Source organism: Enterobacter sp. CFEC122 (assembly GCF_052983755.1).
In genome coordinates, this window is sequence record NZ_JBRIQR010000006.1 from 114,828 (window position 1) to 162,022 (window position 47,195).

Annotated in this window: 43 protein-coding genes and 1 pseudogene (1 of these 44 only partly in view); 29 read left to right on the forward strand and 15 right to left on the reverse strand. The window is 54.7% G+C overall.

The features are described from left to right. Positions 1 to 221: the end of a serine endoprotease DegQ gene (gene degQ, locus ACVCAM_RS06525; RefSeq protein WP_021242281.1), read on the forward strand. Its footprint begins 1,147 nt before the window's first position; the window shows 221 of its 1,368 coding nt (coding positions 1,148-1,368); its start codon lies off the left edge, out of view; it ends in the stop codon at positions 219 to 221. 91 nt (positions 222 to 312) lie between these two features. Then, a complete protein-coding gene (gene degS, locus ACVCAM_RS06530) occupies positions 313 to 1,380 on the forward strand; it encodes an outer membrane-stress sensor serine endopeptidase DegS (RefSeq protein ID WP_447093554.1) in 1,068 nt (355 codons plus the stop codon). A gap of 56 nt (positions 1,381 to 1,436) precedes the next feature. Here degS and mdh read toward each other — a convergent pair whose 3' ends face one another. Further along, positions 1,437 to 2,375 (reverse strand): malate dehydrogenase, encoded by a 939-nt coding sequence (mdh, locus tag ACVCAM_RS06535; protein WP_008502835.1) that lies wholly within the window; start codon positions 2,373 to 2,375, stop codon positions 1,437 to 1,439. Positions 2,376 to 2,772: 397 nt separating this feature from the next. Between mdh and argR the strand changes: the two genes are divergently transcribed. The 3 genes from argR to yhcN (ACVCAM_RS06550) all read left to right on the forward strand — a co-directional run bounded on the left by argR (position 2,773) and on the right by yhcN (ACVCAM_RS06550) (position 4,259). Then, entirely contained in the window at positions 2,773 to 3,243 is a 471-nt protein-coding gene (argR, locus tag ACVCAM_RS06540; protein WP_008502836.1) for a transcriptional regulator ArgR, read from the forward strand. A 375-nt stretch (positions 3,244 to 3,618) separates the two neighbouring features. Beyond that, complete coding sequence (gene yhcN, locus ACVCAM_RS06545; protein ID WP_008502837.1) at positions 3,619 to 3,882, forward strand: peroxide/acid stress response protein YhcN; 264 nt, start codon at positions 3,619 to 3,621, stop codon at positions 3,880 to 3,882. Positions 3,883 to 3,992: 110 nt separating this feature from the next. After that, positions 3,993 to 4,259: a peroxide/acid stress response protein YhcN gene (gene yhcN / locus ACVCAM_RS06550; RefSeq protein ID WP_008502838.1), complete on the forward strand. Its 267-nt coding sequence runs from the start codon at positions 3,993 to 3,995 to the stop codon at positions 4,257 to 4,259. A 61-nt stretch (positions 4,260 to 4,320) separates the two neighbouring features. Here yhcN (ACVCAM_RS06550) and ACVCAM_RS06555 read toward each other — a convergent pair whose 3' ends face one another. From ACVCAM_RS06555 to aaeX, 5 genes are all read right to left on the reverse strand, one after another. Then, positions 4,321 to 4,593: a barstar family protein gene (locus tag ACVCAM_RS06555; RefSeq protein ID WP_008502839.1), complete on the reverse strand. Its 273-nt coding sequence runs from the start codon at positions 4,591 to 4,593 to the stop codon at positions 4,321 to 4,323. A 45-nt stretch (positions 4,594 to 4,638) separates the two neighbouring features. Further along, the gene (locus ACVCAM_RS06560) at positions 4,639 to 6,093 is read right to left on the reverse strand and encodes an NAD-dependent succinate-semialdehyde dehydrogenase (protein ID WP_008502840.1); all 1,455 of its coding nucleotides are present in this window, start codon (positions 6,091 to 6,093) and stop codon (positions 4,639 to 4,641) included. 90 nt (positions 6,094 to 6,183) lie between these two features. Continuing rightward, positions 6,184 to 8,151 carry a p-hydroxybenzoic acid efflux pump subunit AaeB gene (gene aaeB / locus ACVCAM_RS06565; protein WP_008502841.1) on the reverse strand — a complete coding sequence of 656 codons (1,968 nt, stop codon included), beginning with the start codon at positions 8,149 to 8,151 and terminating at the stop codon, positions 6,184 to 6,186. Positions 8,152 to 8,156: 5 nt separating this feature from the next. After that, the gene (aaeA, locus tag ACVCAM_RS06570; protein ID WP_008502842.1) at positions 8,157 to 9,089 is read right to left on the reverse strand and encodes a p-hydroxybenzoic acid efflux pump subunit AaeA; all 933 of its coding nucleotides are present in this window, start codon (positions 9,087 to 9,089) and stop codon (positions 8,157 to 8,159) included. 7 nt (positions 9,090 to 9,096) lie between these two features. Further along, a complete protein-coding gene (aaeX, locus tag ACVCAM_RS06575; protein WP_003860416.1) occupies positions 9,097 to 9,300 on the reverse strand; it encodes a p-hydroxybenzoic acid efflux pump operon protein AaeX in 204 nt (67 codons plus the stop codon). A 179-nt stretch (positions 9,301 to 9,479) separates the two neighbouring features. Here aaeX and aaeR point away from each other — a divergent pair, with 179 nt between their 5' ends. After that, positions 9,480 to 10,406 (forward strand): HTH-type transcriptional activator AaeR, encoded by a 927-nt coding sequence (gene aaeR, locus ACVCAM_RS06580; protein ID WP_008502843.1) that lies wholly within the window; start codon positions 9,480 to 9,482, stop codon positions 10,404 to 10,406. A gap of 219 nt (positions 10,407 to 10,625) precedes the next feature. Further along, complete coding sequence (locus tag ACVCAM_RS06585) at positions 10,626 to 11,240, forward strand: YagU family protein (RefSeq protein WP_023326181.1); 615 nt, start codon at positions 10,626 to 10,628, stop codon at positions 11,238 to 11,240. 45 nt (positions 11,241 to 11,285) lie between these two features. Here ACVCAM_RS06585 and tldD read toward each other — a convergent pair whose 3' ends face one another. The 7 genes from tldD to mreB form a co-directional block, all read right to left on the reverse strand. Then, the gene (gene tldD, locus ACVCAM_RS06590) at positions 11,286 to 12,731 is read right to left on the reverse strand and encodes a metalloprotease TldD (protein WP_025912565.1); all 1,446 of its coding nucleotides are present in this window, start codon (positions 12,729 to 12,731) and stop codon (positions 11,286 to 11,288) included. Positions 12,732 to 12,815: 84 nt separating this feature from the next. Continuing rightward, complete coding sequence (yhdP, locus tag ACVCAM_RS06595) at positions 12,816 to 16,613, reverse strand: AsmA2 domain-containing protein YhdP (RefSeq protein ID WP_025912566.1); 3,798 nt, start codon at positions 16,611 to 16,613, stop codon at positions 12,816 to 12,818. Positions 16,614 to 16,654: 41 nt separating this feature from the next. After that, positions 16,655 to 18,124, reverse strand: a complete 1,470-nt coding sequence (gene rng, locus ACVCAM_RS06600; RefSeq protein ID WP_008502847.1) for a ribonuclease G — start codon at positions 18,122 to 18,124, stop codon at positions 16,655 to 16,657. Next, complete coding sequence (locus tag ACVCAM_RS06605) at positions 18,114 to 18,707, reverse strand: Maf family protein (RefSeq protein WP_021242285.1); 594 nt, start codon at positions 18,705 to 18,707, stop codon at positions 18,114 to 18,116. The genes rng and ACVCAM_RS06605 overlap by 11 nt, the downstream gene beginning before the upstream one ends. 9 nt (positions 18,708 to 18,716) lie before the next feature. Further along, positions 18,717 to 19,205, reverse strand: coding sequence for a rod shape-determining protein MreD (gene mreD / locus ACVCAM_RS06610; RefSeq protein WP_008502849.1), 489 nt, complete (start codon positions 19,203 to 19,205; stop codon positions 18,717 to 18,719). After that, complete coding sequence (gene mreC, locus ACVCAM_RS06615) at positions 19,205 to 20,221, reverse strand: rod shape-determining protein MreC (RefSeq protein ID WP_008502850.1); 1,017 nt, start codon at positions 20,219 to 20,221, stop codon at positions 19,205 to 19,207. Before mreC ends, mreD begins: the two co-directional genes overlap by 1 nt. Before the next feature lie 62 nt (positions 20,222 to 20,283). Next, entirely contained in the window at positions 20,284 to 21,327 is a 1,044-nt protein-coding gene (gene mreB / locus ACVCAM_RS06620; protein ID WP_000913396.1) for a rod shape-determining protein MreB, read from the reverse strand. Between mreB and ACVCAM_RS06625 the strand changes: the two genes are divergently transcribed. Next, positions 21,296 to 21,529: a hypothetical protein gene (locus tag ACVCAM_RS06625; protein WP_162230876.1), complete on the forward strand. Its 234-nt coding sequence runs from the start codon at positions 21,296 to 21,298 to the stop codon at positions 21,527 to 21,529. The genes mreB and ACVCAM_RS06625 overlap by 32 nt on opposite strands. 80 nt (positions 21,530 to 21,609) lie before the next feature. Here ACVCAM_RS06625 and csrD read toward each other — a convergent pair whose 3' ends face one another. After that, positions 21,610 to 23,550, reverse strand: coding sequence for an RNase E specificity factor CsrD (gene csrD, locus ACVCAM_RS06630; RefSeq protein WP_025912568.1), 1,941 nt, complete (start codon positions 23,548 to 23,550; stop codon positions 21,610 to 21,612). 182 nt (positions 23,551 to 23,732) lie between these two features. Between csrD and acuI the strand changes: the two genes are divergently transcribed. From acuI to ACVCAM_RS06700, 14 genes and pseudogenes are all read left to right on the forward strand, one after another. Continuing rightward, on the forward strand, positions 23,733 to 24,707 hold the full coding sequence (gene acuI, locus ACVCAM_RS06635) for an acrylyl-CoA reductase (NADPH) (RefSeq protein ID WP_025912569.1): 975 nt from the start codon (positions 23,733 to 23,735) through the stop codon (positions 24,705 to 24,707). A 77-nt stretch (positions 24,708 to 24,784) separates the two neighbouring features. Continuing rightward, positions 24,785 to 25,786 carry a protein-methionine-sulfoxide reductase catalytic subunit MsrP gene (gene msrP, locus ACVCAM_RS06640; protein WP_025912570.1) on the forward strand — a complete coding sequence of 334 codons (1,002 nt, stop codon included), beginning with the start codon at positions 24,785 to 24,787 and terminating at the stop codon, positions 25,784 to 25,786. After that, a complete protein-coding gene (msrQ, locus tag ACVCAM_RS06645; RefSeq protein ID WP_407223718.1) occupies positions 25,787 to 26,386 on the forward strand; it encodes a protein-methionine-sulfoxide reductase heme-binding subunit MsrQ in 600 nt (199 codons plus the stop codon). It abuts the gene before it with no gap. Between the two features lie 234 nt (positions 26,387 to 26,620). Further along, a complete protein-coding gene (gene aroQ, locus ACVCAM_RS06650) occupies positions 26,621 to 27,073 on the forward strand; it encodes a type II 3-dehydroquinate dehydratase (protein WP_008502855.1) in 453 nt (150 codons plus the stop codon). A gap of 21 nt (positions 27,074 to 27,094) precedes the next feature. Then, a complete protein-coding gene (accB, locus tag ACVCAM_RS06655) occupies positions 27,095 to 27,559 on the forward strand; it encodes an acetyl-CoA carboxylase biotin carboxyl carrier protein (protein WP_008502856.1) in 465 nt (154 codons plus the stop codon). Between the two features lie 10 nt (positions 27,560 to 27,569). Beyond that, positions 27,570 to 28,919, forward strand: a complete 1,350-nt coding sequence (gene accC, locus ACVCAM_RS06660; protein ID WP_003860388.1) for an acetyl-CoA carboxylase biotin carboxylase subunit — start codon at positions 27,570 to 27,572, stop codon at positions 28,917 to 28,919. A gap of 108 nt (positions 28,920 to 29,027) precedes the next feature. Continuing rightward, a complete protein-coding gene (locus ACVCAM_RS06665; protein ID WP_021242290.1) occupies positions 29,028 to 29,270 on the forward strand; it encodes a YhdT family protein in 243 nt (80 codons plus the stop codon). Further along, positions 29,260 to 30,711, forward strand: a complete 1,452-nt coding sequence (gene panF, locus ACVCAM_RS06670) for a sodium/pantothenate symporter (RefSeq protein ID WP_008502858.1) — start codon at positions 29,260 to 29,262, stop codon at positions 30,709 to 30,711. The genes ACVCAM_RS06665 and panF overlap by 11 nt, the downstream gene beginning before the upstream one ends. Before the next feature lie 11 nt (positions 30,712 to 30,722). Next, positions 30,723 to 31,604 (forward strand): 50S ribosomal protein L11 methyltransferase, encoded by an 882-nt coding sequence (gene prmA / locus ACVCAM_RS06675; RefSeq protein ID WP_008502859.1) that lies wholly within the window; start codon positions 30,723 to 30,725, stop codon positions 31,602 to 31,604. Positions 31,605 to 31,731: 127 nt separating this feature from the next. Beyond that, positions 31,732 to 32,472, forward strand: coding sequence for a carbonic anhydrase (locus tag ACVCAM_RS06680; protein WP_025912571.1), 741 nt, complete (start codon positions 31,732 to 31,734; stop codon positions 32,470 to 32,472). A 330-nt stretch (positions 32,473 to 32,802) separates the two neighbouring features. Next, entirely contained in the window at positions 32,803 to 33,768 is a 966-nt protein-coding gene (gene dusB / locus ACVCAM_RS06685) for a tRNA dihydrouridine synthase DusB (protein ID WP_008502861.1), read from the forward strand. A 23-nt stretch (positions 33,769 to 33,791) separates the two neighbouring features. After that, on the forward strand, positions 33,792 to 34,088 hold the full coding sequence (gene fis, locus ACVCAM_RS06690) for a DNA-binding transcriptional regulator Fis (RefSeq protein ID WP_000462905.1): 297 nt from the start codon (positions 33,792 to 33,794) through the stop codon (positions 34,086 to 34,088). 177 nt (positions 34,089 to 34,265) lie between these two features. Further along, on the forward strand, positions 34,266 to 34,430 hold the full coding sequence (locus ACVCAM_RS06695; protein WP_008502862.1) for a DUF2556 family protein: 165 nt from the start codon (positions 34,266 to 34,268) through the stop codon (positions 34,428 to 34,430). A gap of 138 nt (positions 34,431 to 34,568) precedes the next feature. Beyond that, positions 34,569 to 36,646: pseudogene (locus tag ACVCAM_RS06700) on the forward strand (putative bifunctional diguanylate cyclase/phosphodiesterase). Here the strand turns inward: ACVCAM_RS06700 and envR are convergent. Further along, complete coding sequence (gene envR / locus ACVCAM_RS06705) at positions 36,562 to 37,281, reverse strand: acrEF/envCD operon transcriptional regulator (protein WP_008502864.1); 720 nt, start codon at positions 37,279 to 37,281, stop codon at positions 36,562 to 36,564. The pseudogene ACVCAM_RS06700 and the gene envR sit on opposite strands and share 85 nt — an antisense overlap. Before the next feature lie 388 nt (positions 37,282 to 37,669). Here envR and ACVCAM_RS06710 point away from each other — a divergent pair, with 388 nt between their 5' ends. The 7 genes from ACVCAM_RS06710 (at position 37,670) to ACVCAM_RS06740 (ending at position 47,087) form a co-directional block, all read left to right on the forward strand. Next, positions 37,670 to 38,809: an efflux RND transporter periplasmic adaptor subunit gene (locus ACVCAM_RS06710; RefSeq protein ID WP_407223719.1), complete on the forward strand. Its 1,140-nt coding sequence runs from the start codon at positions 37,670 to 37,672 to the stop codon at positions 38,807 to 38,809. Between the two features lie 11 nt (positions 38,810 to 38,820). After that, entirely contained in the window at positions 38,821 to 41,934 is a 3,114-nt protein-coding gene (locus ACVCAM_RS06715; RefSeq protein WP_447093555.1) for an efflux RND transporter permease subunit, read from the forward strand. 304 nt (positions 41,935 to 42,238) lie between these two features. Further along, entirely contained in the window at positions 42,239 to 42,460 is a 222-nt protein-coding gene (locus ACVCAM_RS06720) for a lipoprotein (RefSeq protein WP_008502867.1), read from the forward strand. Positions 42,461 to 42,933: 473 nt separating this feature from the next. Further along, positions 42,934 to 43,959 (forward strand): amino acid ABC transporter substrate-binding protein, encoded by a 1,026-nt coding sequence (locus ACVCAM_RS06725; protein WP_021242295.1) that lies wholly within the window; start codon positions 42,934 to 42,936, stop codon positions 43,957 to 43,959. Between the two features lie 67 nt (positions 43,960 to 44,026). After that, positions 44,027 to 45,208 carry an amino acid ABC transporter permease gene (locus ACVCAM_RS06730; RefSeq protein ID WP_447093556.1) on the forward strand — a complete coding sequence of 394 codons (1,182 nt, stop codon included), beginning with the start codon at positions 44,027 to 44,029 and terminating at the stop codon, positions 45,206 to 45,208. Between the two features lie 9 nt (positions 45,209 to 45,217). Further along, the gene (locus ACVCAM_RS06735; protein ID WP_025912573.1) at positions 45,218 to 46,321 is read left to right on the forward strand and encodes an amino acid ABC transporter permease; all 1,104 of its coding nucleotides are present in this window, start codon (positions 45,218 to 45,220) and stop codon (positions 46,319 to 46,321) included. A gap of 7 nt (positions 46,322 to 46,328) precedes the next feature. Next, positions 46,329 to 47,087, forward strand: a complete 759-nt coding sequence (locus ACVCAM_RS06740; RefSeq protein ID WP_008502871.1) for an amino acid ABC transporter ATP-binding protein — start codon at positions 46,329 to 46,331, stop codon at positions 47,085 to 47,087. Positions 47,088 to 47,195 lie beyond the last annotated feature (108 nt).

Below are 47,195 nucleotides of genomic sequence, written 5' to 3' on the forward strand. Positions count from 1 at the left end.
GACAGCTGAAAGACGGTACGAAAGGCATTCGCATCGACACCGTTGAGAAGAGCAGCCCTGCCGCACAGGCCGGATTGCATCAGGAAGATGTGATCATTGGGGTAAACCGCAATCGCGTGCAGTCCATTGCCGAACTGCGCAAGGTGATGGAGAGTAAACCGGCGGTTATTGCCCTGCAGGTCATGCGCGGCAATGAGTCTATCTATATTCTGTTGCGCTAAGCATTTGCGACCCGGACATCACCGCTGCGTGTGATGTCCGGATAACTCATGTTATGCTGCAAATCGTTCCTTTTTTAACGACACGCGCATCATGCTTTTAAAGCTCTTACGTTCTATTGTCATCGGTTTGATTGTCGCTGGCCTGCTGCTGCTGGCGCTGCCGTCTTTACGTCAGTTCAATAAACTGTCGGCCCCTCAGTTCGATAGCACGGATGAAACGCCGGCCACCTATAACCAGGCCGTTCGCCGTGCCGCACCTGCCGTAGTTAACGTCTATAACCGTGGCCTGAATACCTCAGCCCATAACCAGCTGGAGATCCGCACTCTCGGCTCCGGGGTAATCATGGACGAGCGCGGCTACATTATTACCAACAAGCACGTGATAAACGATGCCGACCAGATCATCGTCGCCCTGCAGGATGGCCGCGTGTTTGAGGCATTACTCGTTGGCTCTGACAGCCTGACTGACCTCGCCGTCCTGAAGATTAACGCCACGGGCGGTTTGCCGGTCATCCCGATCAACCGTAAACGTACCCCGCATATTGGTGACGTCGTCCTGGCGATTGGTAACCCTTACAACCTGGGCCAGACCATCACCCAGGGGATTATCAGCGCGACCGGGCGTATTGGCCTCAACCCATCCGGGCGGCAGAACTTCCTGCAAACCGATGCCTCCATCAACCACGGTAACTCCGGCGGTGCGCTGGTCAACTCGCTGGGCGAACTGGTGGGCATCAACACCCTCTCGTTCGATAAGAGTAACGACGGCGAGACGCCGGAAGGGATCGGCTTTGCCATTCCGTTCCAGCTGGCGACCAAAATTATGGATAAGCTGATCCGCGACGGACGCGTGATCCGCGGCTATATCGGTATCGGTGGCCGTGAAATTGCGCCGATGCATACCCAGGGTGGCGGGATCGATCAGATCCAGGGCATCGTGGTGAACGAGGTGGCGCCAGGGGGGCCGGCGGCCAACGCGGGGATTCAGGTCAATGACGTCATTGTGTCGGTCAACGGCACGCCGGCGGTTTCTGCGCTGGAGACGATGGACCAGGTGGCAGAAATTCGCCCGGGCTCTATCATCCCTGTTGAAGTCATGCGCAACGATAAGAAACTGACGCTGCAGGTCACCATTCAGGAATACCCGGCAACGAACTGACAGGCATAAAAAAACGGAGCGATAAGCTCCGTTTTTTTGCCGGGAGACGGTTCGTATTACTTGTTAACGAACTCTTCGCCCAGGGTGATATCTTTCTTCAGCGTATCCAGCATGCCTTCCATCGCGTGTTGTTCAAACGCGCTCAGCGTACCAATGGATTTACGCTCTTCGATACCATTTTTGCCCAGCAGCAGCGGCTGAGAGAAGAAGCGAGCGTGTTCGCCATCGCCTTCAACGTAGGCGCATTCAACAACGCCTTTCTCGCCCTGCAGGGCGCGAACCAGTGACAGACCGAAACGTGCAGCCGCCTGGCCCATAGACAGGGTTGCAGAACCACCACCCGCCTTCGCTTCCACCACTTCGGTGCCCGCGTTCTGGATGCGTTTAGTCAGGTCAGCCACTTCCTGCTCGGTGAAGCTCACGCCTGGGATCTGCGACAGCAGAGGCAGGATGGTAACGCCAGAGTGACCGCCGATGACCGGCACTTCCACTTCTGTTGGCTGTTTGCCCTTCAGCTCAGCAACAAAGGTGTTGGAGCGAATAATATCCAGCGTGGTTACGCCGAACAGTTTGTTTTTGTCGTAAACACCTGCTTTCTTCAGCACTTCTGCCGCGATAGCAACGGTGGTGTTCACCGGGTTAGTGATGATACCGATGCACGCTTTCGGGCACACTTCAGCAATCTGCTGCACCAAGTTTTTCACGATGCCCGCGTTGACGTTGAACAGGTCTGAACGATCCATGCCTGGCTTACGCGCCACGCCTGCAGAAATCAGCACCACGTCGGCACCCTGCAGAGCAGGACGCGCATCTTCACCGGAGAAGCCTTTGATTTTTACAGCGGTAGGGATGTGGCTCAGGTCAACCGCCACGCCTGGGGTTACCGGAGCAATATCGTACAGGGAGAGTTCTGAGCCTGAAGGCAGTTGGGTTTTCAGTAGTAGGGCAAGCGCCTGGCCGATACCACCAGCAGCGCCGAGGACTGCGACTTTCATCCTAAACTCCTTATTATGGTTAACTTAAGTATCTGTAAATCCGTTGCGGCGACCATAATTCAGCAAGTGTTTAATTACAATTTTCGTAGCTAAAGAATTTGAGGTCGCGCGACTTTATCTCTCTTCAGAAGGCTATCTGACGACAGACGGCAACGAATTAAGAGGTGGTTACAATACACCCTGCCCCGCCACCAAAACAACATCATTTTGATAACATTTAATTTACTTTTAAGCTTATTTGCGCGGCGTGACCCAGGCATGTTTTCTGATAACGAATTCTGATAAAATCACTCCCTTTCATAACATTATTTCAGCCTGGCGCTGAGTAGATAATTTGCATAAAAATTCATCCACATGCATAATAATGTTGTTTCTATCGTCATATTCCGGGTGACTTATGCGAAGCTCGTCTAAGCAAGAAGAATTAGTAAAGGCGTTTAAAGCGCTACTTAAAGAAGAGAAATTCAGTTCTCAGGGAGAAATTGTTCAGGCGCTGCAGGAACAGGGCTTCGACAACATCAATCAGTCGAAGGTCTCCCGCATGTTAACGAAATTTGGCGCGGTACGTACCCGTAACGCCAAGATGGAGATGGTCTATTGCCTGCCGGCTGAACTTGGCGTGCCGACCACCTCCAGCCCGCTCAAGAATCTGGTTCTGGATATCGACTACAACGATGCCGTTGTGGTGATCCACACAAGCCCAGGTGCCGCACAGCTGATTGCCCGCATGCTGGACTCATTGGGTAAAACGGAAGGTATCCTCGGGACTATCGCCGGTGATGACACCATCTTTACCACGCCAGCCAGCGGTTTCTCCGTTAAAGATCTCCACGAAGCGATTCTGGTTCTGTTCGAACAGGAACTCTAATCCCCTTTCCCCGTGGCGCCGCTGCGGGGAACGTTCTGCTTCCACACCGTTTCCCCCTCTTTTTCACTGCCTCTGCCTTTGACAAATAGTGCTTTTTACCACCCATTAACATTCACCTAGTGAATGCTAAATCAAAAAATCGCACAAAAAATCAAAAGCTGATATCCATATGATTTCATTAGATATAACCAACTAAAATGTGCAAAAAACACCCAATATTATGCAATTTGGTTATAAAAAAAAGACTGGTTAACACGTAATAACAATAGAAACCATTAGTCTGGTATTAATTTTTTCCGTTATTAGTGTATACTTGATTTTGTGATGAGGGTCACGAAACAAGACCCCACTAAAAAATTCGACGAGGTAAAAATCATGAAAATCAAATCAACTGTAGCGGCGCTGAGCGTCCTGTCTGTCCTGTCATTCGGTGCCTTCGCGGCTGACGCTATCAATGCTGACCAGGCGCAATCCCGCCAGGCCATCGGTACGGTTTCTGTCGGCGCGGTCGGCACATCGCCAATGGACATGCATGAGATGCTGAACAAAAAAGCGGAAGAAAAGGGTGCGTCATCCTATCGCATCATCGAAGCGCGCTCTGGTGCACACTGGCACGCCACCGCTGAGCTGTACAAATAAGTTTGAGCAATAACTGAACACGTAAATCTCCACTCAACGGCACCAGGCATAAAAATAGCTTTTCAACCCTTCTCGCCGTTGAGCAAAAACCCTATTCAGGAGTAAAGACTATGAAAACCAAATTGATCATCGCAACCCTCGGTCTGGCATCTGTTCTCTCTTTCGGCGCAAGCGCAGCCGTACAGCAGGTGAATGCCGACCAGGCACAAAATCTGCAGCCTATGGGCAGCATCTCCGTGACGTCTGTTACCGGCTCTCCGATGGATATCCGTCACGAACTGGCTGCCAAAGCTGAAAAAGCAGGTGCCAGCAGCTATCGCGTCACCGAACTGAATCAGGGTGACCACTGGCATGCAACTGCAGAACTGTATAAATAAACCCTCGTCGTATCTCATCATACGACTTGCCCCTGGCCTGATGGTCAGGGGCTTTTTTCATTCAGTGCCGCGCGTTAAAACGCAGCTGCCCTTCCAGCTCTTCTTCCGCTTCATCGAACAGTAATATCAATGCGCCAAAACGTCTGCGCAGCTTATCGGGCAAATGGATGAACTCAATTTCCAGCGGTAGCGGCAGCAGGCTACCGGTCACCACGTCCCACAGCGTATCCAGATTTGTCACGCTTTCCCGTTCAAGATCAAACACCCGGATAAATTCACGGTAGAAGTCTTCCTGACTGTCGATCTCGTCAAAATCAAAGGTATAGGTTTTCATTGCCAGCCACCCAGTCCAGGCGAGCGGCAGATGCCGCCCTGTCTATTATAATCCCCCAATGTGAAGGGTTTTCACTTCCAGATACTCTTCCAGGCCCAGCACGGAGCCCTCACGACCCAGGCCTGACTCTTTTACGCCGCCAAAGGGCCCCAGCTCCGTGGAGACGGCACACTCGTTAATACCAATCATCCCGCTCTCGATCGCCTGCGAAACGCGGAAAACACGTGAGAGATTCTGGGTATAGAAGTAAGCCGCCAGACCGTAGGGTGTGTTGTTGGCACGCTGGATCACTTCATCTTCCGAGGTGAAACGGAAACACGCCGCAACCGGGCCAAACGTCTCTTCTTCTGCCAGCTTCATGCCTTCATGGCAGTCGCCCAGCACGGTTGGCATCCAGAAATTCCCGCCAAGCGGATGGGGCTTCCCCCCTGCCAGTACGGTTGCCCCCCGGGAGACGGCATCGTCGACATGCTCACGCACCTTGTCAACCGCAGCAGATTCAATCAGCGGTCCGACAACGACGCCCTCGTCAAGGCCATTCCCCACCTTGAGCGCCTTCACGGCATCGGCAAGTTTATTCACAAACTTGTCGTAGACGGTTTCCTGAATATAAAAACGGTTCACGCTGACGCAGACCTGCCCGGCATTGCGGAACTTGTTGGCAATCGCCCCCTTCACCGCCGCGTCGATATCTGCATCCTCAAAAACGATATACGGGGCATTTCCCCCCAGCTCCATCGAGACTTTTTTCATGGTTTCGGCAGCATTACGCACCAGCGTTTTGCCGACGGAGGTCGAGCCGGTAAAGGAGATTTTACGCACGTCTCGGCTTGCCATAATCGCATCGCTGATTTCATGGGTATTCCCGGCCACAGCGTTGAGCACGCCGTCGGGTACGCCGGCCTGTTTTGCCAGGGTGAGCAGCGCAAAGGCACTGAGCGGCGTGTTATTGGCCGGTTTGATCACTCCGGTGCACCCCGCAGCCAGCGCCGGGCCTAATTTGCGGGTGAGCATGGCCATTGGGAAGTTCCACGGCGTTATCGCCGCCACCACGCCTATGGGTTCGCGGGTCGCCAGAATGCGCGAGCCGGGTTTGATCGGCGGAATAATTTCACCGTTGGCGCGCTTGGCCTCTTCGGCAAACCACTGGATAAAGCTGGCAGCGTACTCCACCTCACCTTCCGCTTCTTTCAGCGGCTTGCCCTGCTCGGTGGTCATTAACTGCCCGAGCCAGCTTTTATTCTCAATAATCAGTTCGTACCAGCGATAAAGAATCGCCGAGCGCTCTTTCGCGGTTTTGGCACGCCAGGCCGGGAAGGCTTTGGTGGCCGCTGCGATAGCCTCTTCGGTTTGTGCTTTACCCGCTTTCGCGACTTTCGCGATGACTTCCCCGGTAGCGGGGTTAAGCACATCGAAGGTCGTGTCCAGCGTTTTCCAGATCCCGTTGACCAGATAACCGGTCTGAAAAAGGATGTGATCCTGAAGCGCCTGGGTCGTCATGTGTCCTCCCTTCCTGAAATGTAAGAACGTGCTGGAATAAGTATAGCCACAAAAAAACCGACGCTTTTGGCGTCGGTTTTTTTACTTCAGTCAGCTATCCGTGAGGGCATTCTGGTAGCGATGCAGCATCAACACCAGCCGTCCTACCGGCTCGGTCACCTGAGGTGGCGCTTCCCAGGTTTTAAGCTTCTCCTGGTAGATATCAAGCTCTGCAAGCAGCTGCGTAAAGTAGCGACGTCGTTTGTCATCACTGCTGGCGGAAAGCACGTGGTCCGCGGTACGACGCAGCTGGCGGTGCCAGGCCGACAGATCGTCGTTGATCGGCACCGGCGCATTGCGCAGACGCTGGTGTGCAATGATCATGGTCAGCGCCAGGCGGAACTTGGCAATGTCGCCCGGGAACTTGTTCAGCAGTAAAAACAGCTGCTGGTAGAGCGCGGGCAGATGGTTCTCTTTTCGACGCGCGGTGTTGGTTGTCATCGACGACACGGCGGCCGACACAAACTGGTTCAACAGCACGCGGCCCGTTCTTGCCTGCGAATTATCGCGGACCAGCAGAATCACCATCATCGCCAGGAAACAGCCCACCAGCTGACCTAACGCGCTGTCGAGGAACTGGCTGAAATGGAAGGTCATCGGGTTATCCAGCACGATGATGTTAATCGTACTCGCCAACGCCCCCAGCGATCCCAGACGCCGCTTTTGCACTTCTATACCGATAAAGAACGCCATCACTGCCAGGCTAATACAGAGCAGCAGCATGCTCTGCTGCGTCGACGGGATGATGACCAGAAAATAGAGCGCGCCGATCGGCAGGGCGGCAAGGGTGCCGTACAGGAAATCGATGGCGACCATACGCGGGTTAGGCAGACGCATCGCCAGTGCGGTCACGACGGCAATCATCACCATCGCGCCGCTGCCGGACGTCCAGCCCGTCCACAGCCAGAACAGCGTGCCGAGCATACAGGCAAGCGTCGTACGCCAGAAGTTGACCATCGCGTGATGGCGCTCGGCGGATTCCGGCTTGATCACCACTTCGCCCTGCAGTACCTCTTCTTCCGCCGCGCTGATTTTGGTATTCCCGATCACGCCGCGTTTCAGCAGCAGGTAGCGCGTCGCGGCGCCGACCCAGGTGTAGATCGTTACCGGCGTGTCACGTTCCCCTGTCCAGGCAATAACCCTGCGCATACGCTTAAGCTGCTTGTGCACGTCCTGCACCGTTTCCACTGGCTCAGCGAACAGTTCGCGGAACGTATCGGTGACCACTTCCGGGCGCGTGTTCTGAATCAGGTAGGTTTCACATGCCTGGGTAATCAGCGTTAACGAGACCGTATTAAGGGCTTTCAGACGACGGTTAGCGCGAGCCCAGCGTGACGACTCCATATTGAGATTGCTGCGCATCCCTTCCAGCGCCTGCGTGCGGCGAACCAGCCCGCTCCAGGCTTTATCCACCTCTTCGCTATCGCCGTGCTTAATGCAGAGCTGCATCAGCTGGTACTGGGCGACAATCAGCGCATCAAGCTCACGGTCGACTTCCTGCTTGATGGAGCGCGGGGAGAACAGCAGGTCCGCGACAATTGCACTCACGATACCAATGACAATCTCACTGCATCGCTCCACCGCAAACTGCGGAGCCAGCAGCGGCTCGGACTGGATGGTGATGATAATAATCAGCGCGGTATAGCCCGCCAGACCCCAGGCATAGGAGTTCTCCACTTTCACCAGGGATGAGATCCAGGTGCAGAAGCCCGCCCAGATACAGCACACCATCAGCATCAGCAGCGGCGTGCGGATCATCAGGATAATAATGGTGAGCGCCGCGATACAGCCGATGAACGTCCCGATGATACGCAGCATTCCGCGATAGCGGATCGCGCCTGAATAGGGTTCCCCACCCGCGGCAAAGGCGGGACCCGCCGCGACAATCGCGGCCGTCAGCACTGCCCAGCGCGGGGTTTCAAGCTGGAAGTGAAAGCCAACAAACAGCGCCAGCACAATGGCACACGCCAGCTTCACGGCGAAGCGAATGTGCTGGCTGGCGATGGAAAAGATGCCCATAGCGATTAACCAAACTCGCGCAGACGGTGGGCGATTTTACGGAAGAACGAGTCCTGGCTGGCATCCCGATCTTTTTCACCAGTAATCACCACCGTCGCCGTGGTACCGGCAGGCCACAGATTGCCCTGCTGTTCGTCCAGGTGGATACGGACCGGCACGCGCTGGGCCAGACGCACCCACTCGAGGTTGGAATCCACCGTTGCCATCCCTTTTGCATCACGCGAACTGCTGGAGTTGGTGACCCCTGCGGCGACGCTGTCGACGGTACCTTTAAAGACGCGGTTGCTGCCCAGCGGCGTGATTTCTGCCCGATAGCCGGGACGTACGCCTTCCAGCTTGGTCTCTTCCATATAGGCGAGTACATAGAAAGAGTTCTGTTTCACCAGCGCCACGGCGGTTGAGCCACGGGTAATGAATTCCCCGGTATAGACGTTAAGGTTGGTCACCCAGCCATCAGACGGCGCGCGGATCACGGTACGCTCCAGATCGAGCTTCGCCAGATCGCGCGTTGCTTCTGCTTTCGCCAGCTGGTGCAGCACGGTTTGCAGCACGTTGTTGGACTGGTCAATCTCTTCACGGGACATTGCCTGAACGCCAAGCTGATTACGGCGGCCCGCCTCACGGCGTTTCTCCGCAGCCAGCGCCTGGTAATAGGCCACGTCCGCTTCCGCCTCTTCCAGCGCTTTCTGGTATCGAGGCTGGTCGATGGTGAACAGAACCTGATCTTTTTTCACCAGCTGGTTATCGTGAACGTTAACCGCCGTGATAAGACCGGCCACGTCAGGGGCGATGGCCACCACATCGGCGCTGAAGCGTGCATCACGCGTCCACGGTGATTCGGTGTAATAGACCCAGGCGCGGAAAATGGCAATGAAGGCGAGGATAACCAGCGCCATGGTGATGGCAGTGCGGGAGATTTTTCTTGTTAGCGTTTTCACATCAACCTCAGACAAACATGCGCGATATCAGGTAAAACAGGCAGCAATACAGCGCGGTATTGAACAATGCAGGGTGCCAGACGAAATCGTAGATCCCGGTAGGGACCAGCACCTTGCGCACCAGCCAGAAGATCGCCAGTGATAAAAGAAGCTCGAAAAATATCGGTGGGAACGACAGACCGAACACCACGATAACGGGAAACAGACTCATGTTGACCTTGATAAGAGAGAGTGCAGGCTTCAGAATTTTTTAGCGCACGCCACCGCAGGAGAGCAAGAAACGCCGGGCGAGAATGGCGCAGCCGTTATGTAATTAATAATATATTAACGTAACTGTTATGCTGTTATCTATAATATGTGATCTAAATCACTTTTAAGCCAGAGTGAACAATGGAACGTTTAAAACGCATGTCAGTCTTCGCCAAAGTGGTTGAGCTGGGCTCCTTTACCGCCGCTGCACGCCAGCTTCAGATGAGCGTCTCCTCTATCAGCCAGACGGTGTCCAAACTGGAAGATGAGCTTCAGGTCAAGCTGCTCAACCGCAGTACCCGCAGCATTGGTCTGACGGAAGCGGGTAAAATTTACTATCAGGGCTGTCGTCGCATGCTTCTGGAAGTGCGGGATGTTCACGAACAGCTCTACGCCTTCAACAACACCCCCATCGGCACGCTGCGCATCGGGTGTTCTTCAACTATGGCACAAAATGTTCTCGCTGCCATGACGGCGGATATGCTGAAAGAGTACCCCGGGCTTACCGTCAATCTGGTGACGGGTATCCCGGCGCCGGATCTGATTGCCGACGGCCTGGACGTGGTGATCCGCGTCGGCGCGCTGCAGGATTCCAGCCTGTTCTCGCGTCGGCTGGGCAGCATGCCGATGGTCGTCTGCGCTTCGAAGAGCTATCTGGCCCAGTACGGTGTGCCGGAGAAACCCGCCGATCTCACCAACCACTCGTGGCTGGAGTACAGCGTGCGGCCCGACAATGAATTTGAGCTGATTGCCCCGGAAGGGATCTCCACCAAACTGCTGCCGGAGGGGCGGTTTGTCACTAACGACCCCATGACCATTTCGCGCTGGCTGGTGGCTGGCGCCGGGATCGCCTACGTGCCGCTGATGTGGGTGATCAACGAAATTAACAGCGGCGTGCTGGAGATCCTCTTCCCGCGCTACCAATCCGATCCGCGTCCGGTGTACGCCCTGTATACCGAAAAAGACAAGCTCCCGCTGAAAGTCCAGGTGTGTATTAACTATCTGACCGAGTATTTTGTGGACGTGGCGGAGCTGTTTCAGGGGATGCGGGGAAGACGAAAGGAATAATCCATTTATTCCTGAACGTATAGGACCGATGAATATTCCCAGGATGAATCCCGTATTCATTCAGGAATATTCCTTCGCCACTATCAGGAATAGCTAATTGACACTACCGCCATCAGCCCATTACTTTATATGCAGTCTGCTCGTCAGACTGTTATTAATTTGTTGCTGATATGAATAATAAAATGTATTTCGCAGGATGACGTTAAACAAGGAAAAGAAATGAATCTATTTGAACAAACACCGCCTTCACGCAGGCGCTATGGACTCGCCGCGTTCATCGGTTTAATTGCAGGGATCGTCTCCGCTTTTGTCAAATGGGGAGCCGAAGTGCCGCTTCCGCCACGCAGCCCCGCCGACTTATTCACCGGCGCATGCGGACCTGAGCACTTAATAAGAGCCGCAGGTCAGATTGACTGCTCCCGCAATTTTTTAAACCCTCCCTATGTATTTTTACGTGACTGGCTTGGCGTTGTCGATCCTAACGCAGCAGTTTATACATTTGCCGGACATATATTTAACTGGGTCGGCGTAACGCATATTATTTTCTCCATCGTCTTCGCTGTTGGCTATTGTATCGTTGCTGAAGTCTTCCCGAAAATTAAACTCTGGCAGGGTTTGCTGGCGGGTGCGTTAGCTCAGCTCTTTGTGCATATGATCTCCTTCCCGCTGATGGGGCTTACGCCGCCGCTGTTTGAGCTGCCGTGGTATGAACACGTGTCAGAGATCGTGGGCCATCTGGTCTGGTTCTGGTCGATCGAAATTATTCGTCGTGACTTGCGTAACCGCATCACTCACGAGCCGGATCCGGAGATACCGCTGGGTAACTTACGTTAAAAAAAAGGCGCTACATCTGTAGCGCCTTTTTTATGTTTGCTCAGGTCAGGCTGTGCCGCCCACCGTCAGGTTGTCTACTTTCAGCGTTGGCTGGCCCACGCCCACCGGCAGGCTCTGGCCCTCTTTACCGCAGACGCCCACGCCGTTATCCAGCTTCAGATCGTTACCGACCATGGAGATCTGCTGCATGGCTTCAATACCGGAGCCGATCAGCGTTGCACCTTTCACCGCTTTGGTCACTTTGCCCTTCTCGATCAGGTACGCTTCTGAGGCTGAGAAGACAAACTTACCGGAGGTGATATCCACCTGGCCGCCGCCAAAGTTAGGCGCAAAGATACCGTAATCAACGGATTCGATAATCTCCTGCGGCGTGGATTTGCCCGGCAGCATGTAGGTATTGGTCATGCGCGGCATCGGCAGGTGCGCGTAGGATTCACGACGGCCGTTACCCGTTGGCGCAACGCCCATCAGGCGCGCGTTGAGTTTGTCCTGCATGTAGCCTTTCAGCACGCCGTTTTCGATCAGCACGTTGTACTGGCCGGGCGTACCTTCATCGTCGATAGCCACCGAGCCGCGACGATCGCGCATGGTGCCATCATCCACCACGGTGCACAGTTCAGAGGAGACAAGTTGACCAATCTGACCGCTGAATACCGACGTTCCGCGACGGTTAAAGTCGCCTTCCAGACCATGGCCTACCGCCTCATGCAGCAGCACGCCCGGCCAGCCGGCACCCAGCACCACCGGGAATGAACCCGCCGGCGCCGCGACGGCATTGAGATTCACCAGCGCCATGCGCACGGCTTCTTTTGCCCACGCGTCAGCGCGCGCTTCACCGTCAACGTCGCCCAGGAACCAGTCATAGCCAAAACGACCGCCGCCGCCGCTTGAACCGCGCTCGCGTTTGCCGTCCTCATCGACCTGCACGCTGATAGAGAGACGCACCAGCGGACGGACATCTGCCGCCAGGGTACCGTCCGTTGCCGCCACCAGAATCAGTTCATACACACCGCTCAGGCTGGCTGAAACTTCCTGCACGCGTTTATCTGCCGCGCGCGCCACTTTGTCCACGCGGCGCAGGATATCCAGCTTCTCTTCACGGCTCATGCTCTGCAGCGGATCGATGCTGGTATAGAGCGCAGAGTGCTGCACTTCTCCCAGGGTTTTCACGCGACCGTCGCCGGCATCGCGCACAATGGTGCGCGCGGCCTGCGCGCTCTGCTCAAGTGCGGCGAGGCTAATCTGATCGGCATACGCAAAACCGGTTTTCTCCCCGCTGACGGCGCGGACGCCAACGCCCTGGTCGATGTTGTAAGAGCCATCTTTAATGATGCTGTCTTCTAAAACCCAGGATTCGTGATAGCTCGACTGGAAATAAAGGTCGCCGTAGTCGAGACGGCGTTCGGTCAGTTGACCAAGAATGGAGAACAGGTCCTGATGGTTCAGGCCGTTCGCTGCGAGCAAATGTTCACTTACCAGGTTCAGACTCATCGTATTGCTACTCGTTCGTTGCCGCCCGTGGCGGTATAAAGATCGTATTTATTGAGAGTGAGGCAATTACCTGCCCACGTCAAATCATTGCTGTGCATCTTTGCGCGGCTGGCGCAGCACCTCGTTGATCTGCGGTTTATCGACCGGACCGGTAATGCGGTAGCGCAGAATGGAGACCTTGCTCCACAGCGGCCCCAGCACTTTGCTGGCGGCAAACACCGCCGCACCGACAATCGGGTTCACCACAAAGGCCGCCGCAACGCCCACGCTCGCGGAAATTTCCGGCGCCACCACGGCTTCCATATCCAGCTCGCGGCGCACGAGGTTGACCGAGCCTTTCATGGCGATATCCGCTTCCAGGCCATCCACCAGCGTATCGTCCGTATGCAGAACGCCGTCCTTGATCCACGCCGTACTGCGGATGGAATCGTAGTAGAACCCTTCGCTGAAGGTATCGCTGAAATCGAAGCGCAGCTTGCGCAGCAGCGCATCAAAACTCAGCAGGCGCAGGATCTGCCCGGCGCGACCCGTGCTCACGTCGGCGATTTCACCTTTGCCGAAGCGGGTTTTCAGAATGCCGTTCAGCGAGGCCTCATCCGGCTTCCACGGGGCGTCGCGCCAGTGAAGATCGTAATCGACGTCAAATGACGAACCGCGCAGCGGCGTGCTGATGCCAAAGAAATTGGCTGCCGCATCCAGTTTGTTGCCTTTAATGTCGCCCTTGAGGGACGTTCGCTGCTCGCCCGGATTATTCACCCATTCCCCGCCTGCCGTCATGCGGCCAAAGCCGGTGTCGATCAATCCACCGGTGAGCGTAAGCGTATTTCCCTGAATGACAAAATCACCGTCGATACGACCATATTTCTGTCCCCACAGCCAGCACTCCGCGCAGCGCAGCTGGAGATCGGGCCAGCCGCTAAAGTCGACGCGGGAGGTTTGACTCAGCGGCGAGGTATCCGCCGGTTTATCTTTACTCGCGGCGGCCGGGTTGTAGTAGAGATAGCGGATCGCCGCCTGCCACGGCGCGTGATTGCGCATGGTCAGCGTGCCGTTGATCTCCCGGCCCTGGGCCTCCACTTTCGTACCGTTAGCAGCGGGCTGCGAGACAATACTCAGGTTGTTCCACTGCTGCCCACCCAGCATCAGCGACGGCGTGCGTACGGTAATGGTTTGCGGGAACTGGGCGGTTTCATCAACGTTTTGCCCAACGCCTTTCTGGAACAACGCCAGCCACTCTGCACCGTCCATCGGCGGCAGATTCAGCTCAACGCCCGTCTGCTCTGGCAGCGGCGGCGTGGAGCGGCTATCCGTCGTCCAGATGGCCCTGTCGAGAGTGAGCTTGCGGTTAAGCAGCCAGCGGCTGTTGAAGTGGTTCGTCCCGCCCGCGTTTCCGGTCAACGCGAAGCTGTTCAGGTTGCCCTCGACGTTCAGCTTCACCGGCAGCGGCTGTCCGGCCTGTTTATCCAGCGGCGCAGGCAGCTGGCTTCGAATATTCTTCAGATCACCCGTGATGTCGACCTTGTACTGGGCACCCGCGTGATAAGGCAGGTCGATTGCCACTTTACCCTGCCAGGCGACCGCCCCCTCCACCGACGCCTCAATCGGCTTCGGCAGGACATCCATTCGCGCTGGCTGCCAGTTACCGTCCAGATTGACGGCCACCTGATACGCCTTTTCACCTTCTGTGGTCGTGAAGTCGATATTCACGGGCTGATTAAACCAGCTGGCGGTCAGCGGCTCGCTCTTCAGGTTACCGTTCTCAAAGCTGAACTGCCCGCTGAGATTTTTCAGGGTGCTCTCAAGGGGTTTAATGTACAGACTGTTGTTCTTCAGACGGACGTCGCCTTTCGCGGTGGTCATCTCACCGTCCAGCGGGATATCAAGATGTAAGCGAGCATTCACATCGCCATCAAGCTGCAGCTGCTGAAGCGTCGCCGCCAGCGACTCCTTCAGGGGGGTCTCCTCAAAGTACGGTCCCACCGCCTTGCCGGGACCGTTGATGTCGGCATCAATCAGCAGCTTCTCTTTTGAGTAGTCCGGAATGTTGGCCGTCAGGTTGCTGGCCGTCACGCCGCCCAGCGCCACGCTGTCGGACTTCATCCACAGGCCGTCATTGAGGAAGTTAAGTTCGATATCCAGGTTTTTCAGCGCGGGCCAGCCCGGCTGGAACGCGAAGGTGGCGTCATGCAGCGGCACCAGCACCTGGAACTGACCTTCATTATGTTTGTACGGGAACAGATGGGGGTTACCGCCGTAGACCAGCGTGGCGTTTTCCGCCTGACCACCCTGAATCGCCCCGCTCAGATAGTCGACCAGCGCTTTACCCATCAGGTTTTCCGGGAAATAGCGCCAGGCCTGCGAGCCATCATCGGTACTGATTCCGGCCAGAATACCCAGCCACGGCTCGTCCCCCTGCGGTTGCAGATAGCGGAAGTCACCCCGCGCGTGTACCGCTTTGGCTTTGATGTCGATATGGCGACCATCGAGCTGGAAGCCCTTATCGTTACGGAGCCAGTTAAGCACTGCGTTGCCCTGTTCGATTTCCAGCGGCGCGCGGAAGACCGTCTCGTACGGCATTCTGGCGTCGTGCATATCAACCGTCAGCCTGCCGTTCTCCACGCTGCCTTCCAGCTTGCCGCTAAAGTGCTCCGCACCCGGCAGCAGCTTCCACTGCTTCCAGGCAAGATCTTTCCATGTTGCCTGGAAACGGGTTTTTTCCGTCGCCTGAAGCGGGATATCCAGCGCCAGAGAATCGATCTTTCCGCTCGGCTGCGTAGCCAGCCAGATCTCGCCCAGGTCTGGAGAGAGCTTTGCCGCCATTGAGCGCAGCCCTTCAATGGCGGCCAAATCCAGGTTGCTGGCGCGGATGCGCAGCTCGTCGCTGCGTTTACTGGCCGTGCCGCCAACGTCCTGCTCCGGCATCCAGGCCAGCGTCAGCGCACCGCGCGGCCACGGCTTGCCGTCCATCGCGATCCGCGTATCGGGAATGGCAAACTGCCAGCCCTCTTTCTCCTGCGTCACGTGGGCGGTGAGGTTATCGACGGAAAGCTGATGCTGTTGTTTTTCGCCTTTCCAGCTCGCGCCCCCCTGCTTGAGCCAGATATCACCGCTGGCAAATTCGCCTTTCGTCAGGGTCAGCCAGCCTTCAAGGCTGAATCGGGCCGTTTCCAGCTGCATATTCTGCTGGAGCCAGTCGCCCAGCCACGGTTTGACGTCCACATCGTCGGCCTGCAGCCAGACTTTGCCGTTATTTAGCAGACCGTCATCGTCACGCAGATCCATGCGCACCTGCATCACGCCGTGCTGACCGTTCAGGCTGGAGAGACTCACCTGCCCCTCAGCGCGGTGCCGGTTCCTGCCGTTGAGCCAGGTCAGCTGGGGGATCGCCAGTTCCGCACGCTGGCCGGAAAGGGTAATAAAGCTCATTTCGCTGTCGCGCAGATCGAAATGATCGAACTGGCGCAGGAAAAGATCGCTAAAACGGTTGGCCTCAAGCCCCTGGCTGCTGTCGCCGCCCGAGATGGGCGTATTGGTCAGAAACTGAAGCTGATAAAAGGTGAGATCGCGAAACTGCCAGCGCAGATGCAGCAGGCTTTGCCAGACGTCCAGCGCCAGGGTCACGCGTTTGATTTTGAGGTGGCCGCCATCTTTCAGGCTGGCGTTGATATCCCGCACATCGAGCGTCGGGCCAAAATTCTGCCAGCTGGCGCTTACCTGGCTGACGTTCACCGGCACGCCGGTGGTGGATTCGATTTTTGCCAGCAGCTGCGGACGCCAGCTGTCCAGATGCGGTAAAACGAGGCGTAGCCCGCTCACGAGCAACGCGACAATCACGACCAGCGTTGCCCCTGTAAGCAATAAAATCCCCGGCAATCGCCTCACGCATCTCTCCTTGTCAGCTTTGGTCACGCAGCGTACTGCGCTTACATCATCACGACGTCAAACTGCTCCTGGTTATAGAGCGGTTCAATTTGTACTTTTACCTGTTTGCCGACAAAGATTTCCACTTCCGCCAGCGCGTGTGACTCTTCGCCTTTCAGCGCTTCAGCCACCGCAGGGGAAGCATAGACCAGAAAACGATCGGAGTCGTAGGCATGATGAACACGGACGATTTCACGCATGATCTCGTAGCAGACGGTCTCAACCGTCTTTACCGTTCCGCGTCCATGGCAGGTCGGGCATTCATTACACAGCACATGCTCCACGCTCTCGCGGGTACGCTTACGCGTCATTTCCACCAGCCCCAGCTGTGAGAAGCCGTTGATGCTGGTTTTCACGCGATCTTTACTCAGGGCCTGCTCAAGCGAGTGCAGCACGCGGCGGCGATGGTCTTCATTACTCATATCGATGAAGTCGATGATGATAATGCCGCCCAGATTGCGCAGACGAAGCTGGCGCGCAATGGCCTGCGTGGCTTCGATGTTGGTGTTGAAGATGGTGTCGTCCAGATTGCGATGACCGACAAACGCGCCGGTGTTGATATCGACGGTGGTCATCGCTTCGGTCTGATCGATGATCAGATAGCCGCCGGACTTCAGTTCAACCTTACGCTCCAGGGCACGCTGGATCTCGTTTTCGACATCATAGAGATCGAAGATCGGCTGACGCCCGGTGTAGTGCTCCAGCAGGCCAGGCATCTCCGGGATATATTCAGCGGTAAACTCCAGCAGCGCTTCATACGTCAGGCGGGAATCCACGCGAATGCGGTCGAGCTGCGCGTCGGCAAAGTCACGCAGCACGCGCTGCGCCAGCGCCAGCTCACCATAGAGCTGATAGCGGGTCTGGTTGCGTTTTTTACGCTCCATCACTTTTGTCCAGACGCGCTTCAGGTAAGCCGCATCTGACGCCAGGTCTTCCTCGCTGATCCCTTCCGCGGCGGTGCGGATAATAAATCCGCCCTGTTCGTCGCAGTAGGCGCTGACGACTTTCTTCAGGCGCTCGCGCTCGCTTTCGCTCTCAATACGCTGCGAAACGCCCACGTGCGACGCGCCGGGCATAAAGACCAGATAGCGGGAAGGTAAGGTGATATCGGTGGTCAGACGGGCGCCTTTGGTACCAAGAGGATCTTTCACCACCTGCACCATTAAGTCCTGGCCCTGACGCACCAGTTCAGAAATGTCGCGCACGGCAAACTGCTTTTGCTCTTCGCCCGCGACGCACTCGGTGTGCGGCATGATGTCGGAGGCATGTAAAAATGCCGCCTTATCCAGTCCAATATCTACAAAAGCCGCCTGCATACCCGGCAGTACACGACTGACACGACCTTTGTAGATATTGCCTACTATTCCGCGCCGCGCTTCACGCTCAATATGTATTTCCTGAAGAATGCCACCGTCAATATAGGCCACACGGGTTTCCGATGGCGTTACGTTTACCAACAATTCAGCCGTCATAATTATCCCTTCCCTCACGCAGTGAGTTAAAATTGCTCAGCAACTCATACGTTTCCACCAGCGGTAAGCCGACTACGGCGTGATAGCTGCCATGAATCTTCCTGACAAAACAGCCACCCAGCCCCTGAATACCGTATGCACCTGCTTTATCCATCGGTTCACCGCTGGCAATATAAGCGGCGATCTCGTCGTCGGTAAGTACTCTGAACGTGACATCCGTCACCACCAGGCAATCCAGCACGTGCTGGCGGTCCGCCAGCGCGACGGCCGTCATCACCTGATGCGTTTGCCCGGACATTTTGCGCAGCATGCGCGCCGCGTGTTCGGCGTCATGCGGTTTCTCCAGCACTTCACCGTTAAGGATAACGATGGTATCAGCTCCCAGCACGGGCAGATCGCGCGGCACGCAGGCCACGCCCGCCTGCGCTTTCTCGCGCGCCAGACGTGACACGTACTGTTGAGCACTTTCGCCCTCAGCACGTTTTTCTTCAATGCCGGTCACGATGCGTTCAAAAGAGACCCCAAGCTGCGTCAGGAGTTCCTGACGGCGCGGGGAGCCGGAAGCGAGATACAAAGACGTCATAGAAACCTTTTATTGCACAGCAAACTGCTGGCGAACCTTACGCATCAGCAGGAATAGCCACGGCCAGAGCACACCGTTTACTACACTACTCCAGAACACTTCCGGTCGGAAAGAGACGTTGATCACTAAAAACTCTGCCCAGAAAACAACGATATCCGCAGCAAGCGACAACAGCATCACGACCAGGGCCTGTTGCCAGAGCGCGAGGTTACGGAAGAGCTGGAATTTCAGTGCGACGAGGTACGCAATAATGCTCATGGACAAGGCGCGTACGCCCAGCGTAGAGCCACTAATGAGATCCAGTATGGCACCCATCACAAAACCCGTGCCGACATTTACGCGATGCGGCAGGGCAAGGATCCAGTAGAGCAAAATGAGCAAGACCCAGTTTGGCCGGAAAACGAGAATGTTATCCGGCCAGGGCATAATCTGCAGCAACAGTGCAATGAGGAACGAGAGCCAGATGACCCAGCGTCCCTGGCTACGATAGCTTGCCACTACTGCCCTCCCGAAGAGAGTTTAGGCGGTGGCGGCGCATCCGGCAGCGGCTGCGTTAACCCCGTTGCCGGTGCCGGGACTGGCGCAGGCGGCCCCATAGAGTCCGCTGGCGGCAGAACCTGCGGCATCATCTGCATCAGGCGTTCATTTGCCACACGATGGACCTCTTCAGGCGTCATCGGGTTAGTACCGTTACGATCGGCGCCCCACAGCAGCAGCAGGTAGCGCAGACGCTGTAAACCGGCGGTTGGACGCGCCTGAATCACGGTATAGGCACGCTGCGTATCCAGCTTCACCGAAGAGACCACCGCAACCGGATAGCCTTCAGGGAAGCGGCCACCCAGACCGGAGGTCACCAGCACGTCGCCCACGCGGATATCCGTGTTGGCCGGCAGGTGTTCCAGCTGCAGATCGTCCGTACAGCCGTTCCCGGCCGCAATCACGCGGATATCGTTACGCAAGACCTGGATCGGCAGCGCATGCGTGGCGTCACAAATCAGCAGCACGCGGCTGGTCAGTTTGGCGACGGCAACAACCTGGCCTACTACGCCTTTATCACTGATGACGGGCTGACCTTCATACACCCCGTTGACGCTCCCTTTGTCGATCACAACCTGATCGCTGTAAGGGTCGTTCACGGTGGAGATCACCTGGGTAACCATCTTCTGCTCATCCTGACGCAGCGGCGAGCCGAGCAGCTCACGCAGACGCGCGTTTTCCTGCTTGTATTGCCCCAGCATCAGAAGTTCGCTGTTTTTCAGCAGCAGTTCCTGGCGTAATGCCCGGTTTTCAAGTTCGAGCTGGTCTCGTGAAGACAGCGTTTGAGAAACGGAGTCGAGCAGTTCACGGGGACCATTTGATATAAAGTAGAAAGGACTGACGGCGGTATCCATGTACGTTCGGATCTGGCTGAACGTACCGAGGCGGCTATCGGCAATAATGACCCCAAGCGCAACCAGAACCGCCAGAATGAGGCGAAACTGTAGCGATGGGCCACGGCTAAAAATTGGCTTCATAGGCTATGCGTATTCTCGCGTCAGAGAGAAAGGGTAGCAAATTGCTACCCTCTCAAACTCGACTACTCTTCGCTGAACAAATCGCCGCCGTGCATGTCGATCATTTCCAGCGCCTTGCCACCACCACGGGCGACGCAAGTCAGTGGATCTTCTGCAACTACGACAGGAATACCTGTCTCTTCCATTAACAGGCGGTCGAGGTTACGCAGCAGCGCACCACCACCGGTCAGAACCATACCGCGCTCGGAGATATCGGACGCCAGCTCTGGTGGGCACTGTTCCAGCGCGACCATTACCGCACTCACGATACCCGTCAGTGGCTCCTGCAGTGCTTCCAGAATTTCGTTGGAGTTCAGGGTGAAACCGCGTGGAACACCTTCAGCCAGGTTGCGACCACGTACTTCGATCTCGCGCACTTCATCGCCCGGATATGCAGAGCCGATTTCGTGTTTGATACGCTCTGCGGTGGCTTCACCGATCAGAGAGCCGTAGTTACGGCGCACATAATTAATGATGGCTTCGTCGAAGCGGTCACCACCGATACGTACGGAAGAGGAGTACACCACGCCGTTCAGAGAGATAACGGCCACTTCAGTGGTACCACCACCGATATCCACCACCATGGAACCGGTCGCTTCAGACACAGGCAGACCTGCACCGATTGCCGCCGCCATTGGCTCTTCAATCAGGAACACTTCACGCGCACCTGCGCCCTGAGCAGATTCACGGATTGCGCGACGCTCGACCTGGGTTGCGCCAACCGGCACACACACCAGAACACGCGGGCTTGGACGCATGAAGCTGTTGCTGTGAACCTGCTTGATGAAGTGCTGAAGCATTTTTTCAGTCACGAAGAAGTCAGCGATAACGCCGTCTTTCATTGGGCGAATAGCGGCGATGTTGCCAGGGGTACGACCCAGCATCTGCTTCGCGTCATGACCCACTGCGGCTACGCTTTTCGGCGAGCCTGCACGATCCTGACGAATGGCCACAACGGAAGGCTCATTCAATACGATGCCTTGTCCTTTTACATAAATAAGGGTATTCGCAGTACCCAGGTCAATGGACAGGTCATTGGAAAACATGCCACGAAATTTTTTCAACATACTAAGGGATAATCCTGAAAGCTGGGGCGGAAAACAAAATCCGCTTACTTTACCAACCACACGCAGCAGCGACAAGGCGCAAAAATCATCTGCAACGGTGAAAATTTGTGCAGTACGTTTCCTGATGTTACAAAATCATCCCCTGACTCCCTCAGGGCTGAGTAAACAGCAGCATTCCTTACTGACCTTTGTAACCCGTTAAAGGTCGTTCACTGGCTTTTTGCTCGACATACTCAAAGCTACAGGCGCGATATTCTACGTGAAAACAGCGTAAACGGCAGGTCAAACCGAGTATCTTTGCAAATATTTTTTCACATTGGTGTCAAGCGGCTGAGAGGCAGCAAAAAAATCCCCCTGACCACCCATTACACCGCGCTCTGTTAACATTTGCCATTCGCCTCTGGCGCGCACGCCCGCGGCAAATACCTGTGTTCGCGTTCCTTTACACGCCTCAACCAGGCTCTGTACCAGCAGCTGGTTTTCCGTGCGCTTTTCAATATTCCTTACCAGCCCCGGATGTAGCTTTAATAGCTCCACATCCAGCTCCTTGATCCAGTTGGTGCTGACCAGCGTCAAACCTGCCTGCGTCACCGCGACGCGCGCGCCGAGCGCGTTGATCAAACGAACCACCGGACGTAACCGGCTGATGTGTTGACCTACATCAGCCTCAGCAAGTTCAAAAATAATGCGTTTGCGTTGCGATTTTTCACATTGCATTAATGTATCACGCAGCCAGCGCTGAAAACGCGGGCGTATTAATGACTCCACGGTGACCTGTAACGCCAGGCTCTCTTCAGGCCAGAATGATAAAAACGGAATCAAGCGGCTAATTTGCTGACGGTCATACTCTTCGGACAGCCCAAATTGCAGCACCATTGGCAGATATTCCGCAGAAATAACCTCTTCCGTACCGTCAAAAATACGACACATCAGTTCACGGTGATGAACGTTGCCGTTTTTCATGACCGCGGGTTTTTGATAAATACGCGGTCCGCCGCGACTTAGCATTTGCTCAATCAACGTACGCCAGCGCACGTTACCGCGCCCTTTTTCCGGCAGCGAATCATCATAGACCGCCCATCCGTTCGCGCCCTGCAGCACGGCGTTGCGGGTGGCCGCTTCCGCATGCTCCATCACCTGTTCTGTCGATTGTCCGCCACGCCAGGCGCAGATCCCCATGTGGACCATATCGTCCCTGTCGAGCATTTTGCTCTGCGGCAGCGCATCAACCGCCTTCAGCAGCTGGCTGGCGATGCTTTCCGACTCCTTCAGCGTCCGATGCGGCAGCAACACGGCAAAGTCGCTGCGGTGGTAGCGGGCCAGCAGCGCGCCCGGGTAGCGCATAATAAAGGTGGAGAGCAGGTTGATCAGCGTAAAGAGATTTTCTTCCGCGGCCCGCTGTCCCCAGGTGTCGCGCAGGAGATCGAAATCAGGCAGGCGGATCATCATCACCACCCCGTGCGTCCCCACTTTTTCCGAATCGTCGAGCAGCGTGGCGAGCTGATTATCAAAGAAAAGGCGGTTGTTGAGGCCGGTTTTGTTATCCTGGGCGGCATAGGAGCGGATCAGCGTATCCATTCGGCTGCGCTGGTCGCTGGCAAACTGGATTTCCGAGAGCAGCGTATCCAGGGCGCTGCTGGCGCGTGAAGGCCACTCGTGGACTGAACCACGGACCTGCGGGCCGCGTTCACCGTTAAGGATCCGCACGGAGCGCATCTCCAGCAGCTCCTGGCCGGAGAGCTGGCGGCGCAGCCAGCGGACCGCGAGAAAGATCAGCAGGACGATAAACGCCACCGCGACGGTGAGCGGCGCAGTGGTCATCATGGAACGAAAATAGCTGGCCATCGGATCGAGATAGACCATGCGTATGGTCATCCCCGGATTTTTAAGGGAATGTACGGTCACTTCCCGATACTGGCTCACCACGCCCGCAGGCCGATAGCTTCCCGGGCGTTCGTGGCTTAACACACGATGCTTTCCCTGCTGAATGTCGATCTGAACAATATCAACAGGTACCATCAGCTCATCGAGCTCCCTGGAGAGTGCCGGTAGCGGCGTCGTCAGCAGACGCGTATCAATTACCGACGCGACAGACTGTACCCGGTTAACCAGTTTGTCCTGAATGGCGTTGTAAAAGCTCAGAGAGCAGCCCAGAAGGGTGACAAAAATGGTAAGCCCCGTCAGCAAGGTGATAAAAGCTGAGAACTTCGTCGTTAATCGCATCCTTGAGATTACTCCGTGGGTTGATGGGGTAGCGAGTAAGCGCTAACTTGCATGTCAAATGCGGCATACTACCAAATCGGGTGTATCTGGCAATTTATTGCGTTAAATCGGCACTGCGTTTCCCTGAGCGAGTATAGTCTTCAGAAATTATTTTCCAATCAAATGAGTCGAGAGGACCCCGTATGCAGGCTTTGATCTTAGAACAGCAGGACGGCAAAACGCTTGCCTCAGTGCAGGCGGTAGAAGAGAGTCGTCTGCCGGAAGGCGAAGTAACCGTCGACATCGACTGGTCCAGTTTAAATTATAAAGATGCGCTGGCGATTACCGGGAAGGGTAAAATCATCCGAAATTTCCCTATGGTGCCGGGTATTGATTTCGCTGGCCGGGTACATACCAGCGAGGATCCGCGCTTCCATCCGGGCCAGCAGGTCCTGCTCACCGGCTGGGGCGTAGGTGAAAATCACTGGGGCGGGCTGGCCACGCAGGCGCGCGTGAAGGGCGACTGGCTGGTGCCGATGCCGAAAGGTATGGATGGCCGCAAGGCGATGATCGTCGGCACGGCAGGCTTTACCGCGATGCTGTGCGTGATGGCGCTGGAAGAAGCAGGCATCCGCCCTGAATCGGGGGAAGTTGTCGTCACCGGTGCCAGCGGGGGCGTGGGCAGCACGGCAGTGACGCTACTGCACAAGCTGGGCTATCAGGTTGCGGCGGTTTCCGGTCGGGAAAGTACCCACGATTACCTGCGCCAGCTCGGTGCAAATCGCATTCTCAGCCGTGACGAATTCGCCGAAACCCGTCCACTGGAAAAACAGGTCTGGGCAGGCGCGGTGGATACCGTCGGTGATAAAGTGCTGGCAAAAGTCCTGGCGCAGATGAACTACGGCGGCTGCGTGGCCGCCTGCGGGCTGGCGGGCGGATTTGCCCTGCCAACCACCGTGATGCCATTCATTCTGCGTAACGTCCGCCTGCAGGGCGTGGATTCCGTGATGACACCTGCGGCTCGTCGTACTGAGGCATGGGAACGTCTGGTGCGCGATTTGCCGGAATCTTTCTACACCCAGAGCGCCACGGAGATTACGCTCAGCCAGGCACCGGACTATGCCAGTAAGATCATGGATAACCAGTTCCACGGTCGCGCGCTGGTGAAAATCGCCTAATCTTCAAATTTTCGTGACATATTCGCGCGAATCACTCTCCTCCGTCATGCTTAGGAAAACGCATGACGGAGGATGCCATGAAAAACCGAAAACTGACGGAAGCCGACGTAACGTCTGAGTCTGTCTTTATGTTACAGCGCCGCCAGATCCTGAAAATGCTTGGCATCAGCGCCACCGCGCTCTCGCTCTCGCCTTCGGCTCACGCTGACCTGCTCGACTGGTTTAAAGGCAACGATCGGCCGAAGGCCCCTTCCGGCGCCCCGCTCACCTTTACGAAACCCGCCCAATGGCAGAACAAACTGACGCTTACACCAGAAGATAAAGTGACGGGCTATAACAACTTCTACGAATTTGGCCTCGACAAGGCCGATCCTTCGGCCAACGCCGGTAGTCTCAAAACCGATCCGTGGACGCTGAAAATCGACGGCGAAGTGGCAAAACCCCTGACGCTGGACCACCACGATCTGACCACCCGTTTCCCGCTCGAAGAGCGTATCTACCGCATGCGCTGCGTGGAAGCCTGGTCGATGGTGGTGCCCTGGATCGGCTTCCCGCTGCATAAATTGCTGGCGATGGTGGAGCCCACCAGCAACGCAAAATATGTCGCTTTCCAGACGCGGTATGCGCCGGACGAGATGCCGGGCCAGAAAGACCGGTTCATTGGCGGCGGGCTGGAGTATCCCTACGTTGAAGGGTTACGCCTTGACGAAGCCATGCACCCTCTTACGCTGCTGACCGTCGGCGTTTACGGCAAGGCGCTTCCGCCGCAGAACGGCGCGCCCATCCGTTTAACCGTGCCGTGGAAATACGGTTTCAAAGGAATTAAGTCTATCGTCAGCATTAAGCTCACCCGCGAGCGTCCGCCAACCACCTGGAATCTGGCGGCTCCGGACGAATACGGTTTCTTCGCCAACGTGAATCCGCACGTGGATCATCCGCGCTGGTCGCAGGCGACCGAGCGTTTTATCGGTTCCGGCGGCGCGCTGGACGTGAAGCGCCAGCCAACGCTGCTGTTTAACGGTTATGCGGATGAAGTGGCCTCGCTGTACCGTGGCCTCAATTTACGGGAGAACTTCTGAGTGCGTTTAACGGCAAAACAGATTACCTGGCTGAAAGTGCTGCTGCATTTAGCCGGAATACTCCCCTTTCTCTGGCTGTTCTGGGCCGCCAGCCAGGGGCTTTTTAGCGCCGATCCGGCCAAGGATATCCAGCATTTTACCGGTCGGATGGCTCTGAAATTTTTACTGGCCACCTTGCTCGTCTCGCCGCTGGCGCGCTACGCTAAACAGCCACTATTGATACGCACCCGTCGGCTTTTGGGGCTATGGTGTTTTGCCTGGGCCACGCTGCATCTGACCAGCTATGCCCTGCTGGAACTGGGAATTAACAATCTGACACTGCTTGGCCGCGAACTGGTGACGCGCCCTTATCTGACGCTGGGTATTGTGAGCTGGGTGATTTTACTGGCGTTAGCGCTGACATCCACGCAATATGCGCAGCGAAAGCTGGGCCGTCGCTGGCAGTTGCTACATAACTTCGTCTATCTTGTCGCGATCCTCGCACCCATTCATTATCTGTGGTCGATGAAGATCCTCTCTCCGCAGCCGGTCCTTTACGCGCTGGCGGCCGTGGCGCTTTTAGCATGGCGTTACAAGAAGTTCCGCCAGTGGTTGCGATAGTTCGCGAAACTGTGCGTTTTCCCGCAGATTGCCTCTCAACCGCAAATCTTTTTTGGATTGCGGTTGATAATCTTCCCTGATAAGACCAGTATTTAGCTGCCAAATGCTACGAAATCGTTATAATGTGCGACCTTGGTTCGCCTGACAGTGGTTTTTGGCCTCTGAAAAGGTGACATTTGCGCTTCGACGGTATATTTTGTTTTTTACCCGAAAATCGCAGGAGATAGCAGCATAATGACTGATAAGTTCCAGATCTTAGTTTTGAACGGACCGAACCTGAACATGCTCGGCACCCGTGAGCCGGAGAAGTACGGCACGCTGACATTAAGCGAAATTGTTAACCGTTTGAGCACGGAAGCAGCGTCGCTGAATGTGGATTTGGATCATTTTCAGTCAAACGCGGAGTACGCAATCATCGACCGTATTCATCAGGCTAAAGACAATGTGGACTATATCCTGATCAATCCGGCCGCGTTTACGCACACCAGTGTTGCTATCCGCGACGCACTGCTTGCGGTGAGTATCCCGTTTATCGAGATCCACCTGAGTAACGTGCACGCCCGAGAGCCGTTCCGTCACCATTCGTATCTGTCGGATATCGCTGCTGGCGTTATCTGTGGACTGGGCGCAGACGGCTATTCATACGCTTTACAGACAGCGGTAAAACGCTTGTCACAATCACACTAAACAAGAGTACGGAACCCACTCATGGATATTCGTAAGATTAAAAAACTGATCGAGCTGGTTGAAGAATCAGGCATCTCCGAACTGGAAATTTCTGAAGGCGAAGAGTCTGTACGCATCAGCCGTGCAGCCCCAGCCGCTAGCTTCCCGGTAATGCAGCAAGCTTACGCTGCGCCAGTGCAGCAGCCTGCGCTCTCCGCAGCCGTTGCACCAGCAGCAGCTGAAGCCGCACCTGCCGCTGCAGCAGAAATCAGTGGTCACATCGTACGTTCCCCAATGGTTGGTACTTTCTACCGCACCCCGAGCCCGGACGCGAAGGCGTTCATCGAAGTGGGTCAGAAAGTCAACGTAGGCGATACCCTGTGCATCGTTGAAGCGATGAAAATGATGAACCAGATCGAAGCAGACAAATCAGGTACTGTGAAAGCGATTCTGGTCGAAAGTGGTCAGCCGGTTGAATTTGACGAGCCGCTGGTCGTCATCGAGTAACGAGGCGTACATGCTGGATAAAATTGTTATCGCCAACCGCGGCGAGATCGCACTGCGTATTCTTCGTGCCTGTAAAGAACTGGGCATCAAGACTGTCGCTGTGCACTCAAGCGCGGATCGCGATTTAAAACACGTATTGCTGGCGGATGAGACGGTCTGTATTGGCCCGGCTCCGTCCGTAAAAAGCTATCTGAACATCCCGGCTATCATCAGCGCCGCTGAAATCACCGGCGCGGTGGCAATTCATCCGGGTTATGGCTTCCTCTCTGAGAACGCCAACTTTGCTGAGCAGGTTGAACGCTCTGGCTTTATCTTCATCGGCCCGAAAGCCGACACCATCCGCCTGATGGGCGACAAAGTGTCTGCGATCACCGCGATGAAAAAAGCCGGTGTACCAACCGTACCAGGCTCTGACGGCCCTCTGACCGACGACATGGATGCTAACCGTGCTCATGCTAAACGCATTGGCTACCCGGTTATCATCAAGGCGTCCGGCGGCGGCGGCGGTCGCGGTATGCGCGTTGTGCGCAGCGATGCTGAACTGGCGCAGTCCATCTCCATGACCAAAGCAGAAGCGAAAGCCGCTTTCAGCAATGACATGGTGTACATGGAAAAATACCTGGAAAACCCACGCCACATCGAAATTCAGGTGCTGGCTGACGGTCAGGGTAACGCGATCTATTTGGCTGAACGTGACTGCTCCATGCAGCGTCGTCACCAGAAGGTGGTCGAAGAAGCACCAGCGCCGGGCATTACTCCGGAACTGCGTCGCTACATCGGCGAACGTTGCGCTAAAGCGTGTGTCGATATCGGCTATCGTGGAGCGGGTACCTTTGAGTTCCTGTTCGAAAACGGCGAGTTCTACTTCATTGAGATGAACACCCGTATTCAGGTTGAACACCCGGTTACCGAAATGATCACCGGCGTTGACCTGATTAAAGAGCAGCTGCGTATCGCAGCCGGTCAGCCGCTGTCCATCAAGCAGGAAGAAGTGGTGGTGAAAGGCCATGCGGTAGAATGCCGTATCAACGCCGAAGACCCGAACACCTTCCTGCCAAGCCCGGGTAAAATCACGCGTTTCCACGCGCCGGGTGGCTTTGGCGTGCGCTGGGAGTCTCATATCTACGCCGGTTACACCGTACCGCCGTACTATGACTCAATGATCGGCAAGCTCATCTGCTACGGCGAAAACCGTGACGTGGCGATTGCCCGCATGAAGAACGCCCTGCAGGAACTGATCATCGACGGAATCAAAACCAACGTTGATCTGCAGATGCGCATCATGAGCGACGAGCACTTCCAGAATGGTGGAACCAACATCCACTATCTGGAGAAAAAACTCGGTCTGAACGAGAAGTAAGAGACCTGTGTTGTGAAAAGGCCGGATTATCCGGCCTTTTTTATTTCTGGGGCCTGGAAAGCCTCATCATGTACAATCCCCGCTTTCTTCATCCACAAGGGACAAAAAATGGACAAACGTTTTGTTCAGGCCCATAAAGAAGCGCGCTGGGCGCTGTGGCTGACCCTTCTCTATCTTGCTGCATGGTTAGTAACCGCTTACTTACCAGACTCTGCTATTGGCATCACCGGCCTGCCGCACTGGTTCGAATTGGCCTGCCTGCTGGTTCCGCTGGTGTTTATCCTGCTGTGCTGGGCAATGGTGAAATTTATCTACCGGGATATTCCGCTGGAGGACGATGATGCAGCTTGAAGTCATTCTGCCGCTTGTCGCTTACCTGCTGGTCGTATTTGGATTGTCCATTTACGCCATGCGCAAAAGAACGACCGGTGCCTTTCTGAACGAGTATTTCCTCGGCAGCCGTTCGATGGGCGGCGTTGTGCTGGCAATGACGCTGACCGCGACCTATATCAGCGCCAGCTCGTTTATTGGCGGCCCCGGTGCGGCCTACAAATACGGGTTAGGCTGGGTTTTGCTGGCGATGATCCAACTGCCTGCCGTCTGGCTCTCGCTGGGCATACTGGGTAAAAAATTTGCCATTCTGGCGCGCCGTTACAATGCCGTGACGCTCAACGATATGCTCTTTGCCCGTTACCAGAGCCGCTTGCTGGTGTGGCTGGCGAGCTTGAGCCTGCTGGTGGCGTTTATCGGTGCGATGACCGTACAGTTTATCGGCGGTGCGCGTCTGCTGGAAACGGCGGCCGGCATCCCTTACGAGACAGGCCTCATCATCTTCGGGGTAAGCATCGCGCTCTATACTGCGTTTGGCGGATTCCGCGCCAGCGTGCTGAACGATACGCTGCAGGGAATGGTGATGCTCATCGGTACGATCGTTCTGCTGGTGGGGATTGTCCATGCGGCGGGTGGACTCACTCACGCGGTGGAAACCCTGGAAGCGATTGACCCGAAACTGGTCTCGCCGCAGGGCGCAGATGATATCCTCTCTCCGACCTTTATGACCTCATTCTGGGTGTTAGTCTGCTTCGGAGTAATTGGTCTGCCGCATACCGCCGTGCGCTGTATCTCCTATAAAGACAGCAAAGCCGTTCACAAGGGCATCATCATCGGGACGATTGTGGTCGCTGTCCTGATGTTTGGTATGCATCTGGCGGGGGCATTAGGGCGCGCGGTAATCCCCGATCTTACCGTGCCGGATCTGGTTATCCCGACGCTGATGGTCAAAGTACTGCCCCCCTTTGCCGCCGGGATTTTCCTCGCCGCGCCAATGGCCGCCATTATGTCGACCATCAACGCTCAGTTACTGCAAAGTTCCGCTACGATCATTAAAGATCTCTATCTGAACCTGCGCCCTGAGCAGGTTGAAAATGAACGTCGCCTGAAGCATATGTCGGCGGTGATTACGCTGGTGCTAGGCGCGTTGCTGCTGTTAGCCGCATGGCGCCCGCCGGAGATGATCATCTGGCTGAACCTGCTGGCATTTGGTGGGCTTGAGGCGGTATTCCTGTGGCCGCTGGTGTTAGGGCTCTACTGGGAACGCGCAAATGCTGCCGGTGCGCTGAGCGCGATGATTGTTGGCGGCGTGCTGTACGCCGTCCTCGCAACGTTTAAGATCCAGTACCTGGGCTTCCATCCGATTGTGCCTTCGTTACTGCTAAGTTTACTGGCGTTTGTGGTGGGGAACCGTTTCGGTCAGCCCGTCCCACAGCCCGCTATGATTTCTACTGATAAATAAAGAGTTTTGCCATGCCGTGGATCCAACTAAAACTGAATACAACCGGCGCGAACGCCGAAGAGCTGAGCGATGCGCTGATGGAGGCCGGCTCGGTCTCTATCACCTTCCAGGACACGCATGACACGCCGGTCTTTGAACCGCTGCCGGGCGAAACCCGCCTGTGGGGCGATACCGACGTGATTGGCCTGTTCGATGCTGAAACCGACATGAAAGAGGTCGTCGCGATTCTGGAAAACCACCCTCTGCTGGGCGCGGGCTTTGCGCACAAAATCGAACAGCTGGAAGACAAAGACTGGGAACGCGAATGGATGGATAACTTCCACCCGATGCAGTTCGGCAAGCGTCTGTGGATCTGCCCAAGCTGGCGCGAGGTTCCTGATGAAAACGCGGTTAACGTCATGCTCGATCCGGGTCTGGCGTTTGGTACCGGCACCCATCCAACGACCTCCCTGTGCCTGCAGTGGCTGGATGGTCTCGATCTGGATGGTAAGACGGTGATCGACTTCGGCTGTGGATCCGGGATCCTTGCGATTGCCGCCCTGAAACTGGGCGCGGCAAAAGCTATCGGGATCGATATCGATCCGCAGGCCATTCAGGCCAGTCGCGACAACGCCGAGCGCAACGGCGTTTCCGATCGACTGGAGCTGTATCTGCCGGATGCGCAGCCAGAAGCCATGAAAGCCGATGTGGTGGTTGCAAACATTCTGGCGGGCCCATTGCGCGAGCTGGCTCCGTTAATCAGCGTGCTGCCCGTTGAGGGCGGTCTGCTGGGACTTTCGGGTATCCTGGCAAGCCAGGCAGACAGCGTGTGTGAAGCCTACGCCGATCTTTTCGCTCTCGACCCGGTGGTGGAGAAAGAAGAGTGGTGCCGTATTACCGGTCGTAAAAAATAAGCATTTGGCGTGGTCCTCTGACCACGCCCCTCTTCCTCTGATAATCCTCTCTCCCTCTGCCATTCTTCGGTAAAATAACCCCACAAATCATGTTGATTTGTATTAAAAAATTCACCGGAAGAATATGATGAAACACATTACAGGCAAGGCAGCGCTGTTTGCGCTGAGCATGGTTTCGGCTTCAGCATTCGCATCACACTGGGGCTATGAAGGGGAAGGTTCACCGGAACACTGGGGTGAACTGGACGAGGCCTACAAGACCTGCCAGAGCGGGATGAACCAGTCTCCGATAAATATTGATTCGACCGCTAACGCCCATCTCTCCCCGCTGCAAACACACTACATTGATGGTCCTGTAACGCTGACCAATAATGGCCATACCATTCAGGCTAGCGAACAGGCTGACACCCGTGACACCATCACTCTGGACAAGCAAACCTGGACGCTCCAGCAGTTCCACTTCCATGCACCAAGCGAAAACACCGTGCACGGCAAGAAGTACGCGATGGAGATGCATCTGGTACATAAAAACAGCGCAGGTGAGCTGACCGTGGTAGCCGTCATGTTTGATAAAGGGGCTGCGAATCCGGAGCTGGATAAGCTGTGGAGCGTGATGCCGCAGCAGGCTGAACAGAACGTCTTCATTGAGAAGGATCTCAACCTGAACAAGCTGCTGCCGAAGGTGAAAACCTACTGGCGCTTTAGCGGATCTCTGACCACGCCACCGTGTTCTGAAGGGGTCACCTGGATCGTGCTCAAACAGCCGTTAACCGTCTCAGCAGAACAGCTTGAGAAATTTACCCATACCATGCATCACGATAATAACCGTCCGGTACAGTCTCTGCATGGGCGCGTTGTGGTCGAATAACGCCCATTCTGAGTCTTAAGATCATGTTCTAAAATGCGACGCAGATCGCAAAGAAGAGGGAAAATCTGCTGCTAAAAACAGCAGATTATCCCGCTCAGGTAAGCCATTTATTCAGAAATGATGAGAAGTTACGGGAAATTGTAAGCGCTCATAAAATAGCCATTCCTGCCTAACACAATGATTTAAATAGTGAATAATTCTTAACGGAAAGATTGAGCGGCGATTCCTTGATCTACAACAGTGGATTGTTCAAAGTTTGGCCTTTCATCTCGTGCAAAAAATGCGTAATATACGCCGCCTTGCAGTCACAGTATGGTCATTTCTTAACTCATGCGCATCGGACACCACCAGCTTAGAAATCGCCTGATCGCAGCCCCTATGGCAGGTATTACCGACCGGCCGTTCAGGACGCTGTGCTATGAGATGGGAGCCGGTTTAACCGTATCCGAGATGATGTCGTCTAACCCGCAGGTTTGGGAAAGCGATAAATCCCGCCTTCGGATGGTGCACATTGATGAACCCGGTATTCGCACCGTGCAAATTGCCGGAAGCGTGCCTGAAGAGATGGCAGATGCCGCGCGTATCAACGTGGAAAGTGGTGCCCAGATTATTGATATCAATATGGGGTGCCCGGCCAAAAAAGTGAATCGCAAGCTTGCAGGTTCAGCCCTTCTGCAATACCCCGACCAGGTGAAAGCTATCCTGACGGCGGTTGTCAGCGCAGTGGACGTTCCTGTTACGTTAAAGATTCGCACGGGTTGGTCGCCGGAACACCGTAACTGTGTAGAGATTGCCCAACTGGCCGAAGACTGTGGCATTCAGGCCCTGACCATTCATGGACGCACGCGCGCCTGTTTGTTCAACGGTGAAGCTGAATACGACAGCATTCGGGCAGTTAAGCAGAAAGTTTCCATTCCGATTATCGCGAATGGCGACATAACTGACCCGCTTAAAGCCAGAGCGGTGCTCGACTATACGGGAGCTGATGCTCTGATGATAGGACGTGCCGCTCAGGGAAGACCCTGGATCTTTCGGGAAATCCAGCATTATCTGGACACTGGAGAGCTGCTTGCTCCCCTGCCTCTGGCAGAGGTTAAGCGCTTGCTTTGTTCGCATGTTCGGGAACTGCATGACCACTACGGTCAGGCGAAAGGGTACCGAATTGCGCGTAAACACGTTTCCTGGTATCTCCAGGAGCACGCTCCAGATGACCAGTTTCGGCGCACATTCAACGCCATTGAGGATGCCAGCGAACAGCTGGAGGCGTTGGAGGCATACTTCGAAAATCTTGCGTAATGAAATAAAGAGCTGACAGAACTATGTTCGAACAACGCGTAAATTCTGACGTACTGACCGTTTCTACCGTTAACTCTCAGGATCAGGTAACTCAAAAGCCCCTGCGTGACTCGGTTAAACAGGCACTGAAGAACTATTTTGCTCAACTGAACGGTCAGGATGTTAATGACCTGTATGAGCTGGTACTGGCTGAAGTTGAACAGCCACTGTTGGACATGGTGATGCAATACACCCGCGGTAACCAAACCCGCGCTGCGCTGATGATGGGTATCAACCGTGGTACTCTGCGTAAGAAACTGAAAAAATACGGCATGAACTGATACTAATCAGTTAAATGCTTGTTTAAAAAGGCGCTCTTCGGCATGGGGAAGCGCCTTTTTTATTCCCTGCTTCACTCCGTCAACGCTTTGTAAACCTTCACTTATCCCGCTTTAAAACCGCCGCTTTTGGTGTATATTTCCCCCACTTTACTGGCGCTCTTCTCGCGGAATGACACAATGATTCGTAAATACTGGTGGCTGGTTGTTTTTGCAATCTCCGTTCTGATTTTCGATGCACTTCTGATGCAGTGGATTGAACTGATGAGCACCGAAACCGATAAGTGTCGCAATATGAACTCCGTGAATCCCCTGAAACTCGTAAACTGTTCAGAGCTCGACTAGCCGCCTGATTGCGCAAACTCCCCGTGATTACCCACTAAAAACGGGGATTTAAATCCCTTTGAGCCATTACCCGACGGTGATAATGTCTCGCCCTTCTCAACCGCTCTAGCGTAACCCCACACTCGAGTAGAACCGTCCATGCTGGTCAGCCAATACAACCATATCCTTGTTGTCCTCTCCTTTGTTGTTGCCATCCTTGCGGCGTATACCGCACTGAATATGGCGGCACGTGTCGCCGGGAGTGAGGGTGTAGCTGCCCGCGTCTGGCTGGCGGCGGTATTGCAATGGGCATCGGCGTGTGGGCCATGCATTTTATCGGCATGCTGGCGATGGATCTCTCCATGAGCATGAGCTACAACGCCAGCCTGACGGCGTTATCCATGGTCATCGCCGTCGGATCGTCACTGTTCGCGCTCTGGCTCGTGAGCTGCGATCAATTACGCTTGCGCCGTCTGCTGCCCGGTGCGCTGGTGATGGGAAGCGGTATTGTTGCCATGCATTACACCGGCATGGCCGCGCTGGAAGTGATGCCCGGGATTATCTGGGATAAGGTCTGGGTGGCCATTTCGGTCGCCATTGCGCTTGCCGCTTCACTCGCGGTATTATGGCTGACCTTCCGCCTGCGTCACGACGCCGCGCAGGTCGTGCTGATGCGCACGGGTGCCGCCATCACCATGGGCATAGCCATTGCCGGGATGCACTACGCCGGGATGAAAGCCGCACAGTTTCCGATGTCCACAATGGTTCACCATGAGGGTATTAACGGGAGCTGGCTGGCGGTGCTGGTGAGCGTTGTCGCGCTCTCTATTCTTGGGATTACCCTGTTGGTATCAATGCTGGACGCCCGCCTTCAGGCGCGTACCGCCCTTCTGGCCTCGTCCCTTGCAGAAGCTAACCGGGAACTCGCACAGCTGGCCCTGCACGATACCCTGACGCGGCTGCCCAACCGTATCCTGCTGGAAGACCGACTCGATCAGGCCATCAGCAAAGCCGATCGCGAGGGAACCCATTTTGCCCTGATGTTCATGGATCTCGACGGCTTTAAAGCCATCAATGACGCTTACGGCCATGATGTCGGTGACAAGCTGCTGATTGCCGTAACGGAGCGCCTGCTGCATCTCCTGAAGGGCCAGTTCACCCTGGCACGTATCGGCGGTGATGAGTTTGTTCTGCTGGCTGAGGGGGAAGGCCCGGACGATGCGGCCTCCCTGGCGAATTCGCTGGTGCGCGCGATCGATAGCCCGTTCAACCTCGACCACTATGAACTGATGGTCACCCTCAGCATTGGGATCGCGCTGTATCCTCACGACGGCAAAACCGAACGTGAGCTCATGTTTAACGCCGATGCGGCGATGTACCATACCAAGCATATGGGCCGGAACGGTTACCACTTTTTCCAGCCCTCGATGAATACGCTGGCGCAGACCCACCTTCAGTTAATGAACGATCTGTGGATGGCGATCGATCGCAATGAGCTCCGCCTGCTGTATCAGCCAAAATTTCACGCCCCCGCCGGCCCTCTCCTTGGATTTGAGGCGTTATTGCGCTGGCAGCATCCTAAGCAGGGGTTACTGACCCCGGACCTTTTCCTGCCGCTGGCGGAGAAAACGGGGCTGATTATCCCTATCGGCAACTGGGTAATTAATGAAGCCTGTCGCCAGCTGCGTGAATGGCATCTTCAGGGACATCAAAGCTGGTCAATGGCGGTAAACCTGTCGACGCTGCAGTTTGAACAGCCTTCGCTGGTCAACACGGTTCTCAACTGCCTGGCACTTCATCATGTGCCACCAGAAATGTTGATCCTGGAGGTGACGGAAACCACGGCCATGAGCAACCCGGATGAAAGTGTACGGGTGCTGACAGAGCTGACGGAAGCGGGCGTCAAGGCCTCCATTGATGATTTTGGCACCGGCTATTCAAGCCTGCTGTACCTCAAGCGCTTACCCGCCTGTGAATTGAAAATCGACAGGGCGTTCGTGAAAGAGCTCAGCGGAGAAAGCGAGGATGCCACCATTGTCTCCGCGATTGTGGCCCTCGCCAAAACACTCAATCTGAAAGTCGTGGCTGAAGGCGTAGAAACCGAAGCACAGCAGGCCTTTTTGACCGAGTTGGGCTGCAACACCCTTCAGGGTTATCTGTTAGGTAAACCCGTCAGCGCGCAAACCATAGAGGCGCTTTGTGCGCGAGGGGAGATGCTACCTGGCGCAGGGCTGTAAGCATCATCATGAGGCGATACGCGAATGACAGGGAGTGTCGCCAGAATGCTATCGACCAGGGCGGGTGCCTGCTGATAAAGATTGAAACTTTCGTTATTCATTAACCAGTTTTTAATTATTCCGCTAAAAAAGCCGTGGAATACGATCAAGGTCAGATCAACATTTACCTTTGGCGAAATGATGTTCCGTGAAATACAGGCCTCCAGCGAGGCACGCAGCGTGTCATAATTGAATCCAATCCGTTTTCTGATGTCTCTCTCTGAAATCATGTCACTGCTAAATTCACATTTATGATACAAAATTTGTAAAAGTGCGCATTGTCGAGGCTCACGCGCAATATACTGCAACGCAGTAATAAATTGCTCACGAAGTATTAACAATGGATCATCACCTTCGGAAAGGGAAAGCCTGTCGCGAATAATGTCGCGAAGCGGTAATTGCTGCTCCCAGATGGCATTAAATATTTCAGCTTTACTGGTGAAGTGCCAATAGATTGCACCGCGCGTCACATTTGCAGCATCCGCGATGTCCGTCAGCGTGGTGTTGGCTACGCCACGCGTCGCAAACTGCCCGATAGCCGCCTCAATCAACTGCTGCCGGGTTTGTTGAGCTTCTTCTTTCTTTTTCCGCGCCATAGACAACGACTCGCTACTCACAAAGTTTATACGTAACACAGGTCAGGAGAACGAAAGTATTCACCAATTCCCGTTTTAGTTTTGCACAAAAAAAGTCAATCTTCTTAATTTATAGTTTAGCTAAATACATATTTAAGTTTAAATTCATGCCATGAATAAATGAGGCACATTAAGCGCTATTTAACTGATTAGCTTGCCGGAAGAAGACAGAGAAATAAACCGAGTCTGATTCTGATTTTTCTGCTCAGACCTTGCCATTCGCACTTATAAATTAAAAAACATTAAATACCCTCATTATTATACGCAGCTACATTTTATTTTTTTATCCCGCTGCCCCTGCTACCGATTCACGCTAAATATCGGTTACCGGGTATTTAAAGGAACAGTAATGACGAATCATTTCAGACGCTTACCCTTAGCCGGTTTCATTGTCTGCGCTGTGCTGCTCTCAGGATGCGATGGCCAGGAAAACCAACAACAACATCCGCAGGCTCCCCAGGTCAGTGTGCATATTGTGAAAAGCGCACCGCTGGCTGTCACCACTGAACTCCCGGGCAGAACAGATGCGTTCCGCGTTGCAGAGGTTCGTCCGCAGGTTAGCGGTATTATCCTGCGTCGCAACTTCACGGAGGGCAGCGATGTAAAAGCTGGAGATTCGCTTTACCAGATTGATCCTGCAATCTATCAGGCGGCTTACGACAACGCCAAAGGCGAGCTGGCGAAGGCCCAGGCGGCGGCCAATATTGCTCACCTGACGGTGAAACGTTATCTCCCGCTGGTCGGTACACAGTATGTCAGCAAGCAGGAGTATGACCAGGCCGTGGCCACGGCCCAGCAGGCAGACGCCAGCGTCGTCGCCGCCAAAGCGGGCGTTGAAAGCGCGCGCATCAACCTTGCCTATACCAAAGTGACATCGCCCGTTGATGGTCGCATCGGTAAATCCAGCGTAACGGAAGGGGCGCTGGTCACCAACGGGCAGGCAGCGGCGCTGGCAACGGTTCAGCAGCTTGATCCGATGTATGTCGATGTCACCCAGTCCAGTAATGATTTTTTGCGCCTGAAGCAGACGAGCCTGCAAAAAGGCGATACCGCCAGCAGCGTTGAGCTACTGATGGAGAACGGGCAGCCCTATCCGCTGAAGGGCACATTGCAGTTCTCAGACGTCACGGTGGATCAAAGTACCGGCTCGATTACCCTGCGCGCCATTTTCCCGAATCCTCAACATCTGCTGTTACCGGGTATGTTCGTTCGCGCCCGGATTGATGAAGGTACGCAGCCGGATGCGATTCTGGTTCCCCAACAAGGCGTGACTCGTACGCCGCGAGGCGATGCCACCGTGATGGTGGTGAACGATAAAAACCAGGTTGAGTCTCGCACCGTCGTTGCGCCTCAGGCGATTGGCGACCGCTGGCTGGTGACGGAAGGGCTGAAAAACGGTGACCGCGTGATTGTCAGCGGGCTACAAAAGGTCAGACCGGGCGTAACCGTCGTCGCTACGCCTGATACCACCACCGCTCCAGCCAGTTAAGGGACGACGACATGGCTAATTTCTTTATTCAGAGACCGGTTTTCGCCTGGGTACTTGCCATCATTTTGATGATTGCTGGTGGGCTAGCCATTCTCAAACTTCCCGTCGCACAGTATCCGACCATTGCGCCTCCCGCCGTGGCGATATCCGCGACCTACCCGGGAGCAGATGCTCAAACGGTGCAGGATACCGTGACCCAGGTTATCGAACAGAACATGAACGGTATCGATAACCTGATGTATATGTCCTCCACCAGCGATTCAGCGGGTAACGTCACCATCACCCTGACCTTCGAGTCCGGAACCGATCCGGACATCGCCCAGGTGCAGGTGCAGAACAAGCTACAGCTCGCCATGCCGCTGCTGCCGCAAGAGGTGCAGCAGCAAGGGATTGGCGTTGAGAAGTCCAGCAGTAGCTTCCTGCTGGTCGCCGGTTTTGTTTCAGACAACAAAAACCTCACGCAGAATGACATCTCCGACTATGTTGCCTCGAACGTCAAAGATGCCATCAGCCGAACGTCTGGTGTCGGTGACGTGCAGCTGTTCGGCGCCCAATATGCGATGCGTATCTGGCTCGACAGCAATGCGATGAACAAATACCAGCTGACGCCGCTGGATATTATCAACCAGCTGAAAACGCAGAACGACCAGATAGCGGCAGGCCAGTTGGGCGGGACGCCATCCATCCCAGGACAGCAGCTGAATGCCTCGATCATCGCGCAAACCCGCCTGAAATCACCGGAAGAGTTTGGCCGCGTGACGCTCAAGGTGAACCAGGACGGCTCGATGGTGCATCTGAAGGATGTGGCTCGCATTGAGCTGGGTGGCGAAAACTACAACATGGTGACAAAAATCAACGGGCAGGCGGCAACCGGCCTGGGGATTAAGCTGGCAACCGGGGCAAATGCGCTGGATACAGCGGCAGCCATCAAGAGCAAGCTGGCACAACTGCAGCCGTTCTTCCCGCAGGGGCTAAAAGTCGTCTACCCCTATGACACCACACCGTTTGTGAAAATCTCCATCCACGAAGTGGTGAAGACCCTGTTTGAAGCGATTATTCTCGTCTTCCTGGTTATGTACTTGTTCCTGCAAAACCTGCGGGCAACGCTCATCCCGACTATCGCGGTTCCGGTCGTTCTGCTGGGTACCTTCGCGGTTCTGGCGGCGTTCGGTTTCTCCATCAATACCCTGACAATGTTCGGCATGGTGCTGGCGATAGGTCTGCTGGTTGATGACGCTATCGTGGTCGTTGAGAACGTTGAACGCGTCATGGTCGAGGACAAGCTGCCGCCGAAAGAGGCTACGCAGAAATCGATGGGACAGATCCAGGGGGCACTGGTGGGGATCGCCATGGTGCTCTCGGCGGTCTTTATCCCGATGGCCTTTTTTGGCGGCTCGACGGGGGCGATCTATCGCCAGTTCTCGCTAACTATCGTTTCCGCTATGGCATTGTCAGCACTGGTTGCGCTAATCCTGACGCCAGCGCTCTGTGCAACGTTGCTTAAGCCTGTTTCAGCCGATCATCATGAGAAAAAAGGGGGTTTCTTCGGCTGGTTTAATGCGCTCTTTGATAAGAGCGTTGAGCACTACAGTAACAGCGTGAGCGGTATCTTGCGCAAGACCGGACGCTATCTGTTGGTGTACGTCATTATTGTCGGTGGAATGGCGGTGCTCTTCCTGCGCTTACCCACCTCCTTCCTCCCCGAAGAGGATCAGGGGGTGTTTATGACGATGGTTCAGCTCCCGGCGGGGGCAACCCAGACGCGTACTCAGCAGGTTCTCGACCAGGTTCAGGACTACTACCTGAACAAAGAGAAAGCAAATGTTGAATCCGTCTTTACCGTAAACGGCTTTAGCTTTAGCGGCCAGGGTCAGAACTCCGGTATTGCCTTCATCAGCCTGAAGCCCTGGGAAGAGCGTCCTGGGGCGGAAAATGGCGTTGAAGCCATTGTGGGTCGCGCGACAAAAGCTTTCAGTCAGATTAAAGACGGCCTTGTATTCCCGTTTAACCTGCCCGCTATTATTGAGTTAGGTACCGCAACGGGCTTCGACTTTGAACTTATCGATCAGGCAAACCTGGGGCATACCCAGCTGACGCAGGCGCGTAACCAGCTGCTCGGCATGGTGAAAGAGCATCCTGACCTGCTGGTGCGCGTACGCCCAAACGGTCTTGAAGATACGCCTCAGTTCAAACTGGATGTCGATCAGGAGAAAGCACAGGCGCTGGGCGTCAGTCTTTCTGACGTCAACCAGACGATTTCGACGGCCTTAGGGGGCACCTATGTGAATGACTTTATCGATCATGGCCGCGTGAAAAAAGTCTATGTACAGGCCGACGCGAAATTCCGTATGTTGCCAGGGGATATTAACAACCTTTATGTGCGCAGCGCGAACGGGGAAATGGTGCCGTTCTCAGCCTTTAGCAACGCTCACTGGGTTTATGGTTCACCTCGTCTGGAGCGCTACAACGGAATGCCTTCGATGGAGATCCTCGGCGAATCAGCCCCGGGTAAAAGTACCGGTGAGGCCATGGCTATGATGGAAAGCCTCGCGGCAAAATTGCCTTCCGGCATCGGTTATGACTGGACGGGAATGTCTTACCAGGAGCGACTTTCGGGTAACCAGGCGCCTGCACTGTACGCCATTTCACTGATCGTGGTGTTCTTGTGTCTGGCAGCGCTGTATGAAAGCTGGTCCATTCCGTTCTCCGTTATGCTGGTTGTGCCGTTGGGGGTCATCGGGGCCCTTCTCGCAGCCTCGCTGCGCGGGTTAAACAATGACGTCTATTTCCAGGTCGGCCTGCTGACCACAATTGGTCTGTCGGCGAAAAACGCCATCCTGATCGTCGAATTTGCTAAAGACCTGATGGAGAAAGAAGGTAAAGGCATCATTGAAGCTACGCTTGAAGCGTCAAGGATGCGCCTTCGACCGATCCTGATGACCTCCCTGGCCTTTATCCTTGGCGTCATGCCGCTGGTGATCAGTACCGGAGCCGGGAGCGGTGCGCAAAACGCCGTCGGTACGGGTGTGATGGGGGGAATGCTTTCCGCAACGCTTCTGGCGATTTTCTTCGTGCCCGTCTTCTTTGTGGTTGTTCGTCGACGCTTTACCCGCCATAAAGATTAACATTTCCCTAAAAAGGCACCTCTGGTGCCTTTTTTATTTTTAACATAAACAATGAATTAGGCATTAAGCGAAAGCCATGTTAAAAATACAGTGATTTGCATTAAGTAAAAACACTCTCTTACCCCTTCATAATGTCTCCATTAATTCGTCCGGAAATCGATTTTTCTCCACGATTTTTACAAACTACATAATTTGAGATTATTCCTCGTGTAACGCGGACTTACCCCGGTGGTAAAATAACCTCCAGTTCGTTAATTGCCCTCCTGGCTTTATAGCGGACGAGAAATAATACTGAGGTAACATCATGAAAAGATTCATTTCCGTTGCACTACTCGCTGCGCTGCTTGCTGGTTGCGCGCACGACTCTCCATGTGTACCGGTTTACGACGACCAGGGCCGACTGGTTCATACCAATACCTGTATGAAAGGCACCACCCAGGACAACTGGGAAACAGCAGGTGCTATCGCTGGCGGCGCTGCCGCAGTGGCGGGCTTGACGCTGGGTATTGTTGCCCTGACGAAGTAACATCAGTTAAGAAAGCGCGGCTCTGGCCGCGCTTTTGCTTTTAATCAGTGCACTATTTTCAAAGAAGTAAAAAAATAGCCCCGTATTTATTCGTGCCTTTCATTTCAGCCTGAAGCCAGTCACATCTTTTTCGTACACTTTTTTAAATTACCTGTTCTATTGTGATGATTTTCACACATTAATATTATTGAATATCCTGCCAATATTCACTCTGGAAACTATCTCTTCTTTTTTCTGGCGCGACTCAAAACTTTTGCTCCAATTTGTGGCACAGGTTGTAATTTCGCACCGTTTCAGGGCGCTCGTTTTATTTAAGCCTGTCTACACTCAGCATTAAGCGTTCACTCATCTCTTATTTTGCCGAACGCAAAACTGGCATTACGTTTGCTTTATAAACGTTGGCCAAAGCCACAGACAGGTAAAGCGTTTAAAAACGCCTCTATAACGATAAATTTCGCCACACAGGAAGCATTATGAAAAAGACGATGATAGCCAGCCTGGCCGCTGCAGGCATGATGTTTGCCGTAGCCGGTCAAGCCCATGCGGGAACGACACTGGATGCCGTTAAAAAGAAAGGTTTTGTTCAATGTGGTATCAGTGACGGTTTGCCTGGCTTCTCTTATGCCGATGCGAACGGCAAATTTACCGGTATTGATGTAGATGTCTGCCGCGGTGTTGCCGCCGCCGTTTTTGGCGATGACAGCAAGGTAAAATATACCCCGCTGACGGCAAAAGAACGCTTTACGGCACTGCAGTCCGGCGAGGTTGACATGCTCTCCCGTAATACCACCTGGACCTCCTCCCGCGACGCGGGTATGGGGATGTCATTTACGGGCGTGACCTATTATGACGGGATCGGCTTCCTGACCCACAATAAAGCAGGCCTGAAAAGCGCCAAAGAGCTGGATGGTGCGACCGTTTGTATTCAGGCGGGCACCGATACCGAGCTGAATGTCGCCGATTATTTCAAAGCAAATAACATGAAATACACGCCAGTAACATTTGACCGCTCGGATGAGTCGGCTAAAGCGCTGGAATCCGGCCGTTGCGACACGCTGGCCTCTGACCAGTCACAGCTGTATGCCTTACGCATTAAGCTGAGCAATCCGGCAGAGTGGATTGTCCTGCCTGAAGTGATCTCCAAAGAACCTCTCGGCCCTGTCGTTCGTCGCGGCGATGAAGACTGGTTCTCTATTGTTCGCTGGACGCTGTTTGCCATGCTGAACGCAGAAGAGATGGGCATCAACTCGAAAAACGTGGATGAGAAAGCGGCTAACCCATCTAACCCGGATATGGCGCACCTGCTGGGTAAAGAAGGCGATTTCGGCAAGGATCTGAAGCTGGATAACAAGTGGGCCTACAACATCATCAAACAGGTGGGCAACTACTCTGAGATCTTTGAACGCAACGTGGGATCGGAAAGCCCGCTGAAGATCAAACGCGGCCAGAACAATCTCTGGAACAACGGCGGTATTCAGTACGCGCCACCAGTACGTTAAGTCATAGCTGTAACGGGCACTGCGCATGCAGTGCCCACTCCAGAGTCATGGTTACTGAGGTTTCTTTATGTCCCATCGCCGCTCAGCCGTAAAAGGATCGCTATCCTTTTCTCATCCCGCGGTCCGCGCCTGGCTATTCCAGATTATTGCTATTGTTGCGGTTGTTCTCATCGCCGTGTATCTCATCCACAACACCACCACCAACCTGAACAATCGCGGCATTACCTCCGGTTTTGCGTTTTTGGATCGCAGCGCGGGCTTTGGCATTGTTCAGCATCTTATTGATTACCAGGAAGGTGACACGTACGGACGCGTATTCGTGGTCGGTTTACTGAATACGCTGTTGGTATCGGCGCTTTGTATCGTCTTCGCGTCGATACTGGGCTTCTTTATTGGCCTGGCACGTCTTTCAGAAAACTGGCTCCTGCGGAAACTGTCGACGATTTATATCGAGACGTTCCGCAATATCCCCCCGCTGCTGCAGATCTTCTTCTGGTATTTCGCCGTACTGCGTAACCTTCCTGGTCCCCGTCAGGCCGTCGACGCGTTTGAGCTGTTTTTCCTGAGTAACCGTGGGTTGTCCATTCCTTCTCCTCAGCCGGGCGAAGGACTGTACGCTTTCATCGGCGCGATTGTGATAGCGCTTGCCCTCTCCGCTGGGGTATTCCGTTTTAACCGCAAGCATCAGATCAAAACCGGTCAGCTTCGTAGAACCTGGCCCACCGCAGTCATCCTGATCGTTAGCCTGCCGCTAGTGGCACACTGGCTGTTTGGCGCCGCGTTGCACTGGGATGTTCCCCATCTGCGAGGCTTTAACTTCCAGGGTGGAATGGTGTTAATTCCTGAACTGGCGGCCCTGACATTGGCGCTATCGATTTATACCTCAGCCTTTATCGCTGAGATTATTCGTGCCGGGATCCAGGCCGTCCCGCACGGGCAACACGAAGCGGCACGCTCACTAGGATTACCGCATACGGTGACGCTTCGTCAGGTCATTATTCCGCAGGCGTTGCGGGTCATCATTCCGCCGCTGACCAGCCAGTATCTCAACATTGTCAAAAACTCGTCGCTGGCCGCCGCTATTGGTTACCCGGATATGGTGTCCCTCTTCGCCGGAACCGTGCTTAACCAGACCGGACAAGCCATTGAAACCATCGCCATCACCATGTCTGTCTATCTCATCATCAGCCTGGTAATTTCACTGCTGATGAACCTCTATAACCGTCGTATAGCACTGGTCGAGCGCTAAGGATCTATGATGACAAAAGCGATACTGTCGCACGCCTCGCGCCCTGCCAACTCGACAGGTGGACGTTTCATTCTCTGGGCGCGAAAGAATCTGTTCTCCAGCTTGAGTAATAGCCTGCTGACGATTGTCTGCCTGTGGCTCATGTGGGAATTGATTCCTCCCCTGCTGAGCTGGGCGTTTTTACAGGCCAACTGGGTCGGTTCAACCCGAGCTGACTGTACAAAAGCCGGTGCCTGCTGGGTGTTTATTCATGAACGTTTCGGTCAGTTCATGTATGGATTGTATCCCCACGAACAGCGCTGGCGGATTAATCTCGCGCTGGTTATAGGCCTGCTCTCTGTCGCAGTCATGTTCTGGAAAAAGCTGCCTCATCGTGGACGCTATATTGCCGTCTGGGCGGTGGTTTATCCAATTATTGTCTGGGTGCTCTTGTATGGCGGTTTTCTGGGGCTGGAACGCGTTGAAACACGCCAGTGGGGCGGACTGACGCTGACGTTGATTATCGCGTCAGTGGGGATAGCCGGTGCTCTGCCGTGGGGGATTTTACTTGCCCTCGGACGGCGTTCAAAAATGCCGATCGTTCGCGTGCTCTCCGTTATCTTCATTGAGTTCTGGCGCGGCGTACCGCTTATCACCGTTCTGTTTATGTCATCGGTCATGCTGCCGCTATTTATGGCAGAAGGAACAACGATCGACAAACTGATCCGTGCCCTGGTCGGGGTGATCCTCTTCCAGTCCGCCTATGTCGCTGAAGTGGTGCGCGGTGGTCTGCAGGCGTTGCCTAAAGGCCAGTACGAAGCGGCGGAATCACTGGCGCTCGGCTACTGGAAAACCCAGGGGCTGGTCATTCTTCCCCAGGCACTCAAGCTGGTCATTCCGGGCCTGGTCAATACGATCATTGCCCTCTTCAAGGATACCAGCCTGGTGATCATCATCGGATTGTTCGATCTCTTTAGCAGCGTGCAACAGGCTACCGTTGACCCTGTCTGGCTGGGCATGTCCACCGAAGGATATGTCTTTGCTGCCCTGATCTACTGGATCTTTTGTTTTAGCATGTCGCGCTACAGCCAGCATCTGGAAAAGCGCTTTAACACCGGGCGTACACCGCACTGAGGAAAATATGAGCCAAATAACTATGACACCCGCCGACGCGATGATTACGCTGGAAGACGTGAACAAATGGTACGGACAGTTTCATGTCCTGAAGGATATTAATCTTAAGGTCAAGCAGGGAGAGCGCATCGTCCTGTGCGGCCCGTCCGGCTCCGGGAAATCCACAACCATTCGCTGTATTAACCACCTTGAAGAGCATCAGCAAGGACGCATCGTGGTTGATGGTATCGAGCTGAATGAAGATATCCGCAATATCGAACGCGTGCGTCAGGAAGTGGGAATGGTATTTCAGCACTTTAATCTTTTTCCGCACCTGACCGTTCTGCAGAACTGTACGCTCGCACCGATTTGGGTACGAAAGATGCCGAAAAAGGAAGCCGAGGCGTTGGCAATGCACTATCTGGAGCGTGTACGTATCGCAGAGCATGCCAATAAGTTTCCTGGTCAGATATCGGGTGGACAGCAGCAGCGTGTGGCTATCGCCCGTTCACTGTGTATGAAACCGAAAATTATGCTGTTTGATGAACCGACATCAGCCCTCGATCCGGAAATGGTGAAGGAGGTTCTGGATACCATGATTGGACTGGCACAATCCGGCATGACCATGCTGTGTGTCACGCATGAGATGGGGTTCGCGCGAACCGTGGCTGACCGGGTGATCTTTATGGATCGTGGGGAGATTGTTGAGCAGGCGCCGCCGGATGAGTTCTTTGCGCATCCGAAGTCAGAACGTACGCGAGCATTCCTGTCGCAGGTGATTCATTAATCAGATCTTTTTGCCCGGTGGCGCTGCGCTTACCGGGCCTACCGTTTTCACGAGAATCATAACGCAAAAAGGCCATCCTTTCGGATGGCCTTCTCACTTATTTGATGT

Bases quoted from the DNA above. Each gene is read 5' to 3' on its own strand.
- ACVCAM_RS06730 (WP_447093556.1), top strand. From the start codon at position 44,027: ATGTCCCATCGCCGCTCAGCCGTAAAAGGATCGCTATCCTTTTCTCAT.
- yhcN (WP_008502838.1), top strand. From the start codon at position 3,993: ATGAAAACCAAATTGATCATCGCAACCCTCGGTCTGGCATCTGTTCTC.
- mdh (WP_008502835.1), bottom strand. From the start codon at position 2,375: ATGAAAGTCGCAGTCCTCGGCGCTGCTGGTGGTATCGGCCAGGCGCTT.
- dusB (WP_008502861.1), top strand. From the start codon at position 32,803: ATGCGCATCGGACACCACCAGCTTAGAAATCGCCTGATCGCAGCCCCT.
- ACVCAM_RS06665 (WP_021242290.1), top strand. From the start codon at position 29,028: ATGGACAAACGTTTTGTTCAGGCCCATAAAGAAGCGCGCTGGGCGCTG.
- tldD (WP_025912565.1), bottom strand. From the start codon at position 12,731: ATGAGTCTGAACCTGGTAAGTGAACATTTGCTCGCAGCGAACGGCCTG.
- fis (WP_000462905.1), top strand. From the start codon at position 33,792: ATGTTCGAACAACGCGTAAATTCTGACGTACTGACCGTTTCTACCGTT.
- degS (WP_447093554.1), top strand. From the start codon at position 313: ATGCTTTTAAAGCTCTTACGTTCTATTGTCATCGGTTTGATTGTCGCT.
- accB (WP_008502856.1), top strand. From the start codon at position 27,095: ATGGATATTCGTAAGATTAAAAAACTGATCGAGCTGGTTGAAGAATCA.
- accC (WP_003860388.1), top strand. From the start codon at position 27,570: ATGCTGGATAAAATTGTTATCGCCAACCGCGGCGAGATCGCACTGCGT.
- rng (WP_008502847.1), bottom strand. From the start codon at position 18,124: ATGACGGCTGAATTGTTGGTAAACGTAACGCCATCGGAAACCCGTGTG.
- msrP (WP_025912570.1), top strand. From the start codon at position 24,785: ATGAAAAACCGAAAACTGACGGAAGCCGACGTAACGTCTGAGTCTGTC.
- ACVCAM_RS06605 (WP_021242285.1), bottom strand. From the start codon at position 18,707: ATGACGTCTTTGTATCTCGCTTCCGGCTCCCCGCGCCGTCAGGAACTC.
- ACVCAM_RS06715 (WP_447093555.1), top strand. From the start codon at position 38,821: ATGGCTAATTTCTTTATTCAGAGACCGGTTTTCGCCTGGGTACTTGCC.
- acuI (WP_025912569.1), top strand. From the start codon at position 23,733: ATGCAGGCTTTGATCTTAGAACAGCAGGACGGCAAAACGCTTGCCTCA.
- argR (WP_008502836.1), top strand. From the start codon at position 2,773: ATGCGAAGCTCGTCTAAGCAAGAAGAATTAGTAAAGGCGTTTAAAGCG.
- aaeX (WP_003860416.1), bottom strand. From the start codon at position 9,300: ATGAGTCTGTTTCCCGTTATCGTGGTGTTCGGTCTGTCGTTCCCACCG.
- ACVCAM_RS06735 (WP_025912573.1), top strand. From the start codon at position 45,218: ATGACAAAAGCGATACTGTCGCACGCCTCGCGCCCTGCCAACTCGACA.
- aaeR (WP_008502843.1), top strand. From the start codon at position 9,480: ATGGAACGTTTAAAACGCATGTCAGTCTTCGCCAAAGTGGTTGAGCTG.
- aroQ (WP_008502855.1), top strand. From the start codon at position 26,621: ATGACTGATAAGTTCCAGATCTTAGTTTTGAACGGACCGAACCTGAAC.
- ACVCAM_RS06560 (WP_008502840.1), bottom strand. From the start codon at position 6,093: ATGACGACCCAGGCGCTTCAGGATCACATCCTTTTTCAGACCGGTTAT.
- ACVCAM_RS06725 (WP_021242295.1), top strand. From the start codon at position 42,934: ATGAAAAAGACGATGATAGCCAGCCTGGCCGCTGCAGGCATGATGTTT.
- csrD (WP_025912568.1), bottom strand. From the start codon at position 23,550: ATGCGATTAACGACGAAGTTCTCAGCTTTTATCACCTTGCTGACGGGG.
- ACVCAM_RS06555 (WP_008502839.1), bottom strand. From the start codon at position 4,593: ATGAAAACCTATACCTTTGATTTTGACGAGATCGACAGTCAGGAAGAC.
- prmA (WP_008502859.1), top strand. From the start codon at position 30,723: ATGCCGTGGATCCAACTAAAACTGAATACAACCGGCGCGAACGCCGAA.
- ACVCAM_RS06695 (WP_008502862.1), top strand. From the start codon at position 34,266: ATGATTCGTAAATACTGGTGGCTGGTTGTTTTTGCAATCTCCGTTCTG.
- mreC (WP_008502850.1), bottom strand. From the start codon at position 20,221: ATGAAGCCAATTTTTAGCCGTGGCCCATCGCTACAGTTTCGCCTCATT.
- aaeB (WP_008502841.1), bottom strand. From the start codon at position 8,151: ATGGGCATCTTTTCCATCGCCAGCCAGCACATTCGCTTCGCCGTGAAG.
- ACVCAM_RS06680 (WP_025912571.1), top strand. From the start codon at position 31,732: ATGAAACACATTACAGGCAAGGCAGCGCTGTTTGCGCTGAGCATGGTT.
- ACVCAM_RS06585 (WP_023326181.1), top strand. From the start codon at position 10,626: ATGAATCTATTTGAACAAACACCGCCTTCACGCAGGCGCTATGGACTC.
- yhcN (WP_008502837.1), top strand. From the start codon at position 3,619: ATGAAAATCAAATCAACTGTAGCGGCGCTGAGCGTCCTGTCTGTCCTG.
- ACVCAM_RS06740 (WP_008502871.1), top strand. From the start codon at position 46,329: ATGAGCCAAATAACTATGACACCCGCCGACGCGATGATTACGCTGGAA.
- envR (WP_008502864.1), bottom strand. From the start codon at position 37,281: ATGGCGCGGAAAAAGAAAGAAGAAGCTCAACAAACCCGGCAGCAGTTG.
- panF (WP_008502858.1), top strand. From the start codon at position 29,260: ATGCAGCTTGAAGTCATTCTGCCGCTTGTCGCTTACCTGCTGGTCGTA.
- ACVCAM_RS06710 (WP_407223719.1), top strand. From the start codon at position 37,670: ATGACGAATCATTTCAGACGCTTACCCTTAGCCGGTTTCATTGTCTGC.
- mreB (WP_000913396.1), bottom strand. From the start codon at position 21,327: ATGTTGAAAAAATTTCGTGGCATGTTTTCCAATGACCTGTCCATTGAC.
- ACVCAM_RS06720 (WP_008502867.1), top strand. From the start codon at position 42,239: ATGAAAAGATTCATTTCCGTTGCACTACTCGCTGCGCTGCTTGCTGGT.